This window comes from Comamonas denitrificans (assembly GCF_017368815.1).
GTDB classification, from domain to species: domain Bacteria; phylum Pseudomonadota; class Gammaproteobacteria; order Burkholderiales; family Burkholderiaceae_C; genus Comamonas; species Comamonas denitrificans.
On sequence record NZ_JAFNME010000003.1, the window covers coordinates 110,880 to 163,899 of the forward strand.

The window sequence follows — 53,020 nt, forward strand, 5'->3', positions numbered from 1 at the left end:
GCGCGAACATGCTGCCGCACACCCCGATGCCCGTATCGCCGTGCGCGTGCATGCGCTGGACCATCCCGCCTTTGTCGATGATGTGGCCCGCATCGTCGGCCAAGTGGGCGACAAGCTCACCCACGTCATGCTGCCCAAGGCAGAAACTGTCGATCAAGTCGATTGGGTGGCCCGGGCGCTGGACCGCGCCTATGGTCCGCGCCTGCCCTTGCATGTGCTGATTGAATCGCCCGCCGCGGTGCAGCAAGCTTTTGCCATCGCCGCCCACCCGCGCGTGCAAAGCATCAGTTTTGGGCTGATGGACTTTGTCTCAGCCCACGGCGGTGCCATTCCCGCCAGCGCCATGGGCGTGCAAGGCCAGTTCGAGCACCCCCTGGTGCTGCGGGCCAAGCTGGAAATTGCCGCCGCTTGCCATGCCCACGGCAAAGTAGCTTCGCACTGCGTAGTGACCGAATTTAAAGACACCGCTGCGCTGACCCAAGCCGCCCGCCAAGCCAGCCAACGCCTGGGGTACACCCGCATGTGGAGCATTCACCCGGCGCAAATTCGGCCCATCGTGGCCGCGTTTGCCCCGGCAGCCGATGCCGTGGCCACGGCCGCAGCGATTTTGCTGGCGGCCGAAAGCGCCCACTGGGGCCCCATCAGCCATGAAGGGGTTTTGCACGATCGCGCCAGCTACCGCTATTACTGGCAAGTATTGCAACGCGCAGCGCAAACCGGGCTGACTTTGCCCGACAATGTGCGCCGCTGGTTTGCCGAGGATGGCCAGCCAGTTGCATCCCATTGTTAAGAGAGAAATTTCGCTGGAGTTTGTATGAAACACCTGGTTGCCTCCACCCTATTGCTGTTGCCCCTGTGGGCCATCGCTGCGCCAGCCACCCCCGCCCCTGCCGCTAAAAAAGCCCCAGCCGCCACAGCCAAGGCACCGGCCAAGGCCCCGGTGAAGAAAACCGTCGCCAAAGCGCCCGCCAAGGCACCGGCCAAAGCCCCCGCCAAAAAAGCCGCTGCTGCTGCAGCCGTTGGAGGGGCCGCCGCTGTGGCCAGCGCTGGCGCGGCCGATCAGCCCTTGACCGCAGAAGCCCTGGCCATTGCCGAGCAGGTACACACCGGCACGATTGGCTGCGAGCTGGGCAAGCATGTGAACGTGGAGCGCGATGGCGGCAAGCCCGGTTATTTCAAAGTCACCGGCAACGGCTTTAACTACCACATGAGCCCGGTGGTCACCTCCACCGGTGCTGTGCGTTTGGAAGACACCCGTGCCGGCGCTGTGTGGCTGCAGATTGCCAACAAATCGATGCTGATGAACCAGAAGATTGGTCAGCGTCTGGCCGACGAATGCATGAGCACAGCCCAGTTGCAAGTGGCCGAAGCGCTCAAGAAAAACCCCCTGCCCAACCTGCTGGAAGGGCGCTAGGGGCCGCAAGTTTTTACGTTTATCCCTTTTATACAACTACCTTTGGAGAGAGCAAGCATGTTGCAAGCCTACCGTGAACACGTGGCCGAACGCGCCAAGTTGGGCATCCCCCCCTTGGCCCTGGATGCCAAACAAGTGGCCGATGTGATCGAGCTGATCAAGAACCCGCCCGCCGGTGAAGAAGCCTTTTTGCTGGACTTGCTCACCCACCGCGTGCCGCCCGGCGTGGACGATGCGGCCAAGGTCAAGGCCAGCTTCCTGGCCGCTGTGGCCCATGGTGACATTCAAGTTGGCCTGATCTCCAAAGCCAAGGCCACCGAGCTGCTGGGCACCATGGTCGGTGGCTACAACGTACACCCCCTGATCGAGTTGCTGGACGACGCCGAAGTGGCCGTCGTGGCGGCTGAAGCGCTGAAAAAGACGCTGTTGATGTTTGACTACTTCAACGACGTGGCCGACAAAGCCAAGGCCGGCAACGCCAAGGCCAAAGAAGTGATGCAGTCCTGGGCCGATGCCGAGTGGTTCACCAGCCGCCCCAAAGTGGCCGAGAAAATCACCGTCACCGTGTTCAAGGTGCCCGGCGAGACCAACACCGACGACCTGTCGCCCGCCCCGGATGCCACCACGCGCCCTGACATCCCCATGCACTACCTGGCGATGCTGAAAAACGCACGCCCCGATGCCGCCTTCAAGCCTGAGCAAGATGGCGTGCGCGGCCCCATCCAGTTCATCGAAGACCTGAAGAAAAAAGGCCACACCGTGGCCTACGTCGGCGACGTGGTGGGCACCGGCTCCAGCCGTAAATCGGCCACCAACAGCGTGATCTGGGCCACCGGCGAAGACATCCCCTTTGTGCCCAACAAGCGCTTTGGCGGTGTAACGCTGGGCGGCAAGATTGCCCCCATCTTCTTCAATACCCAAGAAGATTCTGGCTCGCTGCCCATCGAAGTGGACGTTTCCAAGATGGAAATGGGCGATGTCATCGACATCTTCCCCTACGAAGGCAAGATCGAAAAAGACGGCACCAAGATTGCCGACTTCCAGCTCAAGAGCCAAGTGCTGCTGGACGAAGTGCAAGCCGGTGGCCGCATCAACCTGATCATTGGCCGCGCCCTGACCGCCAAAGCCCGCGAAACCCTGGGGCTGCCCGCTTCCACCGTTTTCCGCCTGCCGCAAGCACCGGCCGAAACCAAGGCTGGCTTTACCCTGGCGCAAAAAATGGTGGGCCGCGCCTGCGGTCTGCCTGAAGGCCAAGGCGTGCGCCCCGGCACTTACTGCGAACCCAAGATGACCACCGTGGGCTCGCAAGACACCACCGGCCCGATGACCCGCGACGAGCTGAAAGACTTGGCCTGCCTGGGCTTCTCGGCCGACATGGTGATGCAGTCGTTCTGCCACACCGCCGCCTACCCCAAGCCGGTGGACGTGAAAACCCACCGCACCCTGCCCGACTTCATCAGCAGCCGTGGTGGCGTGTCGCTGCGCCCTGGCGACGGCGTGATCCACAGCTGGCTCAACCGCCTGCTGCTGCCCGATACCGTGGGCACGGGCGGTGACTCGCACACGCGTTTCCCGATTGGTATTTCCTTCCCTGCAGGCTCGGGCCTGGTGGCCTTTGGTGCCGCCACTGGTGTGATGCCGCTGGACATGCCCGAATCGGTGCTGGTGCGCTTCAAGGGCGAGCTGCAGCCGGGCGTGACCCTGCGCGATCTGGTGCATGCCATCCCGCTGTACGCCATCAAGGCCGGTTTGCTCACGGTGGCCAAGGCGGGCAAGAAGAACATTTTCTCGGGCCGCATTCTGGAAATCGAAGGTCTGCCCAAGCTGAAAGTGGAGCAAGCGTTTGAACTGTCCGACGCTTCGGCCGAGCGCTCGGCTGCTGGTTGCACGATCAAGCTGGACAAAGAGCCGGTCATCGAGTACCTGAAGTCCAACATCGTGCTGATGCAGAACATGATCGCCGACGGCTACCAGGACGCCAAGACCCTGCAACGCCGCATCGAAAAAGTGCAAGCCTGGCTGGACAACCCCCAGCTGCTGGAAGCCGACAAAGATGCCGAGTACGCCGCCGTGATCGAGATCGACCTGGCCGACATCAAAGAGCCCATCGTTTGCTGCCCGAACGATCCGGACGACGCCAAGTTCCTGTCCGAAGTGTCCGGCACCAAGATCGACGAGGCCTTCATCGGTTCGTGCATGACCAACATTGGCCACTTCCGCGCCGCAGCCAAGCTGCTGGGCGGGCAGCGCGACATTCCGGCCAAGCTGTGGGTGGCCCCGCCGACCAAGATGGACGAGAGCGAGCTGATCAAAGAAGGCCACTACGCCGCTTTTGGCACGGCCGGTGCGCGTACCGAGCTGCCCGGCTGCTCGCTGTGCATGGGCAACCAGGCGCAGGTGCATGAAGGCGCCACGGTGATTTCTACCTCCACCCGCAACTTCCCCAACCGCTTGGGCCGCAACACCAACGTGTTCCTGGGCTCGGCCGAACTGACCGCCATCGCCGCCCGTCTGGGCAAGCTGCCCACCCCGGCCGAGTACCTGGCCGAGATGGGCGTGATCGATGCCGACAAGGCCAGCGTCTACCGCTACATGAACTTCAATGAAATTGAAGAGTATGTGGAAAATGCCAAGAACGCTGCTGTTGCCTGATAGGCCACGGTTGCGGTAACGCGCAAACCCCGCCAGACAGTGCGTCTGGCGGGGTTTTTTTATTTGGCTGCGGCGGCCAAGGCCTGAGCGATCCAGCCATCAAAGGTGGCCTGGTGGGCTTTGATCCAGCCATCGACGTGGCGCTGCACGTCGGCATCCTTGTTTTCGCCCTGGCTCATCAGGTGGTTTTGCGCGTTGATGTCGGCCAGAGGCAGGCGCATGATTTCAAACAGCTTGGCGGCGGCTGGGTTGGCATCTGTCCACGCCTTGTTGGCGACGATTTGCTGTTTGTTCACGACAAAACCGTAGTTCTTGCCGTTGGGCAAGGTGGTGTCCAGCCCTTTTTGTTCCCCTGGCATGGCGGAAAAGGGCACTTCCAGCCACACCACATCTTTGCCAGGGATGAGTTCGTTGCTCACCCAGTACGGTGTCCAGGTGTAATAAAGGACGGGTTTGCCCGCCTTGAAGCGCGCCAGGGTGTCGGCAATCAGGGCTGCGTAGTTGCCTTGCTGGTGGGTGATGGTGGGGCGCAATATATACGCATCCAAATGGTGTTCGACCACGGCCTCGCAGCCCCAGCCTGGGGTGCAGCCGGCCAGGTCGGCTTTGCCATCGCCGTCCGTGTCGAACAGGGCCGCCAGCTTGGGGTCTTGCAGCTGGGCGATGTTGGTGATGTTGTAGTGGTCGGCGGTTTTCTTATCGATCAGATAGCCCTGGGCGGCGTTGCTGATGTATTCGCCTTGGCGGTAGAACTTGGCATCGCCGCCCGCATTTTTATAAAAGTCGGCGTGCAGCGGGTTCCAGTGCGAGGCGATGAAGGTGGCATCCCCAGCAGCAATCGACATGTAGGCGGTGGGGTAGTCCACGTCCTTGTAGGGCTGGACGGTGTAGCCCAGTTGCTCTAGCGCCCGCATGACCAGCAGGTGCTGGAAGTTTTCTTCCGGAACCGGATTTTTCACGGGTTTGACGGTGATGCCTTTGCCAGGCAGCGCATCGGCCGCGTAGGCATGGCTGCCCAATGTGCTGCCGGTGTAGGCCATGAAGGCCAGGCCGCAACTGATGGCCAGTGTTTTGCACACCTGGCCCAGCTTGCGGCCGCCGGGATGTGAGATGGTGGGATGGGTGCTGGGGGTGAAGCTTGAAAAAATACGCATGCGCTGAAGGTCTCCTTGAATGTAAAAGTCAGGCAGGATAAAAAAATGCCACTCCCAGGAAGGAAGTGGCATGCGGGGGGATGCTTTACTTGGCGGCTGCTTTGGCTTTGGCAATCCAGCCATCAAACGTGGCCTGGTGGGCCTTGATCCAGCCATCGACGTGGCGCTCGATGTCGGTGGGCTTGTTCTGGCCTTGGCTCATCAGGTGGTTTTGGGCGTTGATGTCGGCCACGGGCAGTTGCATGGTTTCAAACAGCGTGGCGGCCGCTGGGTTTTTCTCGGCCCAGGCTTTGTTGGCCACGATTTGCTGGTTGTTCACCACAAAGCCGTAGTTTTTGCCGTTGGGCAGCTTGGTGTCCAGCCCTTTTTGCTCGCCGGGCAGCGAGGAAAAAGGCACCTCCAGCCAGACCACATCCTGGCCGGGCTTGAGTTCGTTGCTCACCCAGTAGGGCGTCCAAGTGTAGTAAAGCACGGGCTGGCCCGCTTTGAAGCGGGTGATGGTGTCCGCCATCAATGCCGAGTAGCTGCCCTGCTGGTGGGTGACGGTGCCGCGCAGTTGGTAGGCCTCCAGGTGGTGTTCAATCACCGCTTCGCAGCCCCAGCCGGGGTTGCAGCCAGTGAGGTCGGCCTTGCCATCGCCGTCGTTGTCAAAGATTTTGGCAATCGCCGGGTCTTTGAGCTGGTCAATGTGGGTGATCTTGTATTGGTCGGCGGTTTTCTTGTCGATCAAATACCCCTGGGCGGCATTGCCGGAGTAAATGCCTTTGCGAAACAGTTTGGCCTCGCCGCCGGCGTTTTTAAAGTAATCGGCGTGCAGGGGGTTCCAGTGGTCGGCCAAAAAGGTGGCATCGCCATTGCCAATGGCGACGTGGGCGGTGGGGTATTCCACTTCTTTGATGGGCTGCACCTCGTAGCCCAGTTGCTCCAGCGCTTTCATGACTAGCAGGGTTTGGAATGTTTCTTCGGCAATCGAGCTTTTCAGGGGCAGCACCGAGATGCCCTTGCCGGGCAGGTCAGCAGCGTGTGCGCTTAAGCCGGCCAGGGCCAGGGCGGCGGCAACGAGGGTGGGGCGGAAAAGTTTGTTCATCAGAGTCTCCTGTTCAACGAAGTGGGTGAAATAAATGCTTATTAAATAAAGAGCTGTTACCGCTTTTAAATCAATGATTTTTTATTAAAAACAATAAAAATTACTATTAAATAAAGCGGTTACAGCTATTAGTTTTGACTATTTGCGGTGCGGCAACAAGCCCAGTGGCCCTTGCTGCCACCAGCGTTGGTTGCCCCGGCGCGGCTCGCCCATGGCTTGGGTGATGCGGTCCAGCACAATGGCCAGCAGCACAATGCCCAGGCCGCCGATGGTGGCCAGCCCCATGTCCAGGCGACCAATGCCGCGCAGCACCATCTGGCCCAGGCCGCCGACGGCGATCATCGAGGCGATAACCACCATCGACAGGCTGAGCATCAGCGCCTGGTTGATGCCCGCCATGATGTTGGGCATGGCCAGGGGCAGCTGCACCTTCCACAGCAATTGCCAGGGCGAGGCACCGTAGGCACGGCTGGCTTCGATCAGGTCGGGGCGCACTTGGCGAATGCCCAGGTTGGTCAGGCGCACCAGCGGGGGCAGGGCAAACACGATGGTCACAATCACCCCCGGCACGTTGCCAATGCCAAACAGCATCACCACCGGTACCAGATAGACAAAGGCTGGCGTGGTTTGCATGGCATCGAGCAGCGGGCGCAGCAGGCTTTGCGCGCGGTCGCTGCTGGCCAGCAAAATGCCCAGCGGCAGGCCAATCACAATGCAAAACACCAAAGAAGTCAGCACCAGGGAGAGGGTAACCATGGCCTCGGGCCAGATGCCCAGCAGGGCAATCAGTGCCAGCGAAATGGCCGTGCCCATGGCCAGGGCGCGGCTGGCAAATTGCCAGGCGATCAGCGCCAGCAGCACCGTCAGCACTGGCCAGGGCATGGCCTGCAGGGTGTTTTCTACGCCGGTCAAGGTGGCATCAATGGGGGTGCGCACGGTTTGAAAGAAGGGGCGAAAGTGGGTTACCACCCAGTCCAGCCCTTGGTTAATGGCGCTTTGAATTGGCAGGCCATCGTGCAGCAGCTGGCTCCACCAATCGGTGGGCGCGGCATCGGTGGCGGCGGTGTTGCTCAGCCAATCGGTGCCGGCGCTGCTGCTGGCCGTGCTGGCGGCATCGCTGGCCCCCCAGGGGTCGGCGGCAGGGGCAGCGGTTTCGGCCGGGGCACTGGCGGCGCTCCATGGGTCGTCGTTGGCGGGGGCGGGGAGGGTATTGGTTGTTGTGTCACTCATAGCGGGCATCTCACTCATGCGGCATCTCCGGGGCGGGCAGTGGCAGGGGCGCGATCACTGCCACTGTCGCTGTCACTGTGTTCGGTCAGCACGGCAGGCAGGTCGGTCTGACCGGATGGGAATTCGGGGTTGAGCTTGAGCGGCGGGCGCTCGTCTTGCGGCGGCAGCAGCGGCGGGGTGTCGCGGTCCAAAAAGCGCAGCAAGGTGGTGCGGCTGATCACGCCCAGGTAGCGCTCTTGCGCATCAATGACCGGCAGGGCAAAGGGCAGCGAGGCGGCCAAGCCAAACAAATCGGCCACGGGTGTCTCGGCCTGGATGGGGGTGACCTGGGGCAAAAATGCACGCTGCAGCCCCAGGGGGCCTTGGTGCCCGCGCAAGGCATCGCGCAGCGATTGGGAGGAGACCACGCCCATGAAGCGCTTGTTGGTGCTGAGCACGTAGGCGTACTCATAGTCCATGTCTTCCATCAGGCGCAGCGTGGCACGGCAGCCGCGGTCGGCCTGTTCGGAAAACACCGTCAGCGCTTGGCGGGCAATGTCCCCGGCTTTGAACACCACCGAGGCATCCACCCCTTGCACAAAGCTGCGCACGTAGTCGTCGGCCGGTTCGCGCAGGATTTCGTCGGGCGTGCCCACCTGCACCACGTGGCCATCTTTCATGATGGCGATGCGGTCGCCAATGCGCATGGCCTCGTCCAGATCGTGCGAGATAAAGACGATGGTGCGGCGCTTGATCTGCTGCAGGCGCAGCAGCTCGGACTGCATCTCGGTGCGGATGATGGGGTCCAGGGCGGAGAAGGCCTCGTCCATCAGCAAGATGGCGGGGTCGGCCGCCAGGGCGCGGGCCAGGCCGACGCGCTGCTGCATGCCGCCGGACAGCTCATCGGGGTAGCTGGCCCCCCAGCCGGCCAAGCCCACTTGCTCCAGCGCGGCTTCGGCCGCTTGCTGGCGCTGGGCTTTGTCCACCCCGGCCAGCTCCAGACCAAAGGCGGTGTTGTCCTGCACCGTCATGTGCGGCATCAGTGCAAAGGATTGAAACACCATGGAAATGTCTTTGCGCCGCAGCTCGCGCAGGGCTTTGTCGTCCAGGGCGTTGATGTCCTGGCCGTCGATCAGGATGCGCCCGGCCGTCGGCTCGATCAAGCGGTTGAGCATGCGCACCAAGGTGGATTTGCCCGAGCCCGACAGGCCCATGACGACGAATATTTCTCCAGCCTGGATGTCAAAGTGCGCGTCAAACACGCCAATGGACTGGCCGGTTTTTTCAAGAATGTGCTGTTTGGAATGCCCTTGGCGCACCAGCTCCAGCGCGTGCTGGGGTTTGTCACCAAAGACTTTGAAAACATGCTCGATGTGGATGGATTTAGCCACTGGTTGTCCTCTTTTGTTGAATGTTGTCGAGGGTTGAACACAGTGCAGCCGACCGCTTGCCAAGCAAACGGTATGCCTACACGAGAAACCAATTTTTTGAAAGCGACCAGCACACCGCACAAGCTACTGTGCGTGAAGAACCACAAAGACGGCCAAGCAAGCCGCCGGGTCGAGTCCGCATGGTGCCCAGAAAGCACGCAAGGACTGCTGTGAAAGGAGTTGGTGAGAAGCAACCAACGGCAAAAGACCGCCAGGCACTTTTCGCCAGATCCCAAGCCTGCCGTAGGCATTGCCAGGGAAGAAAAGTCCGTGCACCAGAGCCAAAAAATTGGCCTGTGGCAGCGCCTGAATCCGTAAGACACACAGGCAGCTACCGGGTCGTTCCGCTGCGAAAGCAGTGGATTACCTGCATGGCAGGTTGTTAAGAGGGTGTTAATTGTATTGATTGAGTGTTAAAAAGTCAATGATCTTTTTCTGAATGAGGCAAAAAAGGGTGTTTTACGGGTTTTCCCGGAACGAAACGAGGCTTCAAATCTTGCGTTTCGTCAGTAGGCTGTAAGTCCCTAGGGCGACAGTAACTAGCGTTTAGTCGCTTGGATTGATATCGCGCGTGGGGCATCAGCCAAAGTGGCTAGAGAGTCAAAAAATTTTTAAGGAGACAACGCATGTCATCGAATGCAATCCAGTCTGTTCTGGTTGAAAACCGTGTTTTTCCCCCTTCGGAAGCCGTGCAAAAAGCCGCCCGTATTTCTGGCATGGCCAATTACCAAGCCCTGTGCGCAGAGGCTGAAAACGACTACGAAGGTTTCTGGGCCCGCCTGGCCCGTGAAAACGTGGTGTGGAGCAAACCCTTCACCCAGATCCTGGATGAAAGCAATGCCCCGTTCTACAAGTGGTTTGCCGATGGTGAGTTGAACGCCAGCGCCAACAGCCTGGACCGCCACATGGGCACCCCCACCGAGAACAAAACCGCCATCATTTTTGAAGCCGACGATGGCCAGGTCACCAAAGTCACCTACCGCGAACTGCTGGACCGGGTGAGCCAGTTTGCCAATGGCCTGAAAGCACGGGGCGTGAAAAAAGGCGACCGCGTGCTGCTGTACATGCCCATGACCATCGAAGGCGTGGTGGCCATGCAGGCCTGCGCCCGCTTGGGGGCCACCCACAGCGTGGTGTTTGGCGGCTTCTCGGCCAAGGCGGTGCAAGAGCGCATTGTTGATGTGGGTGCGGTGGCCGTCATCACGGCCAACTACCAAATGCGGGGTGGTAAAGAGCTGCCCCTGAAAGCCATCGTGGACGAAGCCATTGCCATGGGCGGCTGCGAGAGCATCAAAAACGTGTTCGTGTACGAGCGCACCGCTTCGCCCTACGCCAAGGAAGCGGGCCGCGACGTGCCTTTCTCCGAGCTGCTGGCTGGCCAATCGACCGATTGCCCGCCCGTGCCCGTGAATGCCGAGCATCCTCTGTTTGTGCTCTACACCAGCGGCTCCACCGGCAAGCCCAAGGGCGTGCAGCACTCCACCGGCGGCTACATGCTGTGGGCACGCCAAACCATGCGTTGGTCGTTTGACGTGCAGGACAGCGATGTCTTCTGGTGCACGGCCGACATTGGCTGGATCACCGGCCACACCTATGTGGCTTACGGCCCGTTGGCCGCAGGGGCCACGCAAATCGTCTTTGAAGGCGTGCCCACCTACCCCAATGCGGGCCGCTTCTGGCAGATGATTGAGCGCCACAAGTGCACCATTTTCTACACCGCGCCGACGGCCATCCGCTCGCTGATCAAGGCCTCGGAAGCCGATGCTGCCGTACACCCCAATGCCTCTGACCTGAGCAGCCTGCGCATCCTGGGTTCGGTCGGTGAGCCGATCAACCCCGAAGCCTGGATGTGGTACTACAAACACGTGGGCCAAGAGCGCTGCCCGATCGTCGATACCTTCTGGCAGACCGAAAACGGCGGCCACATGATCACGCCGCTGCCCGGTGCCACGCCGCTGGTGCCTGGTTCTTGCACGCTGCCGCTGCCTGGCATCACCGCCGCCATCGTGGACGAGGCCGGGCATGACCTGCCTAACGGTGCAGGCGGCATGCTGGTGGTCAAGCGCCCCTGGCCTTCGATGATTCGCAACATCTGGGGCGACCCCGAGCGTTTCAAGAAAAGCTATTTCCCTGAGGAGCTGGGTGGCAAAACCTACCTGGCTGGCGACGGTGCCGTGCGCAGCGAAGACCGGGGTTACTTCCGCATCACGGGCCGCATTGATGATGTGCTGAACGTTTCGGGCCACCGCATGGGCACCATGGAGATCGAATCGGCCCTGGTGGCCAAGACCGATCTGGTGGCCGAAGCCGCCGTGGTGGGCCGCCCGGACGATCTGACGGGCGAGGCTATTTGCGCCTTCGTGGTCTTGAAGCGCCCCGTGCCGACCGGCGACGAGGCCAAAGCCATTGCCAAAGAGTTGCGCGACTGGGTGGCCAAAGAAATTGGGCCGATTGCCAAGCCCAAGGACATCCGTTTTGGCGAGAACCTGCCCAAAACCCGCTCCGGCAAAATCATGCGCCGTCTGCTGCGCTCGCTGGCCAAGGGCGAGACCATCACCCAAGACACCAGCACGCTGGAGAACCCTGCCATCCTCGATCAGTTGGCCAATACCAACTGATGAATGCTTGAACGGCACGCTCCGCGCGGGCGGTGCCGGGCCATAGACAAAAGCCACCTTGATTTTTCAGGGTGGCTTTTTTATCTGGGCATCTGCCGTCACAATGCGCACTATTTTGAGAGAAAACTATCAGGAGTTTGGACTATGAAAGCACGCACCGCCTTGCTGGTTCTGATTGTGGCCTTGCTGGGGTATTTGGCCTTTTTTAACTTTTCCACCTTGGCGCAAGACGTGCCGATGTCGCTCGGCTTTACCGAGGTACACGGCCCTCTGGGCTTGGTCATGCTGGCGTTGTACGCCTTGATGGCCGCGATTTTCTTGGCCTATGTGATTGCCATGCAGGCCACTTGGCTGCTGGAAGTGCGTGCGCACAACAAAGCCCTGCAGGCGCAGCGTGAGCTGGCCGAAAAAGCCGAAATCTCCCGCTTTACCGAGTTGCGTGGGGCGCTGGATGACAAGCAAACACAATGGGAAAAGCGCGTGATGGAGCGCCTTGATGCCCTGGAAAATCACCTCAAAGCCCGCGCCGAAGAAAGTGACAACGTGCACGCTGCGTACCTGGGCCAGCTTGAAGAGCAGCTGCGCAATCAGCCGGGCAAGGAGTCGCCCCCTGCGCTGGGCCAGCAATAGCAGGCAATAAAGAGGGCGTTGCCCTAAGAACGTGTTCACAATCTCCTCGCGGGTGTGCAGTCGCGGTCTCGGGCGGTCTGCGGCGTTGCAAATCCTCGCCATAGCTACGGCTATGTCTGTGGTTTGCGCCTTGCAGCCCATCCCGATCCGCATCCCGCACCCCTTCGCGTGGAGATCATGAACACGTTCTAAAACTGGTTTGCGTTCTTAGGCAAGGGGAGAAGCCCCTTCTTGCGGTAGAAGGTGTTGCGTGAAATTCCGAGGACTTTGGCCGCTGCCGAGACGTTTCCTTGGTGCTCAGCCAGGGCCTGGGCCATGCGCTGCAAGGTCAGGTCGTTCAGCTTATGGGTTTCTTGGCCGAAATCGAAATTTTCCATAGCTGTTGGCGCTTTGTGTTCAACGGTTTCTTGGTAATCATCCAGAAAATCATCGGGTAAATCTGCGCAAGTCACTATGCTTTCTTCTTCTGCCGTTGCGCAGGCCATGACGCAGGCGGTGCGCAGCACATTGTGCAGTTGGCGCACATTGCCTGGCCAGGGGTAGCTGAGAAAGCGCTGTAGAACCTCGGGGGCCAGGGTGCAGGTGGCCCCTTCGGGCTGCACGGCTTGTAGCACTTTGGCAATCACGGCAGGTAAATCGGTGCGTTCGCGCAGAGCGGGCAGGCGTACGGCCAAGCCGTTGAGGCGGTAGTACAGGTCTTCGCGGAACAGGCCCTGGTTGATGCGGGCCTTCAAGTCTTGGTGCGTGGCGCAGACCACGGCAATGTCGATGGGGATGTCCTTTTCGCTGCCCAGCGGGCTGATGCGCCGCTCCTGCAGCACGCGCAGCAGCCGCGCCTGCAGGGACAGGGGCATGTCGCCAATCTCATCCAAAAATAGTGTGCCGCCGTGCGCCTGGGCGATTTTGCCGACGGCGCCCTTCTTGCGGGCACCGGTAAACGCGCCATCGGCGTAGCCAAAGAGTTCGGCCTCAATCAGCGATTCAGGAATGCTCGCGCAGTTCACCGCAATAAATGGCTGGTTGGCCCGGGCTGAGTCCTGGTGCCAAGCGCGGGCCAGTAAATCCTTGCCGGTGCCGGTTTCGCCCAGCAGCATGACGGGGATGTTTTTGTCCAGCACTTTACGCAGCCGGGCAATGGTGTGCGCCAGCTGCGTGTCGCCCGTGTCCAGGTATTGCAGGTGGGAGAGCCGCTGGGGCAGGGTGGTGGGGGTGTTGTGGGGTGCTGCGGCCGTTGTGGGGCGCTGCACGGCCTCGGTAGAAGGCGGTAGATGGATGCGGCAAGCAACCAAAACACCGCTCTCCAGCATGAGTTGCTGCGCGCAGGCTTGTAACAGCTCGGTCAGTGGGTGGCGAAACAGCATGGAAAAGTGCTGTGTAGGGACTGATTGGGGCTGCGCATCGGTCAAGCTGCATTGAAATTGGGCACTGCGGTTAAGGCTGAGCAACTGCCCATCGGGCGAGAAAACGGCGATGCCTTCCATCAGGGTGCCCAAAAATTCGGGCCGTGCATGAAAGTGAAGGCGAATGGCCTGCGGAAACTGCGCCGCCAGCATCTGGTTTTCCAGCATCTGCACCGACATGCGCACCAGCGCCAGGGTGTGCGGGTGGTGACGGTGGTGTTCACTGGTTACGTCCAGCGCCCCCATGAGTTGCCCATGTGGCCCAAAAATGGGGGCACATGCGCAGGCCAGGCTGTGGTTGGCCTGCAGAAAGTGTTCGGCCCCTTGCACGGTGATGGCTTGGCGTTCTTGCAGCGCGGTGCCAATGGCGTTGGTGCCCTGGGCCTGTTCTGACCAATCAACCCCAGGGACCAGGGCCACTTGGTCTGCCTTGGGCAGAAAATCGCGGTCGCCCAGGCTGTGCAGTACCAGGCCACTGGCTGAAGTTAGCACCAAGATGCTGCCGGTATTGTTGATTTGGCTGAACAAATGCTCCATTACCGGGGTGGCGTGCTGGCACAGAAAGCGGTGCTGATCGAGGGCATCGCGCAGCGCCCCCGAGGCCAGCCGCTGGTAATCTGGCGCATCCCGCAAGGCCAAGCCGTAGCGCAGCGAACGCTCATGTGCCAACGTGAGCAGGTGCGCATGGTCGGCAGAGGCCAGGGCCGTGGAGTGCAAGGACATACAGATTTCCCCAAAAAAAAACTACGCTCTTAGCGACGTAACCGGCCCAGTGTGCCCGCCACAGAACGCGTGAACAAGCTGGATATCCCCCAAATTTCTTGTTTTTAATAGCTTTTTACGCTTGATTTGCGTCAATTTAAAGGTATTTAGTTATTAATTCCTTTGTTTGTAAAGCGGAATAAGCTCCTTTTTTTATATCAAATAAAAAATCCCAGCACAAATTTGTACCGGGATTTCTGGTGGATGCGATGGGCTTGACCGGCCAGTCTGTGTGGGTGGCGTACAGGTCGGTGTGGCTTTGTCAAAAGCCAGCGCAGTACTACGCTGGCGCTGAGATGGCGAACACGTGCTTAGAACGTGTTCACGATCTTAGAAAAAGCCCAGCGCTTGCGGGTTGTAGCTGACCAGCAGGTTCTTGGTCTGCTGGTAGTTGGACAGTGCCAGCTTGTGCGTTTCGCGGCCGATGCCCGATTTCTTGTAGCCGCCAAAGGCGGCGTGCGCCGGGTAGAGGTGGTAGCAGTTGGTCCACACGCGGCCGGCTTGGATGGCGCGGCCCATGTGGTAGGCGACGGTGCCGTTGCGGCTCCAGACGCCTGCGCCTAGGCCGAACTCGCTGTCGTTGGCGATGCGCACGGCATCTTCCACATCTTTGAAGGTGGTGACGGAGGCGACGGGGCCAAAAATTTCTTCCTGGAACACGCGCATGTCGTTTTTGCCGTACAGCAGTGTGGGTTTGACGAAGAAGCCATCGTTGATTTGTCCACCGGCCCGCAGGCGCTCACCGCCGGTCAGGCACTGGGCCCCTTCTTGGCGGCCAATTTCCACGTAGCCCAGGATGCGCTCGAGTTGCGCTTGCGACACTTGCGCTCCGACCATGGTGGATTTGTCCAGCGGGTGGCCTTGCTTCATGGCTTCGACCCGGGCCACGGCGCGTTCCATAAAGCGCTCATAGATCGACTCTTGCACCAAGATGCGTGAGGGGCAGGTGCAGACTTCGCCTTGGTTGAAGGCGAACATCGAGAAGCCCTCCAGCGCCTTGTCAAAGAATTCGTCATCAGCATCCATCACATCGGCAAAGAAGATGTTCGGGCTCTTGCCACCCAGCTCCACGGTGGAGGGGATGAGGTTGTCGGCGGCAGCGTGCAGGATGCGCTGGCCCACAGGGGTGGAGCCGGTGAAGGCAATTTTGGCAATGCGCTTGCTGGTGGCCAGCGCCTCGCCAGCCTCTTTGCCGTAGCCATTGACGATGTTGAGCACGCCGGGCGGCAGCAGGTCGGCAATCAGGTCCATCAGCACCAGAATGGACGCGGGGGTTTGCTCGGCTGGTTTCATCACTACGCAGCAGCCAGCGGCCAGGGCGGGGGCCAGTTTCCAGCAGGCCATCAGCAGGGGAAAGTTCCAGGGAATGATTTGCCCGACCACGCCAATGGGCTCATTGAAGTGGTAGGCCACGGTTTTGGAGTCAATTTCCGAGATCGTGCCCTCTTGCGCACGGATGCAGCCGGCAAAGTAGCGAAAGTGGTCAATGCCCAGGGGAACGTCGGCGGCGGTGGTTTCGCGCAGCGGTTTGCCGTTGTCGATGGTTTCTGCGGTGGCCAGCAGGTCGATGTTTTGCTCCATGCGGTCGGCAATTTTCAGCAGGATCAGTGAGCGCTCGGCCACCGAGGTTTTGCCCCATTTTTCCTGTGCAGCGTGGGCGGCATCCAGTGCCAGGTTGATATCGGCCGCGTCGGATTGCGCCACTTTGCAAAAGGGTTTGCCGGTAATGGGCGATACATTGTCAAAGTAACGCCCGGCAACGGGGGCCACCCATTTGCCGCCAATGAAATTGTCGTACTGGGTGCGGTAAGGGAAGGAAAGATCGAGGTTGAAGCGCTTGAATTCAAACATGTCCATGGTGCGGTCTCCGAAAGTTTTGGTTTTACAAAGCCGAGAGTCGGCTGCCAGGTATTAAGCACATTGCGTGCCAAGTTTGATGGCCGCCTTGAAAGCCGCGTATTTAAGGGGCGAGGGCTGCCCAGCAGGGGCTTGCTGGAGGACAGGTGGGCCCAGCGTGGCGTGGCATTTTGGGACAGTGGTGTGCCAAGTTGGGGGCGGCTGTCACACAGCTGTCACATAGCTTGTTTAAATTTGCGTTCGTGGCGAAACGATCCACAAGCACTTTGAACCGAAGGAAAGAAGAGATGACAACCACAGCTACTACCAAAGCCTGCACGATCGCAGGGCGGATCTTGAGCATCCTGACTGTTACCGCTGCAGCTTGGGGTGCCCCAGCCTGGGCCCAGCAAGAAGCGACCGGTGCCGGTGCCAGCTTTCCTGCGCCGCTGTACTCAAAATGGGCGGCCGATTACCACAAGGCCACGGGCGTGAAAATCAACTACCAGTCGGTTGGCTCCAGTGCGGGTATTAAGCAGATTGAGGCCAAGACGGTGGATTTTGGTGCCTCGGACGAGCCCCTTAAAGATGCCGATTTGCAGGCCAAGGGGTTGGTGCAGTTTCCCACCGTGATCGGTGGCATCGTGCCGGTGGTGAATATCAAGGGTATTAAGCCCGGCGAGCTCAAGCTCACGGGCCAGGTGCTTGGCGATATCTACTTGGGCAAAATCACCCAATGGGACGACCCTGCTATCGTTGCGCTCAATCCTGGTGTGGCCCTGCCCAGTGCCAAGATCAGCCCGGTGCGCCGTGCCGATGGCTCGGGCACGACCTTTGGGTTTACCAACTACCTCTCGAAAGTGAACGCCGAGTGGAAAGAAAAAGTCGGTGAAGGCAAGGCCGTGAACTGGCCGACCGGTGCCGGGGGTAAGGGTAACGAGGGGGTGGCTGCCTTTGTGGGGCGCTTGGCCAACTCGATTGGCTATGTGGAGTACGCCTACGTCAAGCAAAACAAGCTGACGTATGCCCAGCTGCAAAACCAGGATGGGAAATATGTGTCGCCCAGCGAAGACTCATTCAAGGCCGCTGCGGCCGGTGCCAACTGGAGCCAGAGCTTCTACCAAATTCTGACCAATCAGCCCGGTCAGGCTGCGTGGCCCATTACCAGCGCCACCTTCATCTTGATGCACAAGGCCCAAGACAAGCCGGCCCAGGCCCAGGCTTCGCTCAAGTTCTTTGAGTGGGCGTATAAGTCGGGCGATCAGACCGCTTCGGGTTTGGATTACGTGCCCATGCCGGACAACGTCAAAGACGTGATTTTCAAATCCTGGGGCAGTATCCAGGACACTGCTGGCAAAAGCATTAACCTGCAGTAAGCCGTAAGTAATTGGCGGCCGTGCCCGGTGTGCTGTGTGCATCGGGCCGCTGCTTTGTTTGACTGTGAGTAATCCTCTCCATGCCAACCTTATCCAGTTCATCACCTCCTGCCGCCCCCCACGCTGCGCCTCCTGTGCCGCCACGCACGCCCCTCCTGTCGGGCCGCATGGCGGATCGTTTGTTTGCAGGCATGGCCTATGCTGCAGCACTGCTTACGCTGGGCCTGTTGCTGGCCATCATGGTGACCTTGTTGGTCGGGGCCTGGCCGGCCATCAGCCACTACGGGTTGGGGTTTTTCACCAGCAGTGTCTGGGACCCGGTGCAGGATGAGTACGGCGGCCTGGTCATGATTTACGGCACCTTGGCCACCTCGTTGATTGCCTTGGTGATTGCGGTGCCGGTCAGTTTTGGCATTGCCCTGTTTTTGACGGAGCTGTCGCCCGCCTGGCTCAAGCGCCCCTTGGGCACGGCGGTGGAGCTGCTGGCGGCCGTGCCCTCCATCGTGTATGGCATGTGGGGCTTGATGGTGTTTGGCCCGGTGCTGGCGCAATATGTGCAGCAACCCCTGCAATCGTGGTTTGAGGGCGTGCCTTATCTGGAGGCTTTTGTCTCGGGCCCCCCGGTGGGCATTGGTATTTTGGCGGCCGGAATTATTCTGGCCATCATGATCATCCCCTTCATCGCTTCGGTGATGCGCGATGTGTTTGAGGTGACCCCGGCGCTGCTCAAAGAGTCGGCCTACGGCCTGGGGGCCACCACCTGGGAGGTGGTCTGGAAGGTGGTGCTGCCGTACACCAAGACGGGGGTGCTGGGCGGCATCATGCTGGGCCTGGGCCGCGCGCTGGGCGAGACCATGGCGGTGACCTTTGTGATTGGCAACATGAACCAGTTGAATTCGCTGTCGGTGTTTGAGGCGGCCAACAGCATCACCTCGGCCCTGGCCAACGAGTTTGCAGAGGCGGGCGAGGGCTTGCACCAGGCCTCTTTGATCTATCTGGGGCTGGCGCTGTTTTTTATCACCTTTGTGGTGCTGGCACTGTCCAAGCTGCTGCTAAGCCGCTTGCAAAAATCGGAAGGGGCAAAAACATGAGCACGACGACTTCCAGCAACCTGCTGCAGACGGCTGCGCAGGCCCAGGCACGCCAGGCCAAGTACCAGCAGCGCAAGCGCCTCAACCAGCTGGCCCTGACCTTGTCGATGGCCGCCATGCTGTTTGGCGTGTTCTGGCTGGTCTGGATTTTGTGGGAAACCATTCGCCTGGGCGTGGGCGGTTTGAGCCTGGCCTTGTTTACCGAGATGACCCCGCCGCCCAACGATGCCGGGGGGCTGGCCAATGCCATTTTTGGCTCGTTGGTGTTGGTGGCCATGGCCACCTTGGTGGGCACGCCGATTGGTGTGCTGGCCGGGGTGTACCTGGCCGAATATGGCCGCCAAGGGGTGCTGGCCAGTACCACGCGGTTTGTGAATGACATTTTGCTGTCGGCCCCGTCGATTGTGATTGGCCTGTTTGTGTACACCATGGTGGTGGCGCAATTTCGCAGCTTTTCGGCCTGGGCGGGCATTGTGGCGCTGGCGCTGATTGTGGTGCCGGTGGTCATTCGCACCACCGAGAACATGCTGATCTTGGTGCCTGCCAGCCTGCGCGAGGCGGCCTATGCCCTGGGCACGCCCAAGTGGAAAGTCATCATCATGGTGACCTTGCGGGCGGCCCGCGCCGGTGTGATCACCGGTGTGCTGCTGGCCGTGGCGCGGATTGCTGGCGAGACGGCGCCGCTGCTGTTTACGGCGCTGAACAACCAGTTCTGGAACTCTGACCTGAGCAAGCCCATGGCCAGCCTGCCGGTGACTATCTTCAAATTTGCCATGAGCCCCTACGAAAACTGGCAACAACTGGCCTGGGCCGGGGTGTTTTTGATCACGGTGGCGGTGTTGGCCCTGAATATCTTGGCGCGTTTCATTACCCGCCAAAAATAACGTGCGTTTTTTGAGAGAACTATGACTGCAAGCACTCCTTCTGTTTCTCCCGTCCGCGGCAACGTCAAGATGGCGGTGCGTGACTTGAACTTTTACTACGGCAAGTTTCACGCGCTGAAAAACATCAATCTGGACATTCCAGAAAAAAAAGTCACCGCCTTTATCGGCCCCTCGGGCTGTGGCAAATCGACCTTGCTGCGCACCTTCAACCGCATGTTTGAGCTCTACCCCGAGCAGCGCGCCGAAGGGCAAATCCTGCTCGATGGCGATAACTTGCTCACCAGCAAACAAGATGTGGCGTTGATCCGTGCCAAGGTGGGCATGGTGTTCCAAAAGCCCACGCCATTTCCCATGTCCATTTACGACAACATCGCTTTTGGCGTGAAGCTGTTCGAGAATTTGAGCGCTTCCGAAATGGACGACCGCGTGGAATGGGCGCTGAAGAAAGCAGCCCTGTGGAAAGAGGTCAAAGACAAGCTGCAGCAAAGCGGCTCGGGCCTGTCCGGTGGTCAGCAGCAGCGCCTGTGCATTGCGCGGGGCATTGCCATCAAGCCCGAAGTGCTGCTGCTCGATGAGCCGTGCTCGGCGCTGGACCCGATCTCGACGGCCAAGATTGAAGAGTTGATTGCCGAGCTCAAAAACGACTACACCGTCGTCATCGTGACCCACAACATGCAGCAGGCCGCACGCTGCAGCGACTACACCGCCTACATGTACCTGGGCGACCTGATGGAGTTTGGCGAGACAGAGCAGATGTTCTTCAAACCCCAGCGCAAAGAGACCGAAGACTACATTACGGGCCGTTTCGGCTGAGGAGCACGCTATGACAGAAAAACACCTTTCCAGCCAATTTGATGCCGAACTCAACCGCGTCTCGGCCCGCGTCATGGAACTGGGCGGGCTGGTCGAAGCGCAGCTGCGCACCGCCGTGCAGGCTTTGACCAGCTTCAGCACCGAGGCCGTCAATCAAGTGGTGGCTACCGAAAAGCGCGTGAATGCGCTGGAAGTGGAGATTGACCATGACCTGTCCACCATCATCGCGCGGCGTCAGCCCACGGCGCGGGACTTGCGCCTGCTGATTGCCTTCTCCAAAGCCACGGCCAACCTGGAGCGCATGGGCGATGAGGCCCACAAAATGGCCCGCATGGTGCAATCGATCATTGACAGCGGTACGGCGCTGCGGGCTTTGCCCTTTGGGGATTTGCGCGTGGCGGCAGAAATGGCCTCGGAGCTGCTGCGCAAAACGCTGGATGCATTTGCCCGACTGGACACCGGCGCAGCGCTGAGCATTTTGAAAGAGGACGATCGGATTGATACCGAGTTCGACAGCTTTGTGCGCACGCTCATCACGCACATGATGGAAGACCCGCGCAAAATCTCTGCCAGCTTGGATTTGCTGTTTATGGCCAAGGCCATCGAGCGCATTGGCGACCACAGCAAAAATATCGCCGAGCAGGTGATTTACCTGGTCGAGGGCAAAGACGTGCGCCACCAAAGCGTGGAGCAGATTGTGTCCATGCTGCAAACACCCCCCCGCCCATGAAGAAGCTGCCCCAGGTATTGATCGTGGAGGATGAACCTGCGATCGCTGAACTGATTGCCATCAACCTGCGCCACCATGGTTTTACCCCCGTGTGCGCCGAAGACGGCCCCAAGGCCCAAACAGCGCTGGACGCGTGCGTGCCCGACTTGATCGTGCTGGACTGGATGCTGCCTGGCGGTAAAAGTGGCCTGGAGCTGGCCCGGCATTGGCGCAGCCAGCCGCGCACCAAGCAAGTGCCCATTCTGATGCTCACGGCCCGCAGCGATGAGCCGGACAAAATCGCCGGTCTGGATGCGGGGGCTGATGACTACATTACCAAGCCCTTTTCGGTGCAAGAGCTGCTGGCGCGCATCCGCGCCGTGCTGCGCCGGCGCGACCCGCTCAGCCTGGGGCAGGTGCTGCAGGTGGGGCAGCTGCGGATGGATGGTGCCACCCACCAGGTCAGCTACCAGGGCGAGGTGCTCAAGCTGGGGCCCATGGAGTTCAAATTGCTCAGCCACTTCATGCGCCACCCCGAGCGCGTACACAGCCGCAGCCAGTTGCTGGACCAGGTCTGGGGCGATGATGTGTATGTCGAAGAGCGCACGGTGGACGTTCACATCAAACGCCTGCGCCAAGCGTTGGGCAGTGGTGGCGGCGGCGGTGCCATGTTGCAAACGGTGCGCGGGGCGGGCTACCGCCTGAGCGCCGATCTGTGATGGGCGTGCTGTGGCAGCGCTGGCTGCTGTTGCTGCTGGCGCAGGCAGCCGCTGGCAGCTTGGGCGGCTGGCTGGCCGGGTGGCCCGGTGCCCTGGTGGCCGTGCTGTTGGGCAGTTGGCTGTGGCTGTGGGCCGATTGCTGGCAGGCCCACAAACTGCGGCGCTGGCTGCAATCGGGCAGCGTGGCCAATCTGCCGCCGCTGCGGGGGCTGTGGGCGGTGCTGGGGTCCTCGGCCCGGCGCTGGCTGCAGGCCAAAGAAAAATCTGTGCAGGCCGCCGAGGTGCGTGTGCAAGGCGTGCTGCATGCCTTTCATGCCAGCCCCAATGGGGTGATTTTGCTGGACGAGCAGGGCCAGATCGAGTGGTGCAACCGCATGGCGCAAACCCACTTTGGCCTGCAAGACCCGCGCGACCTGGGCCAAAAACTGGGGTACTTGGTGCGCGATCCGGCCCTGCTGGCGTATTGGCAAGCGCATGATTTCTCTGAGTCACTGAGCATGGACGGCAGCCAGGGCGCACGCCTGTCGGTACGCGTTTTTCCTTACGGCAAAGGCAAGCATTTGCTGCTGGCCCAGGATGTCACCGCACTGGAGCAGGCCGAGGCCATGCGCCGCGAATTTGTGGCCAACGTCTCGCACGAAATTCGCACCCCGCTGACGGTGCTGATCGGTTTTGTCGAAACCCTGCAAACCCTGGAGCTGCCAGCCGAGCAGCGCCAGCGCTACCTGCACCTCATGGGCCAGCAAGCGCAGCGCATGCACCATCTGGTGCAGGATTTGCTCACCCTCTCGCGCCTGGAAGGCAGCCCTTTGCCGGGGTACGACCAAGGGATGGCGGTGGCAGACATTCTGGAGCAATGCGAGGTCGAGGCCCGCGCCCTGTCGGCGCTGCTGGGCCAGGGCGGTCAAAGCGCACACCAGTTGGAATTTCCGCCCGCCCATGCCCCCGGCATGGACCAGCAACTGCTGGGCGCACCGGTCGAGCTGGTCAGCGCCTTCTCCAACCTCATCACCAACGCCCTGCGCTACACCCCCGCAGGCGGGCGGGTGCAAGTGCTGTGGCAGCCTCAGCCCGATGGCAGCGCCTGCCTGCAAGTGCGCGACAGTGGCCCCGGCATTGCCCCGGACCACCTGGCGCGGCTGACCGAGCGCTTCTACCGCATCGACCGCAGCCGCTCGCGCGAAACCGGTGGCACCGGCCTGGGCCTGGCCATCGTCAAACACGCCTTGCAACGCCACGGGGCGCAGCTGCACATTGACAGCCAGCTGGGCCAAGGCAGCACCTTTACCGTGCATTTCCCGGCGCGGCGGGTTCAGGGAAAGCTTGAGAGCTGATATCAATAGTATTGCTGCATCCGCTTTTAAATCAATGATTTTTAGAATAAAAAATCTTTAAATCATTTATTTAAAAGCGGATGCAGCTATATTTTTTATAAATATTTGTTTTTCAACGTCACGCATTTGTCACACAGCGTCGGCAGACTGGCAGGCTTGTAACCACTGCTGCTGACCTTGTATGACGCAAATGCTTTCTCTGGACGCTCACCCTGAGGTTGTCACCCCCGCTGCTGCCAGCGCCAATGGCGCACCCCCTGCGCCGGTGTTGCTGGCTGTGGATGCCAATGCCATTGTGCTGGCGGGGCCTGATCCGCACGCCCAGGCGCAAGAAGCCATTGCCCTGGCCGCTGAATTGGCGCACGCGGTGCCTGCGCCGCAAGTGGGCATGGGGCCAGCACTGCCGCTGCTGGACCGCGATTTGAGCATTCTGGCCTTCAACGAACGGGTGCTGAGCTGGGCTGAGCGCAAGGATGTGCCCCTGCTGGAACGTCTGCGTTACCTGTGCATCGTCTCGTCCAACCTGGATGAGTGGTTTGAGGTGCGCAGCGCCCCGCATGTTGCGGTGGCCCAGACTGGCGAAGAGCGCGACAGTTACACCCGCACCCGCTTTGCGGCGCTGATGGACAAGGCGCAGGCGCTGGTGGCGCACCAATACCACATCTATAACCAGGCGCTGATTCCGGCCTTTCACACCCACGGCATCCGTTTGATTTCGCACGGTGAGCGCAATGCCGCCCAGCGCCGCTGGGTGCATGAATACTTTCTGCGCGAGGTGCAACCCCTGCTGGTGCCGGTGGGGTTGGATCCGTCCCACCCTTTCCCCCAGGTGGCGAACAAGGCGCTGAATTTCATCGTGCGCCTCGATGGTGTGGATGCCTTTGGCCGCGCCAATGAAGTGGCCATTGTGAAGGTGCCGCGCGCCTTGCCGCGCCTGATTCCCATGCCGCAGAAAATTGCGGGCAAACAGCGGCTGTTTGTCAGCATCTCCAGCATCGTGCGGGCGCATTTGGCCGAATTGTTTCCGGGCCGGGAGGTGACGGAGTTTTCCCAGTTTCGCGTGACGCGCAACTCGGATTTGGCGGTCGATGAGGAGGATGTGATCAACCTGCGCATGGCCTTGCGCCAGGGTTTGCACCACCGCCACTACGGGCAGGCCGTGCGCCTGGAGGTATCGGCCTCGTGCTCGGCGGTCTTGGCCAATGTGCTGCTGCAGCAGCATGGACTGCCGCAGCAGGCGCTGTTTCGCGTCAAAGGCCCGGTCAATCTGGTGCGCCAGATGCAGTTGATTGATTTGGTGGACGATCCGGCCCTGCTGTTCTCCCCTTGGAAGCCGGCCTGGCCGCGCCAGCTGGTGGCGGGGCGCTCGGTGATGGAGCAGATGCGCAAGGGCGATGTGCTGATTCACCAGCCGTTCGAGGATTTTGATGCCGTGCTGGAGCTGCTGCGCGAGGCGGTGAACGACCCGCAGGTGCTGGCCATCAAGCAGACCATTTACCGCACCGGTTCCGACTCTGAAATCATGCGCCTGCTGGCCGAGGCCGTGGGCCGGGGCAAGGAGGTGCTGGCCGTGCTGGAGCTCAAGGCCCGTTTTGACGAAGAGGCCAACATCAATTGGGCCGAAAAGCTCGAGTCGCTGGGCGTGCAGGTGGTGTACGGCGTGGTGGGCTTGAAGACGCACGCCAAAATGCTGCTTATCACCCGCCGCGACAAGCGCACCGGCCAGCTGCAGCGCTATGGCCACCTGTCCACCGGCAACTACAACGCCCGCAGCGCCCGGCTTTATACCGACCTGAGTCATTTGACCTGCGATGCCGCCATCACCGAAGACATGGATGCGGTGTTCCGCCACCTTTCCAGCCACAACCGCTTGCCTACCTTGCAACAGTTGGTGATGGCCCCTTTTCACCTGCACAGCCACATGCTGGAGCGGATTGGCCAGGCCGCCAGCGCAGCCGCCAAGGGCAAGGATGCCCGGATTGTGCTGAAGATGAATGCGCTGACCGATGAGGTGTTGATTGCCGCCCTGATTGATGCGGGTGCCCTGGGTGTGCAGATTGACCTGATCGTGCGCGGCGCTTGCATGTTGCCTGCGCAGGTGCCGGGCCGCACAGAGAATATCCGCGTGCGCTCGGTGATTGGTCGCTTTTTGGAGCACACCCGGGTTTTTTATTTTGCCTGGGGCACGCACGAGGAGGTGTACCTGTCCAGCGCCGACTGGATGCACCGCAACATGCTGCGCCGTGTCGAGTTGGCTTGGCCGGTGCACCATCGCAAACTGCGCCAGCGCATCATCGACGAATGCCTGGCCGACTACCTGCACGATGACCGCAATGCCTGGCAGCTGCAAAGCGATGGCCGTTACCAGCCCCCGATGCGCCCCAGCGCAGGCTTTGGCGCACAGAATATGCTGATGAAAAACTACGGTGGCGCGGCCTAAGGCTGAGGCAGCCAGCACATAAAAAGCCCGGGGTGGATGCCCCGGGCTTTTTGTTGTGGTCAATCTTTAGAGCCTATGCATGCGGATCAATGCTTGGCATTTTCCAGTAGGAAATCGAGCACCATTTTCTGTTCATCGTCATTCAGGCCGGCCCGCTGGAACATGCTGGGGGTGATGCCCAGCCATTGCTTTTCGGTGAATTGGCCTGGGTCGCGTGGGCCGTGGCACACCGAGCAGCGCTGGTAGTAGATTTTTTCCGCTGGCGACAAGGATGCGGTGGCTTTTTCCCGCAGCACAGAGGCGCGATCGAGCTGAAAAAACGCATCGTCAAACTTGATGTCGCTCTTGGTGATCTTGGGCGGGTCAAAGGCTTTGGTGCCGCCCGGATCGGCATCGGTGCATTTGCGGATGGAGGCGATGCAGGTGTTGGCGGTGGTGGCCTGCGTCAGACCGCTGGAGCCACGGCTGGAGGTCAGGAAATTGACCAGGCCATTGTTGCAGCGCCCCTTGCTGTCCAGCTGCGGCCAGGCCCCTTCGTACAGGCTGACCACGCCGGGCATGATCTTGTCGGACACCCGTGCCCCGACCACCAACGCGCCCCGTGCGTTGTGCAGCTCGACCAGATCGCCATCACGAATGCCGTTGGCCTTGGCATCCTGCACGCTGATGGTCAGCGGCTCGCGCGTTTGCACGGTGTAGCGCTTGCGCAGTTTTTCAGAGTTGTTCAGCTGCGAGTGCAGCCGCCAGTAGGGGTGGGGGCTGACCACATGCACCTGGCCCTTTTTGGCGTTGCCCAGGTACTCGCCTGGCTCTTGCCAGGTAGGCATGGGGGGCATATCGGGGATGTCCATCTTGGCGATGGTGGTGGAATACATCTCGATCTTGCCGCTGTGGGTGTGCAGCGGGTTCTTTTCGGGGTCGGCGCGAAAGTCGCCATGGCGCACCCACTTGTGTGCCTCGGGCGGCACAGGAATGCGTGCCATGCCATCGGCCCAGAACTTCTCGAACGGGGTGTGTTTGGAGGCAGTGCTGGCCGCGTAGGCATCTTTGACGTAGTCCATGGGGGTCTTGCCCTCGGTGAAGGCATATTCCACCCCAAACAGCTCAGCCAGGCGGCGGAAGATTTCAAAATCATCCAGCGCATCGTGCTGCGGCGCGACGACTTGCTTCATTGCATACACCTTGTCGATGCTGTAGGTGCCTGCTGAGCTGATGTCGTTGCGCTCTAACGTGGTGGTGGCACCCAGCACGATGTCGGCCCAGCGCGCCGAGCCGTTCCACCAGGGTTCGTGGCAGATGACGGTGTCCACGTTGTGCATGGCACGTGCCAGCTCGTTGAGGTCTTGCTGGTGCGAGAACACGTTGTTGCCCGCGTTGTAGATCAGCTTGACCTGCGGGAAGGTGTAGGTGCTGCCGTTGTAGGTGAACTCTTTGCCGGGGTTGAGCAACATCTCGCTGATGCGTGAGGCCGGGCAGATCTTCTTGACCGGGTTGCGCCCTTGCGACATACCCGTGGGCGCGGTGCCCCCCGATTGCGCGGTGCCACCGCCGCCGTAGTGCCAGCTAAAGCCCACGCCCTGGCCGGGCAGGCCGATGTTGCCCAGGATGCAGGCAAAATTGACGATGGCCCAGTACGGCATCTCGCCATGGTGGGCCCGCTGAATGGCCCAGGAGGCGCACAGCTGGGTGCGCTTGGAGGCCATCAACTCAGCCAGCGCGCGGATCTTGGCGGCGGGAATGCCAGTGATTTTTTCGGCCCACTCGGGGGTTTTGGGGGCGCTGCCGTCCTTGCCTTCCAAGTGGGCGCGGTACTTGTCAAAGCCCACGGTGTACTTGTCGATGAAGGCCTGGTTGTGTTTGTTTTGGCTGAGCAGGTGGTAGCCCATGGCCATGAACAGCGCCGTGTCGGTGTTGGGGACGATGCGCACCCATTCCGAGCCCATTTTTTCGTCGGTAGTGGTCACCTGCGGGTTGATCGAGATGAACTGGCAGCCGGCCTGTTTGATGGCATCCCAGCCCGAGTACATCTCGTGGTCGCACACCGTGTACTCAATGCGGTTGTTCTTGTCGGGGTCGCAGCCGATGAACACCACCAGCTCGGTGTTGTCGCGCAGCTGCTCCCAGGCGGTTTGGGGCGAGTACACCTCCATGTCGCCAATCACCATGGGCAAAAGAATCTGCCCCGCGCCCGCAGAGTAGTCGCCCGTGGTGACGGAGGAGCCGCCCAGCAGGTTGAAAAAGCGCCCCTGCAGCACGTTGGGGCGGAAGATGCCCGCGTGCGACCAGCCGCCATAGGAGCTGGAGAAGCAGCCTTCGTTGCCGTATTTTTCGATGGTGTCCAAGATGGCCTTGGCCGTCAGGCCCAGGGCCGTGTCCCAGCTCACTTGTACCCACTCATCCTTGCCGCGCAGCTCGGGCTTGTTGCTGCCTTTGCGCCCATTTTGTTCCCACTCCAGGTAGGACTTGCGCACCATGGCGCCAACAACGCGGGTTTTGTCGTACGTGCGGTCCAGCACACCTTCGGTCAGCATGGCCGTGGGCATTTTGTCGCTGGCCTGGGCCTCGATCTTGACGATACGGCCTTTTTCGACGGTGGCCAGCAAGGGGCCGTAGTGGGTGGCGTGGGGCACCACGCCGCTGAAGGACTTTAAGGCCGCCAACTGTGCGTTGGCATCCAATTCGGTGGCGGCCAGCGCCTGTGCGATGGGGGAGAGTTTGAGGCCATACGCCATGGCACCAAACATGCCAGCTGCGCCCGCTCCGATCCATTGCCGTCGTGTGAAATGCATAACTCGACTCCTAGTTAAATCGTGCGTTGATTAGGCAGTAAATCCCTGTGCGCCGCAAGAAAATCAGTGGGACCTTGACGATTTCAGTGGGTCATGGCAAACGCTGTAATTGCAGGCTCCAGGGGGTCTTGCTCCAGGCCAAAACTTCTTGCTCCAGCAGGCGGGCCGACTGGGGGTAGGCGCTGGCCCAGGCGTGGGTGATTTGCAATTGGCAGGCAGTGTTTTTGCTGTCGTAACTGAGCGTTAGGCCGCTCAGCTCGGGGGTACGCCGGGCATGGCACAGCTGGGTGGCCAGGCGCAGCGCCATCAGGGGCAGGGCCAGTTCGGGGACGGCAATGGCCGCATCCAGCTTGCGCAGCTTGCCCTGGTGGCCCAGCACCAGTTGGCTGATGCGTTGGCGCAGGGCATCGCTCCAGGTGGCGTGGGCGCAGTGCCGCAGGATGTAGGCCCCGTGGTGGTGGTAGTCGTTCAAGGCCACGCACATGCCCACCTCGTGCAGCAAGGCGGCGATGCGCAGGGCATCGTGGGCGGTATCGCCCGCCTCGGCAGGGCACAGGCTGGCCCACAGGGTGGTGGCAACGTGGTGAACGCGCTCGGCCTGGGCGGTGTCGATGCCAAAGTCTTGTTGCAGGGCGAGGATTTCGGCAGCCTCTTTGTCCGCGGGCGGCTCATGCTCCAGCAGATCGTGCAGCAGGCCTTGGCGCAGGGCACCGTGGGTGACTTCCAGCTCGGTAATGTTCAGCTGCTCCACCACGGCCAGCATGACGCTGATGCCGCCGGCCAGCACCGGGCGGCGCTCTTCCTTGAGGGCCGGCAGGCGCAGCTGGTCAATGTGGCCCGCTTGCAGCAGCAGCGTTTTCAGGTGGTACAGCTTGTGTGGGGTGATAACGTGGCCATCCATCCCCAGGGCGGTGAGGATATCCCCCAGCGCATGGGCCGTGCCCGATGAGGCGTAGGCGCAATCCCAGGCGGTGCTGGGATAGTCTGTGCTGGCCGCGGCCAGTGTGCTTTGCGCCGCCGAGATGGCTGCCGCAAAGCGGGCTTTGTCCAGCACCCCATCGGCAAAGAACAGGCCGCTCCACGACACGCTGCCCAGCGGAAACGATGCGCATTGCAGCGCCTGGCTGTGCTGGCCAAGGGTGATTTCGGTGGAACGCCCGCCAATGTCGATCACCAACCGGCGCTGCTGACTGGGCGCAAGGACGCTGGCCACGCCCCGGTAGATCAGCCGGGCTTCTTCCTCGCCTGGGATGATGGTGATGGGAAAGCCCAGCAGCTCGCTGCCGCGCTCGATGAATTCGGCCCGGTTGCGTGCTTCGCGCAGGGTTTGCGTGGCCACGGCGCAGACCTGGGCCGGGGCAAAGCCGGTCAGCCGCTCGCCAAACCGTGCCAGGCAGGCCCAGCCGCGCTCCATGGCCTCGCGCGTCAGTGCGTTTTGGGCGTTCAGGCCGCCGCCCAGGCGCACCATTTCTTTGAGGTATTCCACGCGCTCGATGCGCTGGTGCGAGCCGATGCGGCCAATTTCCAGCCGAAAGCTGTTTGAGCCCAGGTCTACGGCGGCCAGCAGGGATTCAGGGGCCATGGGGGTATCGATCCTATTATCAAAGTCCAAAGGGGGGTGCGAATCAACCGCCCAGTGTGGAAAGGCTATGTGACAACGGTGTGACAGCGCGGTGCTGCAAGCACCTGTGTTGCCGTTTAGAACGTGTTTACGATCTTCTCATGGGTGTGCGGGCGCGGCTTCGGGCGGTCTGCGTCGTTGCAAATCCTCGCAATAGCCAAGCTATTGCTGTGGTTTGCGCCTCGCAACTCATCCCGAATCGCATCCCCACACCTTCATTCGAGATCATGAACACGTTCTTATGCGGCAGTCGGTGTGCCTGGGGGCGTGCGGATGTCCTGGCGCTGGGCGGTAAACACTCGCCGAACAATAAATACAAAAATAATAGCTACTACCGCAAGTGATAATGAGGTTGCAACCCAAAAAGGCGTTGGTATCTTTTGCCAATCAGCGGAAGTAGCTCTGTTTATGTAGGCAAGCCAATACCCACCCCCGAGGCCACCGCCCCACAGCAAGGTGCAGTAAACGAGCAGCGGCGCCAGCGTCACGCGCCAGCTGCGCAGCACAAAAATGCACACACATTGCACGTTGTCCGCCACCTGGTACAGCGCCACCCACAGCAATAGCGAGGCCGTGAGGGCCATCACAGCAGCATCGCCCGTATACACCTGGGGCAGCCAGTGGCGCGTGAGCAGCATGGCAGCGCACAGCACGATGCCGCAGGCCAGGGCCAGGCGCACGCCCAGCCATGCGACCTGTTGGGCGCGCAGCTCCTGCCCCTGGCCGCGCCACCAGCTGGCGCGGGCGCTGACGGCAATGCCCAGCGACAGCGGCAGCATGTAGCACACGGCGGCCAGGTTGGCCGCAATCTGGTGGCTGGCGGCCGACAGCGTGCCCTGGCGGGCGACGAACAGGGCCACCAGGGTGAACGAGGTCACCTCCACCCCAATCGCCAGCCCGGCCGGGATGCCCAGGCGCAAAAACTCGCGCAGGCGCGGCCAGTCGGGCGCTTCCAGGCGTTGCCACAGGCGCAGCGGGCGGTAAAACCCCTGGGTGCGCATTAGCACCACCGCGGCGATGGCGATGGCGTAATCGACCAGCAGCGTGGCCCAGGCGCAACCGGCGGCCCCTTGCGGCGCGATGCCCCAGCCGCCAAAGGTAAACCAGATGGACAGCGGCACCTTCAGCACCAGGGCCCCTACCTGAATCCAGGTGACCAGCTGCGGGCGGCCCAGCGCTTGGTTGAGTGTGGTGTACAGGCGAAAGAACAGCGCCGAGGGCAGCGCCCAGCCGACGATGATGAGGTAATCGCGCACGCTTTCGCGCATTGCATCGGGCACCTCGGTCAGGCGCAGCAGTGGCTCGGGGAACAGCAGCACGCCCATGCCCAGCACACTGGCGGCTGCGGCCAGGTACAGCGACTGGCGAAACGATTGCCCGATGGCCGCCGTCTCGCCGCGCCCGTGCTGCTCGGCCCAGACCGGCAGCAGTGCCTGCAGCACGCCCATGAGCGAGACATAGACGCTGACGAACACGGCCGAGGCCACGGACAGGGCGGCCAGCGCATCGGCAGAAAAGCGCCCGGCCACGATGGTGTCGGTCACGCCAAAGGCCATCACGGCCAGTTGGCCCGCCAGCACGGTCACGGCATGGCGGGCGATGACAGAAATATCAGACATAGAAAAAGGCCGATCAGGGATTGCGCCGTTGCAGCACCAGCCACTGGTCGTCCCGGTTGGTGGGGCGCAGCACATTGCGCACCGGCAGCCATTGCGCTGCGTAGGCGTTGCTGCTGGCCTGCCATTCATCAGGGTTGGCGGTAATGAGCCAATCGCATTGCGCCGCAGCGCTGGCAGTGGGCACGATGCTCCAGTCGGTGTGCCAGCGCAAAGCACCCACTTGGGCAATGCTCAAACCCCAGGTCTGCACACAACCGGGTTGGGCTGGCAGGGTGTTTTGCAGGCGGGCAATGTGCGGGGCGTAGCTGCGGCCATAGTCCAGCATGGGCAGCCACAGCGTCATCAGCAGCACCCAGCCCAGCACCGTTCCCCCGGCGGGCAGGGCCAGGCTTTTCCAAATGGCCGCGCGGTGGCGGCGGGTGCGCCAGGCCACCAGCAGCAACCAGGCGGCGCTAGCCATCAAGGCCATGGCCAAGGCGAACGGCTCAAAAGGCGGCTGGTAGCCATCGGACAAGCGGGCCACGTTGGCGGCGGGCTTGGCGGGCCAGCCCGTTTGCACCGATAGCCATACCACCCAGATGGTCAGGGCGCTGACCGTAAAGAAAATCAGTGTCAGCCAGTCAATGAGCGCCCCCAGGCTGCGGCGCAGCGTAGGCAGGGCAAAAGCGGCCACAGCGGCAATGGCCGGTAGCGTCAGCAGCAGCGCACCATCGCGATCCTCATTGAGCAGCATGGCCGCCAAGGTGGCAATCCACAAACCCAGCGGAATCGTCAGGTGCGGCTGCTGCAAAGGTTGGGCCAATTGCCGCCGCCAGCGCCACAACGTCCACAGTGCCAAGGGCCAAGCGGGCCAGCTGAACCAGGTCAGCAAACGCGCCAAACTGGCCCAATCGCGCTGAAGGGGGGCGCTCCAATGCCACAGGTTGAGCTGCTTGCTCAAGGTAAACGTACATACCAGCGCCAAGGCCCACCAGGCCATCCAAGTAAAGCGCTGGGGCAGCTTGGGTGTTTGGATGCCTGCCAGGCCGGCAATGACCAAACTGACCAGTGCCATCGCCAGCTCTGGGGCACCGGCCAGGGCCAAAGCCTGGGGGGCCAGAAAAGCAGCGAACCCCGCGCGCAAGGGCTGCCAGCGCAGATTGCTGGCGGCGTAAAACAAGGCTGCCAAGGCGGCCAGCTGCACCAGGCGGTGGCTGGTTTCATGCCCCATTTGGGCCAAGCCCAGGCAGGCCAGCAGGGCCAGCAGGGCACCATCGGCCAGGGCGCAGGCGTAGTCTTTGGGGTGGGCTTCACCGCCAAAAGCAAAGCTGACGGGCTGGGCGCTGGGCATGCGGGCCAAGCCGTACACCGCTCTCCATGTGCAGGCCAAGGCCAGTGCCAGCAGCCCCATAAAAGGCAGGCGTGCGATCCAATCGCTGCTCCAGCTTGCGGGCAGCCACTGGATGGCCCATGCGCCCAGCCAGTATTGGAGCAGGCCCGGATCGCTGGGCAGCAAGGGGCCCAATTGGGGTTGCAGCCAGTGGGTCTGCCCCTGGGCCAAGGCCCGCATCAGGGCAAAGGCCTGCATGTCCACCTCGCGCCAAGGCGCGCGCCCGACAAACCCTGCCAGGATGTAAACACCGCACAGCACCAACAGAATGCTGCGTGGAATGCGCCGCACAGCGCTTTGTGCAACGATGGCAGGGGTGGGCAGGGACATGGTCAGCAAGATGAGGGGAAGAATGGGCCAAAGAAAAAGGCAGCCAGGATGCCCGGCTGCCTTAGCGCATCACGCTTGGAAAAAATTATTTTTTGCCAAAGCGGTTGCGGAAGCGTTCCACACGGCCACCCATGTTGTCCACGGATTTTTGTGTGCCAGTGTAGAAGGGGTGCGATTCAGACGAAGTATCCAGCTTGAACAGGGGGTACTCTTTGCCTTCAAAGGTTTCTGTTTCTTTGGTGTTTACGCACGAGCGGGTCACAAATTTGAAACCGTTGGACAGGTCCACGAACAGCACTTCGCGGTAATTGGGGTGAATGCCTTCTTTCATGATCTTCCTTTAGCCAAGTGCGGTAGCCGCTCTGGGCGCTTGGCAACCCTTGCCAAACTCGATAACCCAAAATACTTGCCGCATAGAAAAGCCCGCGATTATATGAATAAAAATCAAAATTCTGCATGGGCCATGCAATACGTTCTTAGCCGTCGTGCAAAGACATGGTGGTGTGGGCTTTGCTCAGAGCTTCGATGGTGCGCTCCAGAATTTGCAGGGCATTGACACCACAGGCAGCGGCCAATTGCGGGATTTTTTCGGCGTGCTGCTTGTCCTCGGCTTTGGCCAGTTCCAGCGGCGCCAAAAATTCGCTGGACTGCCCCAGCAGGGCTTGGTGCAAAGCTTCGGGCAGCTGGGTTTGCTCCAGCAGCTCGGCCATGGGCATGCCCATGAGCAAATCGAGCATGGAAAACAAGCCCAGAATGAACAGCGCATCTTTGTCTTTAGGGACTTTGCCCAGCCCCGCCAGGCTTTCCAGAAAGAAGGCGCGGGTGAGGGCTTGCTCGGTGAGCAAACGCTCTCGGAAGTTGGACTGCTTGATGTCAAACAGCAGCAGCGATAACCAGCGGAAGCAGCGCTCTCGGCCCAAAATCAGCAGCGCTTTATCAATCGTCAAAATCGGGTTTTGCAGGCCAATGGCGGGCGAGTTCAAGTAGCGCAGCAGCTTGAACGTCATGATCGGGTCGGCGGTAATTTGGTCGGCAATGACCTTGAGCTCTTCGTCGGTGCGCAACAGGTTGAGCAGCTTGATGGCCAACATGCGGTTGATATCGCTCTTGGGCGGGTGCCAGTTTTCCCGGCTGGTGACAAAGTTGCCAGTAAAAAAATCAAAGCCGCGCTCGAAGCACAAATTAAATTCGTCAAAGCTGTCCAGGTCATTGGCCAGCAAATGCAGTTTGCCTTGCTGCACCGTGCGGCGGCTGGTCAGCGCTTTGTGCAGGCCTTGAATTTCGCGGCCATCAAAGCTGGCCGTTTCCAGTTGGATGTAGTTGGATCGCAGTGCCAGCGGGGCCAAGGTTTTTTGGTGGGTGAGCAAGTCTTTTTTGCTAATTACCCAACCGTAGGCAAAACCATTTTTATCCAGCACCTTGAGCTGGGTGAGAATTTTTTCGGGCTCTAAGGGGTTGCTGCCTGGGCGCAGCATGAGCACCGTATTTTGGGGAGGCAGTTGCAAAATCAGTGGGTTGTCCAGCGATGCCGGGGTCAGATTGACAAAAGCCAACCGGTGCTCGAGCAAGCTGGCAATTCCTAAAGACGACAGGCTGCGCAAAAGCGCATCGTCATACGCGCGGTGCAACATGCCTTCGCGCCCTTGCAGGCGCGAGCGCAGTGCCTCTTGCAAATCAAAGATATAGCCGGCAATACGCTCTTTGCGATCCAGCACGGGCTCGCGGCAGACAAAAGAAGCGTTGGGAGAGTCGGTGTCTTTTACTATTGAATTTGTAGCTTGTTGCGCTTTTCTATTCTTATTTTTATCGTTTTTTTCACCATTTTTTAATGGTGCTATTTCGTTAAGTGCTGCGAATTTTTTTTGGGTGTTGGCCGTAGCGGGTGCTGATTTTTTTTTGATGCCCAATAAACGACGGAAGAAATCAAGCATAAGAGATGCTCCTTGGTGAATAACCGTGTCTTTAACATCACGTTATGCTTGATTCTATGAAGTGTTGCTAGCGTTTAGTCAAACTAAATGAGGCTTGACGTTTTTTAACCTCCACGGCGCATGGCTTCGAAGAATTCGGAGTTATTTTTTGTCTCTTTCATCTTCTTAATCATCAGCTCCATGGATTCGATTTCGTCCATGTTGTACATGAATTGGCGCAAGATGCGCGTTTTTTGCAGCACTTCGGGGGCCAGCAGCAGCTCCTCGCGGCGGGTGCCGCTCTTGGACAGTTCGATGGCCGGAAAGACGCGCTTTTCGTACAGGCGGCGGCTCAGGTGCAGCTCGCTGTTGCCGGTGCCTTTGAATTCTTCAAAAATCACCTCGTCCATGCGGCTGCCCGTGTCGATCAGTGCGGTGGCGATGATGGTCAGGCTGCCACCTTCTTCCACATTGCGCGCCGCGCCAAAAAAGCGCTTGGGGCGGTGCAAAGCATTGGCATCGACACCGCCGGAGAGCACCTTGCCCGAGCTGGGAACGACGTTGTTATAAGCACGCGCCAGGCGGGTGATGGAGTCGAGCAAAACCACCACGTCTTTTTTCAGTTCGACCAGGCGCTTGGCGCGCTCAATCACCATTTCAGCGACGTGCACGTGGCGCGTGGCTGGCTCGTCAAAAGTCGAGGCAATGATTTCGCCGCGCACGGTGCGCTGCATTTCGGTCACTTCTTCGGGGCGCTCATCCACCAGCAGCACCATCAAGTGCACATCGGGATTGTTGGCGGTGATGGCATGGGCCATGTGCTGCATCATCACCGTCTTGCCGCTCTTGGGCGGAGCGACAATCAGCGCCCGCTGGCCGCGGCCAATGGGGGCAATGATGTCGATGATGCGGCCAGTGATGTTCTCCTCGGACTTAATGTCGCGTTCCAAGCGCATTTGCTCTTTGGGGAACAGCGGCGTGAGGTTTTCAAACAGCACCTTGTGCTTGTTGTGCTCGGGAGCGTTGCCATTGATCTTGTCCAGCTTGGTCAGGGCAAAGTAACGCTCACCGTCTTTGGGGATGCGCACTTCGCCTTCAACCATGTCCCCAGTGTGCAGGCTAAAGCGGCGCACTTGGCTGGGGCTGATGTAGATGTCGTCTGTGCTGGCGGTGTAGTTGGTATCGGGGCTGCGCAAAAAGCCAAAACCATCGGGCAGGATTTCGAGTACCCCGTCGGCAAACACTTGTTCACCGGCTTTGGCGCGTTTTTTGATGATGGCGAACATCAGCTCTTGCTTGCGCATGCGGCCAATGTTTTCAATACCCAGTTCTTCGGCCTGTTTGGCCACTTCAGACACATGCAGTGCCTTGAGTTCATTCAAGTGCATGAAACATACTCCTTGGGCGGAGTGCAAAAAGGTGAGAGGGGGGAGGCGTAGCGCCGGTGAATATCCGCTTGGGATGCCAGCGATCGCATGTGGGTGTGGATGCTGGTGCTGCAGCGGTGGATCAGGCTGCAACAGCGCTCAATTATGACAGGAAATAAACAGGCCCACCTGTTTTTTAGCAGATGGGCCAAAAAGAAGAAACGGCTTTGCTGGGTTTTATGCCAGTTGCTGATCGATAAAGGCGGTCAGCTGCGCTTTGGATAAAGCCCCCACCTTGGTGGCAGCCAATTCACCGTTTTTAAACAGCATCAGTGTCGGAATGCCGCGAATGCCAAACTTGGCCGGCATCGCACGGTTTTCATCGACGTTCATCTTGGCGATCGACAGTTTGCCTTGGTAGGCCGTGGCCACTTCGTCCAAGATTGGGGCGATCATTTTGCAGGGGCCGCACCATTCGGCCCAAAAATCCACCAAAACCGTGCTGTCGGGTTGGAGCACATCGGCTTCAAAGCTGGCATCGGTAATGTGTTTGATGAGGTCGCTTGCCATGAATGTCATCCTTTGCTGAACTGGCCAAACCCGAACCACGTCGGGCAAGAAAATATTGGGCTTATTGTGACAGAAATCAATCCGCAGGCGAGCTTTGGGCGTGACCTCTGATGCAAGTGGCCGTGCTATCGCAAAAGCAAGGCCTGCGCTGGGGCTTGCCGCTGGCGCTATGCTGCGCCCCTTTTTTGGATTTGCTGCTTCTTTGAAATGGGTTTGGGGAATGACCACTGTTTTGCCAACGTTATCGTGTGAGGTGGCCATTGTGGGCGCAGGGCCTGCGGGTCTGATGGCGGCGCAGCGATTGGCCGAACAGGGGCGGCAAGTGCTCGTCCTGGATGGCAAAGCGACCGCCGGGCGCAAGTTTTTGCTCGCCGGTAAAGGCGGAATGAACCTGACGCACTCAGAAGACTTGGCCCATTTTGTCGCCCGGTATGGCTGCGCCAGTGCCTTGCTTGCGCCGTTGCTGCAAGACTTTGGGCCGAGCGCTTTGCGGGCTTGGGCACAGGATTTGGGCATTGCCACTTTTGTTGGCAGCTCTGGCCGGGTGTTTCCTAGCGATATGAAGGCGGCACCATTGTTGCGCACTTGGTTGGTGCGCCTGCGCAGTTTGGGCGTGCGCTTTGCCATGCGCCACCAGTGGCAGGGCTGGAACCACGCAGGGCAACCCTGCTTTGCCACGGCGCAAGGGATGCAGCCCGTGCAGGCCAAGGCCTTGGTGCTGGCTTTGGGCGGGGGCAGTTGGCCGCAGCTGGGCTCGGATGGCACCTGGCAAGCCTTGCTGGCGGGTCAAGGTGTCGCGCTGCAGCCACTGCAGCCGGCCAATTGTGGTTTTGATGTGCAAGGGCGCGATGGCCGTGGGTGGACGGATTTATTTGCCCAGCGCTTTGCCGGAGCGCCGCTTAAAAATGTGGCGATCTCTGTTGCCGCAGCCGATGGAGCCGTTTTGCAGCGACAAGGCGAGTTCGTCATTACCGCCACGGGCGTGGAGGGCAGCCTGATTTACGCGCTGGGTTCCAGCTTGCGGGATGCTTTACAGCAGCAGGGGCAAGCCCAGTTTGCGCTGAATTTACTGCCCGGCTGGAGCACGGAAAAAATCCAGGCGGCCATTGCCCATCCCCGTGGCTCACGCAGTTTGAGCAGCCACTTGAAAAGCCGCTTGGGGCTGGATGGTGTCAAGCTGGCCCTGCTCTACGAACTGCTCAGTAAAGAACAAATGCACGACCCGATCGCCCTGGCCCAGTCCGTGCAAGCCCTGCCGATTGCCTTGCAAGCCCCGCGCCCTTTGGCTGAGGCGATCAGCAGCGCTGGGGGTGTACAGTGCGATGCCGTCGATGCTGGCCTGATGCTCAAAACCCTGCCCGGTGTATTTTGCGCGGGCGAAATGCTCGACTGGGAAGCGCCCACCGGCGGCTACTTGCTCACCGCCTGCTTTGCCACTGGTGTGCGGGCGGCCCAAGGGGTGCAGGCGTATTTGCAAGGGCAGGGATAAAAAAACGCTGCGCAACCGAATGGTTCGCAGCGTTGATTGCAAGAATAAGGGTGACGAGCCTTACTCCCGGCACTGGTTTCACGGTTAGGGCTGCTTGGTTCCCCACCTGACCCGGTTGGCCGCTTCCCCATGCGGGAAGGCCCGTCAGGGCGCGATTATAGACCGGTCGCTGTCCATGCAGACCGTAGAATCGGCGGCTATGTCTTATTTAGTGCTCGCTCGTAAATACCGTCCCCGCAACTTTTCCGAAATGGTGGGGCAGGAGCACGTCGTGCAGGCCCTGACCAATGCGCTGACGCAGCAGCGCCTGCACCATGCCTATATGTTCACTGGCACGCGTGGCGTGGGCAAGACCACGGTGTCGCGCATCCTGGCCAAGTCGCTCAACTGCACAGGGGCGGATGGGCAAGGCACGATCACCGCTACGCCTTGCGGTGTTTGCCCTGCGTGCACAGAAATTGATAGCGGACGCTTTCCCGACTATATCGAGTTGGATGCCGCCTCCAACCGCGGGGTGGACGAAGTGCAAAGCCTGCTGGAGCAAGCGGTGTACAAACCGGTGCAGGGGCGCTTCAAGGTCTTCATGATCGACGAGGTGCACATGCTCACCAACACCGCGTTCAACGCCATGTTGAAAACGCTGGAAGAACCGCCCGAGTACCTGAAATTTGTCCTGGCCACCACCGATCCGCAAAAAGTGCCCGTCACCGTGCTCTCGCGCTGCCTGCAGTTCAACTTGCGCCCTATGGCCGCGCAAACCGTGCTGGAGCATTTGCAAACCGTGCTGGCCCAAGAGAGCGTGGCCTTTGAACAGCAAGCGCTGCGCCTGCTGGCCCAAGGGGCCCGAGGCTCGATGCGCGATGCGCTCAGCTTGACCGATCAGGCCATCGCCTTTGGCAGCGGGCAGCTGCAAGAGGCCACCGTGCGCCAGATGCTGGGCGCGGTCGATCGCAGCCATGTGTTTGCGCTGCTTCATGCCTTGGCCGCCGGCAATGGTCGCCAGCTGGTGGAGACGGTGGATGTTTTGCGCATCCACGGCATTTCTGCTGCCGGTACGCTGCAAGAGCTGGCCGCTTTGCTGCAGCGCATGGCCGTGCTGCAAGCCGTGCCGGGGATGGAGCTGGACCCTTCCGACCCCGATGCCCCCGCGCTGCAAGCCTTGGCCACAGCCATGCCCGCCGATGAAATTCAGCTGTGCTACAGCATTGCGCTGCATGGCCAGCAAGAACTGGGCCTGGCCCCGGACGAATACGCCGGTTTGACCATGGTGCTGCTGCGCCCACTGGCCTTTAAAGCCCCGCAGACCGACACCGCGACCGCAGCGTTATCTGCTGCGGCGACGGCCTTGGCTGAAAAAAAAACAGCGGTTAAGCCCGTAGCGGTGCAGTCTGCCCCGGTGGCTGTCGCGCCATCGGCAGTGCCGCCCACGGCGCTGCCTGCGCTGCAGGTGCCAGAGGCCAAACCTGCTTCGGCATGGGAGTCGCCGCACAGCGTAGCCGATCAGCCCCCTGAGGCCGCCGCGCCCCCGCAAGCACCGCCCCCACAAGCCAGCAGCGTGCCGCCGTGGGACGACATTCCGCCCGATGCGCACTACGGTAGCCCTGGGCCAGAGCCAGAATGTGCGCCACCGCCCAGCGTGGCTCCTGCCGTTGTGCCCCCGGTCAAGCCAGCCCCCCCGGTCAGCGCACCAGCCGCAGATGCGGCCCCTTTGCCCCAGGCCACGGTGGCGGCTACTGCGGGAATGGACAGCACCTTGGGCGATTTTTGGGCCGACTGTGTGCAGCAGCTTATCCAGGCCGAGGCCATCTCCGCCCTGGTGCGCGAACTGGCCTTGCAAGCCCAGTTGCTTGCCCAGGATGCCCAAGGCTGGCACTTGCAAGTGCCACGCAGCTCGCTCACCCAAGAGCAAACTGTGCAGCGCTTGGCCGCCGCCTTGGCCCAGGCGTTTGCCTGCCCGGGTGTGCAAGTGCAAGTGGGGCCGGTGCAAGACAGCCCCGCCTTGCGCCACCAGGCCCAGGCCCAAGCCCGCCAGCGCGGTGCTGAGGCCATCGTCGCCAACGATGCCCAGGTGCAGGCGCTGATAGCGCAGTACGGTGCCACCATCGTCCCCGGGAGCATTCGCCCGCTTTGATTTTTCTTGGCAAGACTGCACTGCGGCCCAAGCCGTGGCACTATTGCCGGTTTTCATTTTTGCCCTGACACCCTGATAGAAAAGGAAAAACTACCATGTTCAACAAAGGACAAATCGCTGGCCTGATGAAGCAGGCCCAAGCCATGCAGGACAACCTGAAAAAGGCCCAGGAAGACTTGGCCAACATTGAGGTGGAGGGCGAGTCGGGCGCTGGCTTGGTCAAAGTCGTCATGACCTGCAAGCACGATGTCAAGCGCATCACCATCGACCCCAGCCTGCTGGCCGAAGACAAAGACATGCTCGAAGACCTGGTCGCCGCCGCCTTCAATGCCGCCGTGCGCAAGGCCGAGGAAACCAGCTCCGAAAAGATGGGGAAAATCACCGCCGGTATGCCTGGCCTGCCAGGCGGGATGAAGTTTCCTTTCTAAAAAGAGAGCTGTTTGCGCTGAATAAATAAGGATTTCAGATTGTTTATTACCTAAAATCCTTGTTATATCAGCGCAAAAAGCTATGTGTTTTGAAGGGAAGGCCCAGGCTTTCCCTTTTTTCTTGGTGCTTTGCCATCGCTTGCCATGTCTGAAACCTCTGATATCCAGCCCCTGCAACCCTTGATTGTGGCCCTGCGCCGCCTGCCGGGCGTGGGCGTAAAAACCGCACAGCGCATGGCTTTTCACCTGATGCAACGCGACCAAGACGGGGCGCGGGCGCTGGCCCAGGCGCTGGTGCAAACGCTGGACTCGGTGGTGCACTGCCAGCGCTGCCACACCTTCTCGCACCAAACCATGTGCCCCATTTGCAGCGATGCCGGGCGTGATGCGGCCCGGCTGTGCGTGGTCGAAACCCCGGCCGATTTGGCCGCCATGGAACGCACGGGCGCATACCGGGGCTATTACTTCGTGCTCATGGGCCGCATCTCGCCCATGGATGGCGTGGGGGCCGCGGATTTGGGCTTAAGCCAACTGCTTGCACGCGCCCAAGATGGGCAGGTGCAGGAGGTGATTTTGGCCACCAGCTTCACCACCGAGGGCGAAGCCACCGCCCACATGGCCACCGAACTGCTCAAGGCCCGTGGCCTGCAAGTGACCCGCCTGGCCCGTGGCGTGCCGGTGGGCAGTGAGTTGGAATATGTGGATTTGGGCACCATCGCGCACGCGCTGGTGGAGCGGCGCTAGGAACGTGGCTCGGCGCGGCCAGCGCAGCTAGAGCGGCACGATGGGCAGCTCTTCGGCCAAGATGGGACGGCAAAGAATTTTGTAGCCATCGGCATCAAACCCTGCCGCTGCTTTACCAAGTTTGCGCGCTTGGGCAAGCGTGGTGCTGCTGCCTAAATAGCACCAGTTGTGCACGACGTGGATTTGCTGCAAATCCTCAAATTTTTCTTTTAGTCCGATGGCACCAGGGTAGGGCCAAGTTCGGCGGGCAGCGAAGCAAACCGAGGCAACTTATCAATTAAAGATCGTGATGGCGCACAACACTCGGTAGACGCCATCGATTCACAGCTTCGCAAGATCGAAGGGCAGAGCCCTGGGTATAAAGTGGCTCGTTTCTTCGGTCTTCTGGGGCGGTGATTTACGCGACCTGCAGTGTCGGATAGTCTGTATAGCCCTTGGCGCCACCTGCGTAGAACGTGTTGGAGTCAGGCGCGTTCAGCGGTGCCTTGGCCCTGATGCGTGCGGGCAGGTCCGGGTTAGCCAGGAAGGCGGTGCCAAAGGCCACCGCGTCAAGCTTACCTTCGGCAATAGCTGCCTCTGCCTCATCAGCGCTGTAACCCATATTGCCCACCAACACGCCCTTGTACTTTTCACGCGCTACGGGCATGACATCGGCCTTCTGCACGCCGAAGAAATCGGCGCGCATCACGTGCAGGTAGGCTAACTTGAAGGCATTGAGCCTATCGGCCAGGAAGCCGATGAGGGCCAGCGGATCGCTGTCCTTCATGCTGTTGTAGCTGTTGAGGGGCGACAGGCGCAGACCCACACGTTCGGAACCGATCGCCTGGGTCACGGCAGTGAGTACCTCGAACAGCAAACGTGCACGGTTTTCCAGCGATCCGCCGTAAGCATCGGTGCGCTGGTTGGGCGTGTCGCGCAGAAACTGGTCAATCAGGTAGCCGTTGGCGCCGTGTACTTCCACACCATCAAAGCCGGCGGCAATGGCGTTGCGTGCGCCTTGAGCAAACGCAGCCACGATGCCGGGAATCTCTTCGACGCTCAGGGGGCGGGGCACCGCGTGCGGCACCTTGCCTTGGGGCGTGTGGATCTCACCCTCAATAGCGGTGGCGCTGCTGGAGACAATGGGGGCGCCATCGGCAGCGCCAGGGTAGGCTGCGCGGCCAGCGTGCCAGATCTGCATGAAGATGCGTCCGCCCTTGGCGTGCACCGCGTCGGTCACCTGCCTCCAGGCTGCAATCTGCGCGTCGTTGTAGATGCCAGGCTCATTGACGAAGGCCGATGTACCGGGCGCCACCATGGTGCATTCGGAAATCAGCAGGCCGCCGGTGGCTCGCTGGCTGTAGTACTCGGCCATCAGCGCGTTGGGCATGTGGCCAGCGTCGGCACGGGTGCGGGTCAGCGGTGCCAGAAGGATGCGGTTGGGCAGGGTGAGAGAACCTACTTGAAGTGGATTGAATAGCATGTGGATGAAAACCCAGATTAGTGAACAGAAAACAGTGGAAAAGCTAACAGTATTCCCAATACTCAGACCTTTGAAAGGTCTCTGAACTTTGAAAGGTCACTGAAGACTGCTTTGGCACGGCTGGTGCTTTTGCACCCAACGCCTTTGGTCATCCACCGCGTCGCAACTCCCTGACACCCCGGCCCAGCTTGCGGCGCAACAGGGCCCGCAGGGTCACCCCATCCGAGTAACCGACCTGTGCGGCGACCTGGTCGACGCTGGCGTTCCCGGTGCGCAAGAGATGGACGGCATGCTCCACGCGCAGGTCCTGGAAATACGACAGCGGTGTCTTTCCCAAAACGCTTTGCAACCGCCGCGCCAAGGTGCGCTGGCTTGTGCCTGCGGCGCTGGCCGCCTCGGCCAGCGAGAACCCCTGCGCGAGCCGACGTCTGGCCCAGCACTCGAAGCGCTCCACCATCGGGTCGGCATGCGCAAGGTGGTCGGGAATCACGAACTCGGCTTGCGAACTGCGCGCCTCGACCAGCAGATAGCGTGCCACCAGGGCCGCCAGCGCCGGACTGCGCCCTCGGATGATGCGCAAGGCCAAGTCGACGTGGGCCAAAGCGGCACCCGCGGTGGTGAAGCGTGTCGAGTTCACGATCATGCGTGACTCGTCCAGCGTGACGTTCGGATAGCGCTGCCGAAACATCGGCCCCAGCCACCATGACGTCGTCGCACGATGCCCATCAAGCAGGCCACTCTCTGCAAGCAAGAAACTACCGGAGCAAGCGGCACCAAGGTGCGCGCCAGCGGTGGACCACTGCTGTAGCGCCGCGACCGCGTCGGGCACATCGGGGCGTGTGAGTCGAGCCGAGAGCGTGTCAGGCATCTTGTCGCCAAACGCTGGCACGAGCACGACGTCTGGTTCGGGCACACCATGCGCAGTGACCACGGGGACCGTCAAGCCTTGCGCAGTTCGGATGCGACGCCGCACGCCCACCAGCGTGAGCTCTATGTGCGCGGGAGCCTGTGGCAGCGAGCCCGCCATCGCATTGGCTAAGCCCACTGTGTCAGTGAGCGCCGCAAGCCCCAGATCAAACACGCCATCACAAATAAGGAGGTGGAGTTTCATGGCAACAATGATATCAATGTTGTCATTATTGCCTATAGGGATGTCTGTCATGAAGACTTAGACTGCAGTCTCGTCGATCCCTTCACCCACTTTTCCATTTACCCAAAGGAATACATCATGACCAAGCTCGCCCTGTTTGTTCGCCTCGAAGCTAAACCCGGCCAGGAGGCTGCGCTTGCCGACTTCCTGGCCAGCGCACTGCCGCTCGCCAACGCCGAGTCCGGCACCACGGCCTGGTTCGCATTGAAGTTTGGCCCTTCGACGTTCGGTGTGTTCGATGCCTTTGCCGATGAGGCAGGTCGCCAAGCACATCTGAACGGCCAGATCGCCGCGGCCTTGATGGCCAACGCCGCGACCTTGCTCAGTTCTCCGCCCAATATCGAGAAGGTCGAACTGCTTGCAGCCAAACTGCCTGCATGACAACTCGGCCTTGACCCAATCAGGTCACGCTGCAGGATGGGGGGCACACAGCCCTACGTGCGATCCCAACCTCCTTGCTGTCATTCTTGCAGTTGGGCCACGGATGCAGCGCTGCAAGTGTTGGAATATGTGCTGGTGCTCAAAGGCATGCTCTCTGAATTTCAGGCAAGAAAAAAGCCCTGAGCGGTTGGCGCTCAGGGCTTTGAGTACAGGATAGCTAAGGAGTGGTTGCTTATATTTTATGCAAACAATTCCGTATAACCAAGCGTATAACGGTATATTGACTTTTAAAAAAGTCGTTATAAATCAATAACTTAAAATGTATTTTGGCGGTGGGTCAGGGATTCGAACCCTGGAAGGACTTACATCCTTGCTAGTTTTCAAGACTAGTGCATTCAACCGCTCTGCCAACCCACCCAATGGCGTGGCGTGCCAAGCATTTGCGGCACCGCTTGAACCAAAGTGTTCAAGCAGGGTGTGCCTGCAACCGCTTTGCCACGCTTTGCAAGGAGCGCCATTCTACACAAGCTGAACGGGGGAAATCCGCTCGCTTGTGCAGCAGGTGCAGGCTGGTTTAGCCGGTTTGCTGTGCTTTGGCGGCCGCCAGGGCGGTCATATTGACGATGCGGCGCACCGTGGACGATGGCGTGATGATGTGGGCCGAGTCGGCCACGCCCATCAGCACGGGGCCAATGGTGGTGCCGTGGGAGACGGTGGTTTTGAGCACATTGAACAAAATATTGGCCGCATCCAGGTTGGGGCAGATCAGGATGTTGGCTTCGCCGTGCAAGGACGACTCCAGCAAGCCGCGCCCGCGCACGCTTTCGTCTAAGGCGGCATCGCCGTGCATTTCGCCGTCGCACTCAATGTGCGGATGCTGGGCGCAGAACAAGTCCCGGGCCTGGCGCACTTTGAGCGCCGACTTGCGCGTGGAGGAGCCGTAGTTGCTGTGCGAAACAAAGGCCACCTTGGGCGGGATGCCAAAGCGCTGGACTTCTTCGGCCGCCATCCAGGCGATGTGGGCCAGCTCTTGGGCGCTGGGGTCTTCGTTGATGTAGGTGTCTGCGATGAACAGGGTGCGCCCTTCCAGCAGCAAGGCATTGACGGTGGCCAGGCACTGGGCATCGGGCTTGCGGCCTAAAACGCCTTCCAGGTGCGCCAGGTGGCGGTCAAAGCGCCCGACCAGGCCGCACAGCATGGCATCGGCATCGCCCATTTTGACCATCATGGTGGCAATCAGGGTATTGGAGCGGCGCAGCACTTTTTTCGCTGTTTCGGGGGTCACGCCGTTGCGGCCCATGATGCGGTGGTAAGCCTCCCAGTACTGGCGAAAGCGCGGGTCGTCCTCGGGGTCGCACAGCTCAAAATCCACCCCGGCTTGCAGGCGCAGGCCCGCCTTGGCGATGCGGGTGGCGATGATTTCGGGGCGGCCAATCAAGATGGGCCGGGCCAGCTTTTCATCGACCACGGTTTGCACGGCCCGCAGCACGCGCTCGTCTTCGCCCTCGGCGTAGGCCACGCGCTGGGGGGTGGCTTTGGCGGCGGCAAACACCGGGCGCATGATCATGCTGGTTTGGTACACAAAGCGCGTCAGGTGCTCGCGGTAGGCGGCGTAATCGGGAATGGGGCGGGTGGCAACCCCCGATTCCTCGGCCGCCTGGGCCACCGCCGGGGCAATGCGCAAAATCAGGCGCGTATCAAAGGGGGTGGGGATGAGGTAATCGGGGCCGAAGGTGAGTTCTTTGCCCTGGTAGGCGGCGGCCACTTCATCGCTCACGTCCTGCTTGGCCAGGGCGGCAATTTCGCGCACGCAGGCCAGCTTCATGCTTTCGGTGATTTTGGTGGCCCCGCAGTCCAAAGCGCCCCGGAAGATGTAGGGGAAGCACAAAACGTTGTTCACCTGGTTGGGGTAGTCCGAGCGGCCGGTGGCGATGATGCAGTCGGGGCGCACGGCTTTGGCCAGCTCAGGGCGGATTTCTGGCTCGGGGTTGGCCAGGGCCAGGATGATGGGCTTGTCGGCCATGGTTTTGAGCATGTCCGCCGTCAGCACGCCGGGGGCCGAGCAGCCCAGGAAAACGTCGGCATTGTTTACCGCGTCGGCCAGAGTGCGGCCTTCGGTGGCCTGCGCAAAGGCGGCTTTGGAGGCATCCAGCGTGCCAGGGCGGCCGGCATAGATCAGGCCTTTGGAGTCGCACATGAAGACGTTTTCGCGGCGCACACCCAAGCCCAGCATGACGTTCACACAGGCAATGGCCGCGGCCCCTGCGCCAGAGACGGCCACTTTGACCTGGGCAATATCTTTGCCGACCAATTCCAGCCCATTGAGCAAGGCGGCGCTGGAGATGATGGCCGTGCCGTGCTGGTCGTCGTGAAAGACGGGGATGTTCATGCGCTTGGACAGCTCTTGCTCAATGTAGAAGCACTCGGGCGCTTTGATGTCTTCCAGGTTGATGCCGCCCAGTGTGGGCTCCAGGGCGGCAATGATGTCGATGAGTTTGTTCGGATCGCGCTCGTCCAGCTCGATGTCAAACACATCCACCCCGGCAAATTTTTTGAACAGGCAGCCCTTGCCTTCCATCACCGGCTTGCCCGCCAGCGGGCCAATATCGCCCAGGCCCAGCACGGCGGTGCCGTTGGTGATCACCCCCACCAGGTTGCCCCGGGCGGTGTAGTCAAAGGCTTTGCTGGGGTCGGCTTGAATATCCAGGCAAGGGTAGGCCACACCGGGCGAGTAGGCCAGGGACAGGTCGCGCTGGTTGGACAGCGGCTTGGTGGGGGTGACGGAGATTTTTCCCTTGCTTGGGTGGCTGTGGTAGTCACGCGCAGCATCGCGCAGGGTTTGTTCGGCAGGAGTGAGTGATTGGGTCATGGGGGTTTCGTACTTTGTGATTCAACAGTGAACAGTGAATGGGGTGCAACAGGGTGGGGAAAAATCAAGCGTTGCCCATCCCGACGGGGGCGGTGGAGCGGCGGTCGATTTTGCGGCTTAAAACCACCGAGGTGTAGGTCTGCTGGATGCCGTCAATCATTCCGATGCGGTCCAGCAGGGCATCGAGCTTTTCGTTGCTCTCGCAGCGCAAAAACACCATGTAGTCGTACTGGCCGCTGACGGCAGAGACTTCTTCGACTTCGACCAGGCGGTTGAGCGACTGCATCACCGAGGGGGCCATTTTGGGCTGCACCCGGATGCCGCAGTAGGCCCGCACGGCCGCTTGCTCCATGCGTTCACCCAGGCGCACGCCGTAGCCGGCGATGACGCTTTCTTGCTCCAGACGCGCGATGCGGGCCACCACGGTGGTGCGGGCCAAATTCATCTGCCGCGCCAGGTGGGCGGTGGATGCCCGGGCGTTCATGTGCAGCAGGCGCAGCAATTGGCGGTCAATGTCGTCTAAGCGGTAATCCATGGATGCAATTGTGCCTTGCCCATGGCGTGCTTATTGTTTGCTGAGCGCTCTTGTTGGTGTGTGGGGCCGATTGCGCTTAAGCTTTTGGCCCCATGGCAAGTACGATTTTTTCTTCTGTTGATTACGAATTGGTGATTAAAAAAAGCCGCTTTATTGCGTGCATTCAGCCGGTGGCCGACCGCGCCAGCGCCCAGGCGGTGGTGCAGCAGCTGTGGGCCCAGCACCCAGATGCCGCGCACATTTGCTGGGCCTTGCTGGCGGGTGGGCAGTCGGCGGCGGTGGACGATGGCGAGCCCAGTGGCACCGCGGGCCGCCCGATGCTGGAGGTGCTGCGCCACCACGATTTGGAAGGAGTACTGGCCACCGTGGTGCGCTATTTCGGCGGGGTCAAACTGGGGGCCGGCGGCTTGGTGCGGGCCTATACCGATGCGGTGGCCCAGGCGCTGCAGCGGGCTGAAAAAGTGCCACTGCGGCGCTTGTGTACCCAGCAATGCGCTGTGTCCTACGCCCTGGAGGGCTGGATGCGCAGACAACTAGAGCAGTCAGCGGCCGTATTGCTTGCCGTTGAGCATCAAACCCAGGTAAAAATGCAATGGCAGATTGCGGAAGATGCTATGCAAAGCCTAACAGCCCGCATCAACGAGGCTGGCCAGGGGCGGGTGGCCTGGCTGGAGCATTGGTAGGTGGTATGCGCCGCGCGCTTATTGGACTTGCACTTGGGCCGGGCCCGTTTGCATCGTGCCAATCACGCGGGCGGCACCAAAGCCGTGGCGGGAGAAGATCTCCAGTACCTGCGCGGCCACTTCGGGGCGGCACGATACCAGCAGGCCGCCGGAGGTTTGCGGGTCGGTCAGCACGGCCCGCTGGCTGGCGCTGATGTGCTCGCCCAGCACGACGTGCTCGCCATACGCGGCCCAGTTGCGGCCCGAAGCGCCAGTGACCACGCCTTGCTCGGCAAACGTTTGAATGCCCGGCAGCAGTGGCAGGGCGGCAGCATCAATGCAGGCGGTGAGCTGGGCACCCTTGGCCATCTCCAGCGCGTGGCCCAGCAAGCCAAAGCCGGTGACATCCGTCAGGGCATGCACGCCGGGCAATTGCGCCAAATCGGGGCCGGGGCGGTTCAGTTGCGTGGTGGCGCTGATCATGGCGGTGTAGCCGGTGGCATCGAGCAATTCTTTTTTGAGCGCGGCCGACAAAATGCCCACGCCCAGCGGTTTGCCCAAAATCAGCACGTCGCCCGCCTGGGCATCGGCGTTGCGCTTGAGTTGCCGGGGATCCACGATGCCAATGGCCACCAGCCCGTAAATGGGTTCGACCGAGTCGATCGAATGCCCGCCCGCCAGCGGGATGCCCGCAGCGCGGCAGACGCTGGCCCCACCTTCCAAAATGGCCGCAATGGTGCTGTGCGGCAGCACATTGATCGGCATGCCAACAATGGCCAGCGCCATCAGCGGCGTGGCCCCCATGGCGTAAATATCCGACAGCGCATTGGTGGCAGCGATGCGGCCAAAGTCGTGTGGGTCATCGACGATGGGCATGAAAAAATCGGTCGTCGCCACAATCGCTTGGTGCTCATTGATGCGATAGACGGCGGCATCGTCGGCCGTTTCGGTGCCGACCAATAAATCTGGAAAAAATTGGGTGGGCAGGGTGCTTTGGCCAATCAGTTGGGCCAGGATGCCCGGGGCAATTTTGCAGCCACAGCCACCGCCATGCGAGAGCGAAGTTAAACGGGGAGCGGTGGTAGTAGCAAGGGTTTCAGACATGGCAGACACAAGGGGCGCAGTAACAATGGGGAATGGGGCAAATTGTAGCGTTCAAGTTTTACGCCCTCTTCAGGGACCCAGGGGGCGGGGCTATGACAATGGCGGTTGTTTCATTTTTACCTGATGGCTTTTTAAATGTCCCAGCGCCAGCCTGTTCGTGTTACCGAGATTGCCCGGTTTACCACCGTGATTGATGCTCGCTCTCCTGCTGAATTTGCCCTTGACCACATTCCGGGGGCGATCAACTGCCCGGTGCTCGATGATGCGCAGCGGGCCATCATTGGCACGCTGTACAAGCAGCAAGGCGCATTTGCAGCCAAGCGGCTGGGTGCCGCCTGGGTGGCCGCCAACTTGGCCCGGCATTTAACCACCACGTTGGCCGATCGCCCGGCGAACTGGAAGCCCTTGGTGTATTGCTGGCGTGGGGGGATGCGCAGCGGCTCCATGGTGACGTGGCTGCGCATGGTGGGCTGGGATGCGCAGCAGCTGACGGGGGGCTATAAAGCCTACCGCCACCACGTTGTGGAGCAGTTGCGCCAGCGGGTGCCGCAATTGCGGCTGCGGGTGGTGTGCGGGGCCACGGGCAGTGCCAAAACGCGCTTGCTGCATGCCCTGCAGGCGCAAGGGGCGCAGGTGCTCGATTTGGAGGGCCTGGCCTGTCACAAGGGGTCGCTGCTTGGAGCGGTGCCCGGCGTGGAGCAGCCCAGCCAAAAAGCGTTTGAGACGCGGCTGCTCCATGCCCTTGAGCAGTTGGATACGGCCCAGCCGATTTTCATTGAGGGCGAGAGCGCCAAGATTGGCCGCCTGGCTGTGCCGCTGGAGCTGATTGCCCAGATGCGCAGCGCCCCCGTGCTGGAGGTGCAAGCCACGCCTGACGTGCGGCTGGCGTTTTTGCTGCGCGATTACGCCTATTTGGGGGACGATGTGCCGCTGCTGTGCCAGCGGCTGGCCTTGCTCAAAGAGCTGCAGGGCAAAGAGACCATTGCCCGCTGGCAAGCCTGGGCGCAGGCGGGCGATTTCCGCAATTTGTTTGCCGAGCTGATGGCCTTGCACTACGACCCGCAGTACCTGCGCTCGCAAGCGCGCAACTTCCAGCAGTGGGCGCAGCGCCAGTCGGTGCAGGCCAGCAGCTTGAGCGAAGCTGGCATTGTGGATTTGGCCCGGCAGGTGCTGAAAAATATGCACTGATGGCTGCCAGCAGACAGCACGCTGCGGGCTGATCTGGCGCGCTAGGGCTAGGGTTTGGACTCTGGCGGGGTGCTGGGCTTGAACTCGAAGTTGTCAAAATCCAGCCCCTCCATGTCGAAGGAGGGCGGGGGCACTTTTTCAGCAGGCGCGGTGGGCGCGGCGCTGTCGGCCTCGCCGCTGCTGGGCAAGGGCCAGTCCAGGCCAAAGTCGGTCAAGAGGGCGTTGTCGGTGTTTTCAAAAGGCGCTGGCGGCAGGCTGGCCTCGGCCTGGGGCGGCTGCTCGGGCGATGGGGGCGGCGGCTCCACGGCTGAAAATTCGGCCAGATCATGAGGGAAATCATTCGGCAAATCGCCAGGCAGATCACCCAGCAGATTGGAAGGCAGATCGGCCTCTAGGCCGCCCGCCAAGTGGGGCACATCCAGCAGCGGTGTGGCTGCCAGGGCGGACGCGGCGGTGCTGCTGTCTTGCGCCAGGCGGCTGTTGTCGGGTGCCAAGCGGCTGTCGTCGGGTGCCAAGCTGCGCTGGGCGGCGGCAATGGTGCTGCTGCGGGCCAGGGTGCTGCCGCGTTGGCTGGCCGTGGTGTGTTCGGCAATTTCGTACAGCAGAAGCAGTTCTTGGAACGCCGTGGCTGGCAGGCGGTCCAGGGGCTGGGCCAGCTTGGGGGTTGTTGTCGGGTAGTGGATGGCCCCGCCCATCAGAGGCAGCACATCGTCGGTGGGCCAGAGGGCTTCAATTTGCGTGAGCAGGGGTACGGCACCTTCGAGCAAGTCGGCGCTGGGCGCGTGGTAATTTTCCAGGCGGGGTGCTTGGATGTTGAACACCGCCTCTAGGGCGCGTCGGGTGGTTTCAAAGGCCTCGGTGCGGCTGAGTTGGTAGAAAAACTCCAGCAACTTCAGGTAGGGCAGGGGGGAGGCTTTGGGATTTTTCTCGATGAGGCTTTCCAGCAGGATGATGGCCTCATCGTATTCGCCAATCGAGGCGTAAAACTCGGCCTGCTCCTGGGTGTCCAGAAAGTCTTGGGTGGTGACCGTCAGGTAGGCCGACGGAGCCTCGGCGCTGTCGCCCTCGTTCAGGTGGTTGTCCGCTTGGGGCAGGAAAAAAGCGTTGGGCTGGATGGGCACCTCGATGGGGGCCGGGGGCGCAGGTTCTACCGGGGCGGGCGCAGGGTTGGCTTGCTTAGTAGGAGCTTCTGGCGCTTCTACTGTGGGCTTTTTTACTGTTTCTACGCTGTATTGTGTTTCTTCTTCAACGGGGGATGCTATGTATTTTTCTTCAGCATCGGGGGCGTGTGCGCTGCGGACGGCTTGGTGCCAATCGCTGGCAGCGTGCTGGCGTTCGGCCCGCAGGCGCTGCAGCAAGTAGGCAATGGCCAGCAGCGCCGCCGTGAGCACGGCCAAAAGCAGGTAAAGCCACAGGGGCAGGGTGTTAGCCGCTTTGGCGGCTGCCAATTCAGCCGTCAGCCCGGCGATTTCGGCGCGGCTTTTTTTCTGTTGTTCTTCTAGGCTGGCCAGCTGGGTTTGTAGCTGCAGCAGGCGCTCGTTTTCAATGGCGGCGGTATTGGCGGTATCGGCGGGCGCAAGGGCAATCGTCGATTCGCCCCGATTGGCGGCCGCTCCCTCCTCCCCGTCATGAAACAAAAACAGCGTGTCCATGCGCAGCACCGGGCGGGCGCTGTCCAATGCGGTGATGCTCAGGGCCAGCGGGGCTGCTGCCGCCGGGTCGGCCGGGGGCGTGCGTGCAGGCG

At 60.9% G+C, this 53,020-nt stretch carries 41 protein-coding genes, 1 tRNA gene and 1 other RNA gene (1 of these 43 running past the window's edge); 20 read left to right on the forward strand and 23 right to left on the reverse strand.

Annotated features, from left to right (window positions below):
- The 3 genes in view from J1777_RS02285 to acnB are tightly spaced (at most 57 nt apart) and all read left to right on the forward strand, a layout consistent with a single transcriptional unit that may run on beyond the window.
- A protein-coding gene (locus tag J1777_RS02285; protein ID WP_207574220.1) for an HpcH/HpaI aldolase/citrate lyase family protein crosses the window boundary here: on the forward strand, positions 1–790 show its 3' portion. It extends 236 nt beyond the left edge of the window; only the last 790 of its 1,026 coding nucleotides appear in the window; the start codon falls outside the window, past its left edge; it ends in the stop codon at positions 788–790.
- A 24-nt stretch (positions 791–814) separates the two neighbouring features.
- A complete protein-coding gene (locus tag J1777_RS02290; RefSeq protein ID WP_207574221.1) occupies positions 815–1,414 on the forward strand; it encodes a hypothetical protein in 600 nt (199 codons plus the stop codon).
- Positions 1,415–1,471: 57 nt separating this feature from the next.
- Complete coding sequence (gene acnB / locus J1777_RS02295) at positions 1,472–4,066, forward strand: bifunctional aconitate hydratase 2/2-methylisocitrate dehydratase (protein ID WP_207574222.1); 2,595 nt, start codon at positions 1,472–1,474, stop codon at positions 4,064–4,066.
- Between the two features lie 59 nt (positions 4,067–4,125).
- On the opposite strand, the gene proX (J1777_RS02300) is transcribed toward acnB, so the two are convergent.
- From proX (J1777_RS02300) to proV, 4 genes are all read right to left on the reverse strand, one after another.
- Positions 4,126–5,106 (reverse strand): glycine betaine/L-proline ABC transporter substrate-binding protein ProX, encoded by a 981-nt coding sequence (gene proX / locus J1777_RS02300; RefSeq protein ID WP_207574257.1) that lies wholly within the window; start codon positions 5,104–5,106, stop codon positions 4,126–4,128.
- 199 nt (positions 5,107–5,305) lie between these two features.
- The gene (gene proX / locus J1777_RS02305) at positions 5,306–6,307 is read right to left on the reverse strand and encodes a glycine betaine/L-proline ABC transporter substrate-binding protein ProX (protein ID WP_207574223.1); all 1,002 of its coding nucleotides are present in this window, start codon (positions 6,305–6,307) and stop codon (positions 5,306–5,308) included.
- Between the two features lie 138 nt (positions 6,308–6,445).
- Positions 6,446–7,537, reverse strand: coding sequence for a glycine betaine/L-proline ABC transporter permease ProW (gene proW, locus J1777_RS02310; protein WP_207574224.1), 1,092 nt, complete (start codon positions 7,535–7,537; stop codon positions 6,446–6,448).
- Between the two features lie 14 nt (positions 7,538–7,551).
- Positions 7,552–8,907 (reverse strand): glycine betaine/L-proline ABC transporter ATP-binding protein ProV, encoded by a 1,356-nt coding sequence (gene proV / locus J1777_RS02315; RefSeq protein ID WP_207574225.1) that lies wholly within the window; start codon positions 8,905–8,907, stop codon positions 7,552–7,554.
- 665 nt (positions 8,908–9,572) lie between these two features.
- Here proV and acs point away from each other — a divergent pair.
- Both acs and J1777_RS02325 read left to right on the forward strand, forming a co-directional pair.
- Entirely contained in the window at positions 9,573–11,564 is a 1,992-nt protein-coding gene (gene acs / locus J1777_RS02320; protein ID WP_207574226.1) for an acetate--CoA ligase, read from the forward strand.
- A 144-nt stretch (positions 11,565–11,708) separates the two neighbouring features.
- A complete protein-coding gene (locus tag J1777_RS02325; RefSeq protein ID WP_207574227.1) occupies positions 11,709–12,194 on the forward strand; it encodes a LapA family protein in 486 nt (161 codons plus the stop codon).
- Between the two features lie 188 nt (positions 12,195–12,382).
- Here J1777_RS02325 and J1777_RS02330 read toward each other — a convergent pair whose 3' ends face one another.
- Both J1777_RS02330 and J1777_RS02335 read right to left on the reverse strand, forming a co-directional pair.
- Positions 12,383–14,317 (reverse strand): sigma-54-dependent Fis family transcriptional regulator, encoded by a 1,935-nt coding sequence (locus J1777_RS02330; protein ID WP_207574228.1) that lies wholly within the window; start codon positions 14,315–14,317, stop codon positions 12,383–12,385.
- 369 nt (positions 14,318–14,686) lie between these two features.
- Complete coding sequence (locus J1777_RS02335; RefSeq protein WP_207574229.1) at positions 14,687–16,213, reverse strand: aldehyde dehydrogenase family protein; 1,527 nt, start codon at positions 16,211–16,213, stop codon at positions 14,687–14,689.
- Positions 16,214–16,500: 287 nt separating this feature from the next.
- On the opposite strand from J1777_RS02335, the gene pstS reads away from it, so the two are divergent.
- The 8 genes from pstS to ppk1 all read left to right on the forward strand — a co-directional run bounded on the left by pstS (position 16,501) and on the right by ppk1 (position 25,558).
- Entirely contained in the window at positions 16,501–17,568 is a 1,068-nt protein-coding gene (gene pstS, locus J1777_RS02340; protein WP_207574230.1) for a phosphate ABC transporter substrate-binding protein PstS, read from the forward strand.
- A gap of 167 nt (positions 17,569–17,735) precedes the next feature.
- On the forward strand, positions 17,736–18,659 hold the full coding sequence (gene pstC, locus J1777_RS02345) for a phosphate ABC transporter permease subunit PstC (protein ID WP_207574258.1): 924 nt from the start codon (positions 17,736–17,738) through the stop codon (positions 18,657–18,659).
- Complete coding sequence (pstA, locus tag J1777_RS02350) at positions 18,656–19,543, forward strand: phosphate ABC transporter permease PstA (protein WP_207574231.1); 888 nt, start codon at positions 18,656–18,658, stop codon at positions 19,541–19,543. Before pstC ends, pstA begins: the two co-directional genes overlap by 4 nt.
- Before the next feature lie 21 nt (positions 19,544–19,564).
- Complete coding sequence (pstB, locus tag J1777_RS02355) at positions 19,565–20,356, forward strand: phosphate ABC transporter ATP-binding protein PstB (protein ID WP_207574232.1); 792 nt, start codon at positions 19,565–19,567, stop codon at positions 20,354–20,356.
- Between the two features lie 10 nt (positions 20,357–20,366).
- Entirely contained in the window at positions 20,367–21,086 is a 720-nt protein-coding gene (phoU, locus tag J1777_RS02360) for a phosphate signaling complex protein PhoU (protein ID WP_207574233.1), read from the forward strand.
- Positions 21,083–21,784 (forward strand): phosphate regulon transcriptional regulator PhoB, encoded by a 702-nt coding sequence (gene phoB, locus J1777_RS02365; RefSeq protein WP_207574234.1) that lies wholly within the window; start codon positions 21,083–21,085, stop codon positions 21,782–21,784. Before phoU ends, phoB begins: the two co-directional genes overlap by 4 nt.
- Positions 21,784–23,118, forward strand: coding sequence for a phosphate regulon sensor histidine kinase PhoR (gene phoR, locus J1777_RS02370; RefSeq protein ID WP_242700337.1), 1,335 nt, complete (start codon positions 21,784–21,786; stop codon positions 23,116–23,118). Before phoB ends, phoR begins: the two co-directional genes overlap by 1 nt.
- Before the next feature lie 388 nt (positions 23,119–23,506).
- Positions 23,507–25,558 (forward strand): polyphosphate kinase 1, encoded by a 2,052-nt coding sequence (gene ppk1, locus J1777_RS02375; protein ID WP_242700346.1) that lies wholly within the window; start codon positions 23,507–23,509, stop codon positions 25,556–25,558.
- Positions 25,559–25,644: 86 nt separating this feature from the next.
- Here ppk1 and J1777_RS02380 read toward each other — a convergent pair whose 3' ends face one another.
- From J1777_RS02380 to trxA, 8 genes are all read right to left on the reverse strand, one after another.
- A complete protein-coding gene (locus tag J1777_RS02380; RefSeq protein ID WP_207574235.1) occupies positions 25,645–28,347 on the reverse strand; it encodes a molybdopterin-dependent oxidoreductase in 2,703 nt (900 codons plus the stop codon).
- Positions 28,348–28,438: 91 nt separating this feature from the next.
- Positions 28,439–29,929: a Ppx/GppA phosphatase family protein gene (locus tag J1777_RS02385; RefSeq protein WP_207574236.1), complete on the reverse strand. Its 1,491-nt coding sequence runs from the start codon at positions 29,927–29,929 to the stop codon at positions 28,439–28,441.
- Positions 29,930–30,207: 278 nt separating this feature from the next.
- Positions 30,208–31,587 (reverse strand): MATE family efflux transporter, encoded by a 1,380-nt coding sequence (locus J1777_RS02390; RefSeq protein WP_207574237.1) that lies wholly within the window; start codon positions 31,585–31,587, stop codon positions 30,208–30,210.
- Between the two features lie 13 nt (positions 31,588–31,600).
- Positions 31,601–33,286, reverse strand: coding sequence for a hypothetical protein (locus J1777_RS02395; protein WP_207574238.1), 1,686 nt, complete (start codon positions 33,284–33,286; stop codon positions 31,601–31,603).
- An 85-nt stretch (positions 33,287–33,371) separates the two neighbouring features.
- On the reverse strand, positions 33,372–33,617 hold the full coding sequence (locus J1777_RS02400) for a type B 50S ribosomal protein L31 (protein ID WP_054257309.1): 246 nt from the start codon (positions 33,615–33,617) through the stop codon (positions 33,372–33,374).
- 145 nt (positions 33,618–33,762) lie between these two features.
- The gene (locus tag J1777_RS02405; RefSeq protein ID WP_207574239.1) at positions 33,763–35,001 is read right to left on the reverse strand and encodes an HDOD domain-containing protein; all 1,239 of its coding nucleotides are present in this window, start codon (positions 34,999–35,001) and stop codon (positions 33,763–33,765) included.
- A gap of 320 nt (positions 35,002–35,321) precedes the next feature.
- Positions 35,322–36,584 (reverse strand): transcription termination factor Rho, encoded by a 1,263-nt coding sequence (rho, locus tag J1777_RS02410; RefSeq protein WP_207574240.1) that lies wholly within the window; start codon positions 36,582–36,584, stop codon positions 35,322–35,324.
- A gap of 216 nt (positions 36,585–36,800) precedes the next feature.
- Positions 36,801–37,133: a thioredoxin TrxA gene (gene trxA, locus J1777_RS02415; RefSeq protein ID WP_207574241.1), complete on the reverse strand. Its 333-nt coding sequence runs from the start codon at positions 37,131–37,133 to the stop codon at positions 36,801–36,803.
- A 220-nt stretch (positions 37,134–37,353) separates the two neighbouring features.
- Here trxA and J1777_RS02420 point away from each other — a divergent pair, with 220 nt between their 5' ends.
- Complete coding sequence (locus J1777_RS02420; RefSeq protein ID WP_207574242.1) at positions 37,354–38,622, forward strand: TIGR03862 family flavoprotein; 1,269 nt, start codon at positions 37,354–37,356, stop codon at positions 38,620–38,622.
- A gap of 49 nt (positions 38,623–38,671) precedes the next feature.
- Here the strand turns inward: J1777_RS02420 and ffs are convergent.
- Positions 38,672–38,768: signal recognition particle sRNA small type (ffs, locus tag J1777_RS02425), an RNA gene on the reverse strand.
- 53 nt (positions 38,769–38,821) lie between these two features.
- On the opposite strand from ffs, the gene dnaX reads away from it, so the two are divergent.
- The 3 genes from dnaX to recR all read left to right on the forward strand — a co-directional run bounded on the left by dnaX (position 38,822) and on the right by recR (position 41,925).
- Positions 38,822–40,753, forward strand: a complete 1,932-nt coding sequence (gene dnaX, locus J1777_RS02430) for a DNA polymerase III subunit gamma/tau (RefSeq protein ID WP_207574243.1) — start codon at positions 38,822–38,824, stop codon at positions 40,751–40,753.
- 95 nt (positions 40,754–40,848) lie between these two features.
- A complete protein-coding gene (locus J1777_RS02435; RefSeq protein ID WP_207574244.1) occupies positions 40,849–41,181 on the forward strand; it encodes a YbaB/EbfC family nucleoid-associated protein in 333 nt (110 codons plus the stop codon).
- 144 nt (positions 41,182–41,325) lie between these two features.
- Positions 41,326–41,925 (forward strand): recombination mediator RecR, encoded by a 600-nt coding sequence (gene recR, locus J1777_RS02440; RefSeq protein WP_207574245.1) that lies wholly within the window; start codon positions 41,326–41,328, stop codon positions 41,923–41,925.
- Positions 41,926–41,952: 27 nt separating this feature from the next.
- Here the strand turns inward: recR and J1777_RS02445 are convergent, their stop codons facing one another.
- The 3 genes from J1777_RS02445 to J1777_RS02455 form a co-directional block, all read right to left on the reverse strand.
- Complete coding sequence (locus tag J1777_RS02445) at positions 41,953–42,117, reverse strand: hypothetical protein (protein WP_207574246.1); 165 nt, start codon at positions 42,115–42,117, stop codon at positions 41,953–41,955.
- Between the two features lie 205 nt (positions 42,118–42,322).
- On the reverse strand, positions 42,323–43,387 hold the full coding sequence (locus tag J1777_RS02450; RefSeq protein ID WP_207574247.1) for an alkene reductase: 1,065 nt from the start codon (positions 43,385–43,387) through the stop codon (positions 42,323–42,325).
- Positions 43,388–43,535: 148 nt separating this feature from the next.
- Complete coding sequence (locus tag J1777_RS02455) at positions 43,536–44,549, reverse strand: GlxA family transcriptional regulator (RefSeq protein ID WP_207574248.1); 1,014 nt, start codon at positions 44,547–44,549, stop codon at positions 43,536–43,538.
- A gap of 66 nt (positions 44,550–44,615) precedes the next feature.
- Here J1777_RS02455 and J1777_RS02460 point away from each other — a divergent pair, with 66 nt between their 5' ends.
- Positions 44,616–44,918, forward strand: a complete 303-nt coding sequence (locus J1777_RS02460) for a putative quinol monooxygenase (RefSeq protein WP_007182542.1) — start codon at positions 44,616–44,618, stop codon at positions 44,916–44,918.
- Between the two features lie 327 nt (positions 44,919–45,245).
- Here the strand turns inward: J1777_RS02460 and J1777_RS02465 are convergent.
- The 3 genes from J1777_RS02465 to J1777_RS02475 form a co-directional block, all read right to left on the reverse strand.
- A tRNA-Ser gene (locus tag J1777_RS02465) sits at positions 45,246–45,335 on the reverse strand.
- Positions 45,336–45,492: 157 nt separating this feature from the next.
- Positions 45,493–47,787, reverse strand: coding sequence for an NADP-dependent malic enzyme (locus J1777_RS02470; protein ID WP_207574249.1), 2,295 nt, complete (start codon positions 47,785–47,787; stop codon positions 45,493–45,495).
- 64 nt (positions 47,788–47,851) lie between these two features.
- Entirely contained in the window at positions 47,852–48,322 is a 471-nt protein-coding gene (locus J1777_RS02475; RefSeq protein WP_207574250.1) for an Lrp/AsnC family transcriptional regulator, read from the reverse strand.
- Between the two features lie 92 nt (positions 48,323–48,414).
- Here J1777_RS02475 and J1777_RS02480 point away from each other — a divergent pair, with 92 nt between their 5' ends.
- Positions 48,415–49,005, forward strand: a complete 591-nt coding sequence (locus J1777_RS02480) for an IMPACT family protein (RefSeq protein WP_207574251.1) — start codon at positions 48,415–48,417, stop codon at positions 49,003–49,005.
- Between the two features lie 18 nt (positions 49,006–49,023).
- On the opposite strand, the gene selD is transcribed toward J1777_RS02480, so the two are convergent.
- On the reverse strand, positions 49,024–50,088 hold the full coding sequence (selD, locus tag J1777_RS02485; protein WP_207574252.1) for a selenide, water dikinase SelD: 1,065 nt from the start codon (positions 50,086–50,088) through the stop codon (positions 49,024–49,026).
- A 135-nt stretch (positions 50,089–50,223) separates the two neighbouring features.
- On the opposite strand from selD, the gene mnmH reads away from it, so the two are divergent.
- Complete coding sequence (gene mnmH / locus J1777_RS02490; protein WP_207574253.1) at positions 50,224–51,276, forward strand: tRNA 2-selenouridine(34) synthase MnmH; 1,053 nt, start codon at positions 50,224–50,226, stop codon at positions 51,274–51,276.
- Between the two features lie 47 nt (positions 51,277–51,323).
- Here the strand turns inward: mnmH and J1777_RS02495 are convergent.
- Positions 51,324–53,020 (reverse strand): hypothetical protein (locus J1777_RS02495; RefSeq protein WP_423220531.1); only part of this gene is annotated, 1,697 nt, incomplete at its 5' end.

Coding starts and splice junctions, on each gene's coding strand:
- J1777_RS02290 (WP_207574221.1), top strand. CDS start 815: ATGAAACACCTGGTTGCCTCCACCCTATTGCTGTTGCCCCTGTGGGCC.
- acnB (WP_207574222.1), top strand. CDS start 1,472: ATGTTGCAAGCCTACCGTGAACACGTGGCCGAACGCGCCAAGTTGGGC.
- proX (WP_207574257.1), bottom strand. CDS start 5,106: ATGGCCTACACCGGCAGCACATTGGGCAGCCATGCCTACGCGGCCGAT.
- proX (WP_207574223.1), bottom strand. CDS start 6,307: ATGAACAAACTTTTCCGCCCCACCCTCGTTGCCGCCGCCCTGGCCCTG.
- proW (WP_207574224.1), bottom strand. CDS start 7,537: ATGAGTGACACAACAACCAATACCCTCCCCGCCCCCGCCAACGACGAC.
- acs (WP_207574226.1), top strand. CDS start 9,573: ATGTCATCGAATGCAATCCAGTCTGTTCTGGTTGAAAACCGTGTTTTT.
- J1777_RS02325 (WP_207574227.1), top strand. CDS start 11,709: ATGAAAGCACGCACCGCCTTGCTGGTTCTGATTGTGGCCTTGCTGGGG.
- J1777_RS02330 (WP_207574228.1), bottom strand. CDS start 14,317: ATGTCCTTGCACTCCACGGCCCTGGCCTCTGCCGACCATGCGCACCTG.
- J1777_RS02335 (WP_207574229.1), bottom strand. CDS start 16,213: ATGGACATGTTTGAATTCAAGCGCTTCAACCTCGATCTTTCCTTCCCT.
- pstS (WP_207574230.1), top strand. CDS start 16,501: ATGACAACCACAGCTACTACCAAAGCCTGCACGATCGCAGGGCGGATC.
- pstC (WP_207574258.1), top strand. CDS start 17,736: ATGGCGGATCGTTTGTTTGCAGGCATGGCCTATGCTGCAGCACTGCTT.
- pstA (WP_207574231.1), top strand. CDS start 18,656: ATGAGCACGACGACTTCCAGCAACCTGCTGCAGACGGCTGCGCAGGCC.
- pstB (WP_207574232.1), top strand. CDS start 19,565: ATGACTGCAAGCACTCCTTCTGTTTCTCCCGTCCGCGGCAACGTCAAG.
- phoU (WP_207574233.1), top strand. CDS start 20,367: ATGACAGAAAAACACCTTTCCAGCCAATTTGATGCCGAACTCAACCGC.
- phoB (WP_207574234.1), top strand. CDS start 21,083: ATGAAGAAGCTGCCCCAGGTATTGATCGTGGAGGATGAACCTGCGATC.
- phoR (WP_242700337.1), top strand. CDS start 21,784: ATGGGCGTGCTGTGGCAGCGCTGGCTGCTGTTGCTGCTGGCGCAGGCA.
- ppk1 (WP_242700346.1), top strand. CDS start 23,507: ATGGGGCCAGCACTGCCGCTGCTGGACCGCGATTTGAGCATTCTGGCC.
- J1777_RS02380 (WP_207574235.1), bottom strand. CDS start 28,347: ATGCATTTCACACGACGGCAATGGATCGGAGCGGGCGCAGCTGGCATG.
- J1777_RS02385 (WP_207574236.1), bottom strand. CDS start 29,929: ATGGCCCCTGAATCCCTGCTGGCCGCCGTAGACCTGGGCTCAAACAGC.
- J1777_RS02390 (WP_207574237.1), bottom strand. CDS start 31,587: ATGTCTGATATTTCTGTCATCGCCCGCCATGCCGTGACCGTGCTGGCG.
- J1777_RS02395 (WP_207574238.1), bottom strand. CDS start 33,286: ATGTCCCTGCCCACCCCTGCCATCGTTGCACAAAGCGCTGTGCGGCGC.
- J1777_RS02400 (WP_054257309.1), bottom strand. CDS start 33,617: ATGAAAGAAGGCATTCACCCCAATTACCGCGAAGTGCTGTTCGTGGAC.
- rho (WP_207574240.1), bottom strand. CDS start 36,584: ATGCACTTGAATGAACTCAAGGCACTGCATGTGTCTGAAGTGGCCAAA.
- trxA (WP_207574241.1), bottom strand. CDS start 37,133: ATGGCAAGCGACCTCATCAAACACATTACCGATGCCAGCTTTGAAGCC.
- J1777_RS02420 (WP_207574242.1), top strand. CDS start 37,354: ATGACCACTGTTTTGCCAACGTTATCGTGTGAGGTGGCCATTGTGGGC.
- dnaX (WP_207574243.1), top strand. CDS start 38,822: ATGTCTTATTTAGTGCTCGCTCGTAAATACCGTCCCCGCAACTTTTCC.
- J1777_RS02435 (WP_207574244.1), top strand. CDS start 40,849: ATGTTCAACAAAGGACAAATCGCTGGCCTGATGAAGCAGGCCCAAGCC.
- recR (WP_207574245.1), top strand. CDS start 41,326: ATGTCTGAAACCTCTGATATCCAGCCCCTGCAACCCTTGATTGTGGCC.
- J1777_RS02450 (WP_207574247.1), bottom strand. CDS start 43,387: ATGCTATTCAATCCACTTCAAGTAGGTTCTCTCACCCTGCCCAACCGC.
- J1777_RS02455 (WP_207574248.1), bottom strand. CDS start 44,549: ATGACAGACATCCCTATAGGCAATAATGACAACATTGATATCATTGTT.
- J1777_RS02460 (WP_007182542.1), top strand. CDS start 44,616: ATGACCAAGCTCGCCCTGTTTGTTCGCCTCGAAGCTAAACCCGGCCAG.
- J1777_RS02470 (WP_207574249.1), bottom strand. CDS start 47,787: ATGACCCAATCACTCACTCCTGCCGAACAAACCCTGCGCGATGCTGCG.
- J1777_RS02475 (WP_207574250.1), bottom strand. CDS start 48,322: ATGGATTACCGCTTAGACGACATTGACCGCCAATTGCTGCGCCTGCTG.
- J1777_RS02480 (WP_207574251.1), top strand. CDS start 48,415: ATGGCAAGTACGATTTTTTCTTCTGTTGATTACGAATTGGTGATTAAA.
- selD (WP_207574252.1), bottom strand. CDS start 50,088: ATGTCTGAAACCCTTGCTACTACCACCGCTCCCCGTTTAACTTCGCTC.
- mnmH (WP_207574253.1), top strand. CDS start 50,224: ATGTCCCAGCGCCAGCCTGTTCGTGTTACCGAGATTGCCCGGTTTACC.